The organism is Brevibacillus sp. 1238, assembly GCF_029892995.1.
Taxonomy (GTDB): Bacteria; Bacillota; Bacilli; order Brevibacillales; family Brevibacillaceae; genus Brevibacillus; species Brevibacillus parabrevis.
Window position 1 is genome coordinate 514,235 of sequence record NZ_JARXWC010000004.1, and the last position, 52,072, is coordinate 566,306.

Sequence of the window (52,072 nt, forward strand, 5' to 3'; positions counted from 1 at the left end):
CATGTCGCTGTACTGCTGCTCGCGGGCGAGCCGGGAAACATCTCCCTCGTAATAGCGCAGGTCGACGACGGCGATTTCCGCAAAGTGCGGCACGAGAAATGGCAGCAGGCTGTTGGCATACGAGTCTTTGACGACGAGCAGCTTCCTTTTCGCCTGATTGTCCGAGCGAATGTGGAGCAGGCCGTGGTTGCCGCCGAGAAAGACGGCGTACTTGTCTTTGCGCTTGAGCTGATCCAGCTCGTACAACGAATGGGACTGCCGCTGTTCGTCCACGAACTCGACGCTGTACGTTTGCGCCGCGCGCGGAACATACAGTTCGATGCTGTCCGGCTGCACATGTCTGTAGCCGCTTTTGGAATAGAGCGAGCCGTAAAACGCGTCCGACCCTGTCTCTATCCGAAAGTCTTCCTCGTTCTGCGGTTCCAGGCCCATTTGCCTTGCCAACGTCTGGTAGGCATAAAAAGCGCCCTTCGTCGTCCAGTGATGGTCTGTCTTGTAAAAAATCGCCTGTTTTCGCTGCGCAGCCAGCGCCGGATACACATCTACAAACGCAATTCTCTCGTCCAGAAGCTGCCTGATCTCGTCCCGGTAGACAAGCTCTCCGCTGCCGGAGACGTAAAGCGGCAGCTTGTCGGCCAGCACGCTTTGCGCCGTCGGGACGAGCATCACGTATGTGCGCAGGCTGGGCACTGCATCAGCAAACGCATGGATCGCCGCGGCTTTCGCCTCTGCGTCGCCGGACGCGGGCGGCGTGAATTTTTGCAGCAAAAATCCGTCCCGCCCCAGGTAAACGCCATGCCGCTCCACTTTGCCCAGCACGCTCTCCACCTCCGAGCGCAGCCCGACCCAAAACTCACGGGCCGCAAACTGGTCGGCGACGTACTTCTCCACCTCGGTCGCGAGCTTTCCTGTGACCAAGCTGTGCACGGAAAACATCGGGAGCTGCTTCAAGCTGCGATTTTCCGCTTCGGAAAACGACTGGTCGGGCGCGAGCAGGTTCCAGCCGAGAATCCCGCCGGTAAAAGCGACCAATAGCAGGGCGACCAGAGGCCCTTCCCACGGATTGGCTTTGTTCACAATCACCACATCCTTCAAAAACGAAAATATAAGAATGGATTGTACGTCTCATCGACCAAAAAAGCCGTAGACAGCAGCAACAGCCCGATATGCACGGCCGCCGCCACAGCCCCGCCCAGCAAGTGCCGCCTGTCTCTGAGCAGCGCTGCTGCCTTTTCTGGAAGCGGCGTCGAGCAAATTGCCAGCACAAGCAGCAAGAGCCAATTCGTCGACCAGTAGTAGAGCGCCTGGTTGTCCATGAAGCCTTGTCCCGCAAAGCCGAACATCGCCCGCAGGAACTGCCAGGCCACAGGCAGGCTCGCGCATTCGAAAAATACCCAGCCGATCAGCACGACCACAAGCGTGTAGACGTACCCGACAGCGGCATGCACCTTTTGCAACAAGCGCAGGAGCAACCATTTTTCCAGGATGATGAACAGCCCGAAATACACCCCCCAGATGACGAAGTTCCAGCTTGCCCCATGCCAAAGTCCGGTCAAAAACCAGACGGCCAGCAAATTCGCAGACTGCCGCAACAGCCCCGCGCGGTTGCCGCCAAGCGGAATGTACACGTACTCCCGGAACCAGCTCCCTAGCGAAATGTGCCATCTGCGCCAAAACTCCGAAATGCTTTTGGACATGTACGGATAGCGAAAGTTTCCCATAAAGTCAAAGCCGAACATTTTCCCCAGTCCGCGCGCCATATCCGAGTAGCCGCTGAAGTCAAAGTAAATCTGGAAGGCAAAGGCGACGATGCCGAGCCAGGCGAGAAAAGTCGTCAGCTCGTCGGGCGGCGTCGCTTTCACGTCAGACCACAGCAGCCCGATGTTATTGGCGAGCAGCACTTTTTTCGCCAGTCCTCTGACCAACAGCGCTGCCCCTTCGCCGAATTGCCCGAATGTCACCGTGCGGGCGACAAGTTGCCTCGCGATCTCGCCGTATTGAATGATCGGTCCCGCCACGAGCTGCGGAAACATCGCCACGTACAGCCCGAAGGACAGCATGTTTTTTTGCGCGGCTACCTTGCCCCGGTACACGTCCACGATGTAGGACATTGTCTGAAACGTATAAAAGGAAATGCCGACAGGCAGCGGCAGCTCTGGCACAGACAACGAAAGCCCCAGCCACTGGTTGAGGTTGTCTGCGACAAACCCGGCGTACTTGAAAAACCCGAGCACCCCCAAGCTCCCGGCGAGCGAGAACAAGAGAATCGCCCTGGCTACTCCCCTTCGCTCCCTGAACTTGTCGAGCAATAAACCATTGGCATAATCAAACGCCGTGGAAGCGAGCATGAGAAACACGTACACAGGCTCGCCCCATGCGTAAAACACCAGGCTTGCCGCGAACAACACCGCATTTTTCAGCCGCGCAGGCGCTATATAATAAAGCAGCAATGTAAGCGGCAAAAAGTAAAAGAAAAACAACAGACTGCTAAAAACCAACGCTCGTTCCCTCCCTGCCCGCAACGCTCGGCAGACGCGCCTGTCAGTTCAGGCGGTCTTTCAAGTAATCGAGCAGCAGCCTGTAGTATTTGCCCTTGAAGTGAATCCCGTCTGTATCGTACAAGTCTTCGTTGCCAGCAACCAGCGGAGACACGTCGACGAACTCCACGCCGTGCTTGGCCGCCAGCTCCTGCAACCCTTTGTTGTACGCTGCAATGTTGCGATAGCGCGGCTCCTGTTTCTCTGCCTCCGCCGTTACGGGAGTCACGGACAAGATCGTCAGCTTCGCCTGGGGCAGCTTTTCCTTGAGACTGTCGATCAGCTTGGCGTAATGCTTGTACGAATAGCTCACGGGATCGTCTGTCGGCCAGAGGATGTCATCTGATCCCAATTGGATGAAAATACGCTCAGGCTTGCGCTTGGCGATCTCCTCGACATCCTCCAGCGCAAATTCAGCCGTTTTGCCTGCCCCTGCCGCTACATTCGCCTCATCCAAAACATCGTGGAAGGACAAGCCTTCCGTGATCGAATCGCCGAGAAATACGCTTGTTTGAAACAACGACCGATACGTCGGCTCCGCTGTCTGCCCTGCGGCTGTTCCCGCGCTTCCTCGCTCGGCAGGCTTGGGCTGCTCTGCCTGTTGATTTCCGCATGCGGCAAGCGACAACCCGATGCTCCCTGCCAACAACATGACCAAAGCTTGTTTTTTCATGATTCTCTCCCTCTCTTTTTGAAAATGACGCGCAATGCGCAATGCAATGCTTGCCTTGTCTACCCAAAGAGCGTACAGGGCCGAGATCAAGATCAGATGCAGAACAAATCGACGCGGCGTAAAAAATGGATAAAAACGACCAGAACAAAAAAGCGCAGAAACGTGTTCTGCGCTTGAATGCTATTCGTTTTTCGGGAGCAGGAAGAAAAACTCGACGCCTTCCTCCGTATTGCACACGCCGAACGGCACGTCATGCAGCTCCAATATTTTTTTGCAAATAGCCAGCCCGAGTCCGGTTCCTCCCGTGGAACGCTGGCGGGACGGCTCTCCGCGGTAAAAGCGATCCCAGATTTTTTCCAGTTGTTCCTCGGGAATACGGCTGCCTTTGTTTTCGATGCTGACTCGTGCCATCCGGCCCTCGTCGCGGATGGACACGACGACGACTTCCCCTTCCGGCGTATAGCGAATGGCATTGGTCAGGAAATTGACGACGACTTGCTCGATGCGCAGTTGATTGGCGACTGCCACAACAGGCACAAGCTGTTTGTGCAGATGCAGTTGTTTGCCCTCGATGTCCGGGCGCAGCTTGTCGCAAACCTGCTCGATCACCTCGTGCAGCGCAAACGGCTCCCGCTGCATCTTGTACGTTCCTGATTCGTACTTCGCCAGTTCCAGCATGTCGATGATCAGCAAGTCCATCCTGTTCACTTCTTTTTCCATCGCCTCGAAGTAGTAGTCCTTTTTATGGCTCGCGACCCCGTCCTTGACGATCGACAGACAGCTCTGGATTACCGACAGCGGCGTTTTCAGCTCATGCGATACGCCTGCGATAAATTCCTTGCGCGTATGCTCCAGCTGCTTTTCTTTTTCGATATCCTGTTGAAGCTGCTCGATGTAGGCGTGCAGCCGCTCCGAGAGCTGGTTGATGCTGCGCGAGAGGTCGCCGATCTCGTCATGGGAGACGACGGGAATTTTCTCGGAGAAATCAAGGCTGGCCATCTTTTTCGTCGTCTGGTTGATCGCAAGCAGCGGACGGGCAATTTGCTTCGAATAGTAGAAGGAACTGAGCAGAATGAGCAGGAGCACAAACAGGATGAGATACACGTAGTAATCCTCGATCATGCTGATCGCCTCATCTACAGGCTGCAACGATGTCATGGCAAAAAGGTAAATCGGCTGCTCGTTCGCGTAATGCACAGGCTGGACGAACAATTGGTACGAGATCGCGTTTTCTGCGACCTGATACGTCAGCGGTCCTGCTGGCTTCGCCTTTTCCGGATTCACCAGCAAGTCCGCCTGAAACTGCTTGATCCGGTCGACAAAGGCCGGATTGCTGTACAAAAAGCGCGGCGTTTCCCCCTGGTCCGGGAGGTGCGCCTGCGTGATGGTCCCGTAGAGCAGCCTATTTGGAAATTCTTCGCTCTTCTCGGCTGGATTGGGGTTTTTCGAGATGATCTCGTGCTCTTTTTTCACAAAATATTTATTCTCGAACCAGACTTTGTCGTACTCCACTTCGAGCCGATACGGAACCAGCTCCTCGCCGCTCTGAAACACATCGATGGCGACCATCTCGCCCGGACGCAGGAAGCGGCTACGCTGGTACAGGTCTTCTGCGTTCAAGAGGCCGTACAGCGGAAGGACCAATGTCCGATTGGCAAAAGGGTTGCCCTTTTCCGGGAACAGCCTGACTTCGACGGAAAAATCGGCCGCATCGCGAATGTTGCCGAGCTGATCGAGCGTGGTGACCCATGTGTTGTGCTGGCGGTAAAACTGTTGCTCCAGTTGCCGGACAGCTTCGATATCGTTGCGCTTTTGGGCGTACTCCTGCTCAAACGCCTGCAAGCTTGCCTGCACGTCCGCGACTTTTTGGTTGATGTAAAACTGCTTGAAAAAAACGGTCTGTCCCACGTAAATCACGGCGAGGATCAGGACGCACAAAGCAGTCGTCCAGATGAACAGCTTGGTGACAACACTGCTTTTCATGCCCGCTCCTCGAACTTGTACCCGGACCGGACAACGGTGACGATACAGGACGCCTTCTCTTCCAGCTTGGCGCGCAAATTGCGAATGTGGCTGTTCACGGTGCGATCGTCTCCGGCAAAGTCATACCCCCATATTTTCGTAATCAACTGCTCCCGGGACACAATCATGCCTTTATGCTTCAGCAAATAAGCGAGGATTTCAAACTCCGTGTGCGTCAAATCAACCTGCTTCTCCCCGATTGCCACTGTGCGCGAAGAAAAGTCGATCGTGATGCCGCTGCCAGACAGGCGCTCGCCCGCCGGAGCCAAAAAAGCCTCTCTCTCCAGCAGCCGTTTGGCCCGCGCCAGCAAAACAGGCGGGCTGTACGGTTTGGTGACGTAATCGTCAGCGCCCAGCTCAAACCCGAAGAGCGTGTCATCCTCGTCAGCGCGAGCCGTCAGCATAATAATCGGCACACGGGATATTTTGCGGATGCGCTGGCAGACCGACCAGCCGTCCAGCTCCGGCAGCATGATGTCCAAAATTATCAGGTGGACGTCATGCGCCTGAAACAGCGCCAGCGCTTCTTTGCCGTCTGCCGCTTCCAGCACCGCATAGCCTTCGTTTTCGAAGTAATCCTTCATGATTTCCCGCAAAATCGGTTCGTCTTCGACTATCAGGATGTTTTTGTTCATGTCTGTTCTCCCCGTGTCATGTTTACCTGACATGGCTCAACCTTCCGCTGCCATCAGCGCTGACAAGTGATGAATCAGCACGCGCTCTACCTTCGGCCCGTCCAGGCGCTGCGGTTCGAGATAGGCGTGCAGCGCAAGCCCGTCGACCAAGGCGTAGAGCCGCTCTGTCTCCATTTCCTTGTCGATGTTCGCAGGCAGCAGTCCGGACTGCTCGGCATAGTCCATAAGCTTTTGCAAGCCGGGGTAAATGCCGTCATACTGCGCGTCCAATCCGCCCGGCTTATGGCGAAAATAGGCGGTAAAGGCGAACCAGACCTCCATTTCCGCCATCTTTTCCTGATTGGTAGGCACAAGCTCCAAAATCGTTTTGATAAACTTCTCTCTCGGCGGCAAATCAAGCGAAATAATCTCGCGGATGCGAGCCGTCGCCCTCTCCTTCACGAGCTTCATCGAATACGCCAGCAGCTCATCCTGCGTGCTGAAATAATGCCGCAGCGCACCTAGCGACAGCCCTGCCTCTGCCGCGATATTGCGAACCGTCGCTCCCTCCATTCCCCGCTCGCTGATGACCCGCCAGGTCGCTTCGGCTATTTGTTCTCTTCGTTTTTCGTGATCGATTTGTTTTGGCATAGCTGTATTTTACCAAGCCCGAACGGGACGAGCAATTAAACAATACACTTGTATTAAATAAAAACAGGTGATAAAATCTTTTTACAATACATCTGTATTAAAAAGGAGAGCGTGAACGTGAACTGGATCGCGTGGATGATCGTTGCCTGTGAAATTGGTTTTTGGGTCGTGATTGCCCTCGGATTGGCCGTGCGGTATGGCTTGGGAAAAGAGCGGCTGGGGCTTTTCATCCTGGCGCTGACTCCCGTGGTCGACCTCGTTTTGCTGGCCGTGACCAGTGTGGACTTGTACCGGGGCGCGACTGCGACCATGGCTCATGCGCTGGCTGCTGTCTATATCGGCGTGTCGATCGCTTTTGGCAAAGGCATGATTCGCTGGGCGGACGACAAGTTTTTGTCCTATGTAAAAAAGCAGCCACTGGCGAAAAAGCCGAAGCTGTACGGGATGGCTTACGCCAGGTCGTATGCCAAAGGCTGGTTCAAGCACGTCTTCGCCTACCTCATCGGGGCGGGGCTGCTGCTCGCGATGATCTTTTTTGTCGGGGATGCCTCGCGGACCGGGGCTTTGGAGCAGGCGATACTGCAATGGGCGGTCGTGCTCGGCATTGACCTTTTGATTACCGTCAGCTTTTTCGTCTGGCCCAAACGGAGCAAAAGCGCCAGCTCGTGACCGTAAAGATATAACCGTCCACGCCCAGGCAAAAGCCAAAGCCGGGCTGGCACAAATACGATGATGCAGGGACAGCGAAACCAGTGTGCGCGCGGCACTGAGACGCTGTTCCTTTTTGACATAAAAGCCACGCCAATGTCCGGCCGGAGCTTTTGGATGCGCTGCGCAAGCAAAAATGGCCTGTCGGCAAATACCCCGGATACGGCTACGCTCCGGACAGAAGATAGAAAACCAGCTTCCCTTACCAGATGCCAAACGATTCAGGCTCCACCTTGCCGATCTTGTCCACGCTGGTTTTATCCAGTTCCATCATCAGTTTGGCGAATGTTTCGATTTGCTCGTACATCAGCTCTCCGTCGATTTTGTCTGCCTCGGCATGATCCGGGGCCGTGCACAAATAATCCGGGCCAGGGATGAGCGACACTGTCGGAATCCCTTCCTGAAAAAGCGGCTGGCCTTCGCCAAAATAAATGCGATTGCGCGGGCGCAACAAGACTGTCCGCACCTTTTTCCGTCCCTGCAAAGCTTGCAAGTACAACGCCGCAAGCTCTTTGTTCGCTGTATAAACCAGCTCCGGCGCAATACGGCCTGTCGGCAAAAAGTCTGTCTTGTCCCGATTGTCGCTCCATTCCATGCAGCCCAAATGCTCCAGGGTCAGCCCTGCCACCGCAAGGGCGTGGCCCTCTTTGCCGTCCCACAGCTCAGGATGATCGCGCAACCAGCGGGATGTCGCCTGACGATGGTTCAGTCCGAATTGCTCAAGCTGGAAGTGACCCGTCACGAATACAAACAACATCGTTCGTTCGGGCTTCTCCGCTTGATTCCGCAAAAAATGCATCATAGCCAGCATGCCCAGGCCGCCATTTTCCTCGATTCCATTCGGCCCATCCGTATGCGTGTTGACCAGGATGACCTCCTTGTCCGTTTTTCCGGGAACGACTGCATAAATCGTCTCGCTCGCAGCCTGTTCCTGCAAACTGGCGGACAACGTCAACCTCGCTCTCTTCTTTTTCGAGATGCCTTCCAGTAGAGCTTCTCTCGCTTCGCGATCGACCCACACGCCGGGAAGCCCCTGATAGTCATTGCCAAAAGGCAAGTATTGGTCACGCGCATTTGCCGTGGATATATTTCGCCAAACGCCAATCACTGCCAAGGCGCCTGCTTCTTTCGCTTTTTTCAAATCCGGCACGCCAAGAAACGACTGCAAGACCGGATTTTGCAGGAAAAAAGACAGCTTCGCGTCGTCGGGAAACACGTCGCGCTGTTTCATCAAAAGTGTCGTGGGCAAAGGCCACACCGCTACCTCGACGACTGCAACCTTTCCCCGCGCATGCTTGTAGCTGCCTTTTCCTTTGCCGCAATAGACAAGCTCTCCTTCTATTCCTTGCGAAGAAGTCATGCCTGAATACGGATAAATCGAGGCGACGCGGATTTCTTGCTCCGTTCCGTCAGCCGCCAACAGGTGCAGGCTTGCTTGCTCTGCCTCCCACTTTTGAAAGTAGTGCCGATCTGTTTCAACTTGATAGCTGATGGCCGTGATTTGTTCCCGCAAAAATTCGATAAAACGCTGATGCGCAGCCGTCCCCGTCAACCTCGGCCCGAGCTGGTTCATGTACGCTTGCCAACCTGCGATTGTCGCGCGATCAGGCAATCCTGCCAAAGACTTGTTCACAAGCACTTCCTCCTTTATGCGCTCTCCGCAAGGTCAGGCTTCAAACAAGCTCTTTGACACGGGCACTGGAAATCCCTTCCACAAAACAAAAAATCCGCCGATGATTGGCGGATGAAAGTGGGCTGTGTACGTGCACGAATCAGCTGAATCTGGACTATCCGTTGAGAATGCCCATGGATTGGATATGCTGCTTCGTTTCCTCTGTCCCGCATTCGTAAATGGCGCGGTATATTTGCGTCAAACAATCGTCGTACAGATCGTTTTCCGCGTCAAAATGATACGGGACAGCCAGGGCATGCCCGCGGATGAACGTGTCAAATTCCGTTTCTGTCCTTTGCTCAAACAAGCTTTTCAAAGCGTGTACTTGCAAGTCTGTCGCCTCGATTTCGAACTCGTAGGCAGAATCGCCCTGATTTTCCATGATTGTCCCTGCCTGAACCGAGACGTAATATCTTTTTTTGTCCATTGTTACTCTCGCCTCCCGAACGCTAGTATACGAGTACGGAAATCAGCAATATCGCGAGCAGCACCGCAAACGCTCCCAGGTAAAACAGCATCCCGACATTCCCGAGTACCTTGTGCTTGACGGTTGTTTCGCTGATGTTGTTGTCCAGTTCTTTCGTCTCCTGGCGTTTGGCGTAGCGTATGGTCCAAAACAGCCCGATCAAAAAAAGCAGGCCAAAAATAGCATAGTAAATCCCTGGGTAGTGGAGCATTCCTTCCCCCCGCTTCCTCTTCTGATGATTATCTATAGTTTGCGGGGTAAGGCTTTTTTTATTCACCGGAATCCGGGTATGCTCCGCGTCGATTCAGCTTGCGCCTACACGCCGATCATTTCTGGAGATTCAGACTTCTTTTTGCGCTCGCACCATTTGCGCAATCCCTTGGGCCAACCGCCGGATTTCTTCTTCCGTATTGTAAGGAGCAATCCCGGCCCGAATCCACCCGCCCTTGTCGGCAAGTCCGGCCAGCTCAGCGAGACGCGAGGCGTAAAAATCGCCGCTCGCGATAAACACGCTATGTTCCTCTGCCATTCGCAAGCACGCTTCTTCCGGGTCGATCCCTTCCAAGCGAAAGGCAATCGTCGGTGTTTTTGGCACATGCGCACCAGCCTGGAACAGCTTCACGCCTGCTGTTTGTTGCAGCTCGCTTCGCAAGATGTCAGCCAGATGGTTTTCATACTTTTCCAGCCGGGAAAAAGCGTCCGCCAGCCGTTCGCGGCGGTTGGCACCTGTTCCGAGCGAAGCGATGAAGTCAATCGCCGGGGCGATGCCCGCGATTCCTTCGTGGTTTTGCGTTCCCGTCTCCAGCTTGTCAGGAATGTAGCCCGGCGCTGGAGCGAGTTTGTACGTTTTCAATGACTCGAACAGCGATTGGCGGATGACGGCTATCCCCACATGCGGGCCAAAAAATTTGTAGGCGGAGCACAGCAAAATGTCTGCGCCGAGCTGCTTGCAACTGATCGCCATATGCGGCGCGGCGTGGACGGCATCCACCGCGACGACAGCGCCGACTCTTCGCGCAGCGCGAGCGATCCGCGCCACGTCGTTGATCGTGCCGACCGCATTGGATGCCAATCCGACTGCTACGAGTCGGGTTTTTTCGGTCAAAAGCGTATCCAGCTCCTCGGTGGCAAGCGTCAACGTCTCTGGATCGGCTTTGAGCCACCGGACGAGCACCCCACGGTCCAACGCAGCGGTCAGCCACGGATCGACATTCGCCCGGTGGTCCAGCTCGGAAAGGATGATCTCATCTCCTGGCTGCCAGGAACGGGAAAGCGCTCGCGCGATGGCAAAAGCCAAGGTCGTCATATTCGCGCCAAAAGCGACTTCCTCCGGTGCGGCGTCCAGCAAATCGGCAACCGCTTGCCTGGCGTCGGCAATGATCGCTTCTGTTTCCCGGCTGGTAGGAAACGCTCCGTGCAGATTGGCTCCGCCGTTCTCCATATACCGGAAGATGGCTTGCATGGACGCTGCCACAACTTGCGAGCCGCCCGGCCCATCGAGATAGGCGACGGGCTTGGCGTGGTACGTGCGCTGCAAGGCGGGAAACTGCTCGCGAATTTCTTGCACAGGAAAAGCAGAGGTACGTGTCACTGGCTTTGCCCCCTTTCCAGTCTGCAAATTATTTCCGCCACTTTTGTCTCGGAGGCATGTAGGTCAGCCTGCTTTGCTTGACGCCCATGGCGATCAGGCTTTCCAGCATTTTCGCCGAGGCAAACGACGGATCGATGACAGGCACTTCGTAGCCGTGTTGTTTCAGCCGTTCCTGGAGCGAGGCGGCGACGCCAAGCATTCCCGTGCAGCCAAGCACGAGTCCGTGCGCCTTGTCATCCTCAATCGCCCGCACCATTTCCGCGAACAAGGCGTCTTCCATTTTCGCCTTGTCCACCAAATCCAGCACCGGAATGTCCACATAGCGGACAGATGCGAGCTTGCTGTTGACCCCTGTCGTTTTGCTGACGTTTTCAATCATGTGAATCACATGCGGGAGTACGGTTACAACCGAAAAGCTTTTTCCCAGCATGCTGGCGATGAGCATGGACGACTCCCCTGCTCCCACGACCGGGATGCTTACGACCTCGCGTGCAGCCTTCACGCCCGGATCGGCAAAGCACAAGCTGATGACGCCGGAGCAGCCCTCCTGTTCCGCAGCAATCGCCTTTTCCAGCAGATTCGGGATGCAGAGAGCCTCGTCGTACTCGCCTTCTACGGACGCCGGCCCGTAGTCCAGGTGGCACACGTCTACTTCGACCTGTTTCCCCACATATTGCGCAAACTCCTGCTGCACCTCTTGGTTAAACGTATCCATAATCGTGGGCAATATCACTCTGATCTTCATCCGTCATCCCTCTTTTTTAGTGATGTAGGTTGTTCAGAAGCTTAGTTGCTGTCGCTCGTTTGCAAAACCCCGGCCAGTGTGCCCGCCGCTTTTACCCGGATGCGTGTGGCATTGCCGAGATAAGCGAGCGGAATATCTTCAAATTCCACAATCTCCACCGTCGCTGGATCGGCGCCAGCGGCAATCGCTTCCTCTACGGCAATGCTTTTTGCCTGCTCCAACGTCTCTGCCCGGCCTTTTTCATCCAGGGAAAAGACGCGATCAATCTGTCCGCTGATCTGGGCGATAGCCGCTCCAATCGCGTTGGCAACGCCAGAGTTTTCCGGGCGGATGATCTGCGAAGCGCCTTTGAGCGTATCTGGCAACAAAATGCTGCCGCCCCCGACGAGAATGACCGGCACTGGCTCGCTGCTCGTCTTCATCTTGTCGATCGCTTCCTCGACCATCTCGACCATGCGGCTGTACACCTGTTCAAGCAATGTCCGATCCAGATGCGCTACCTTTTGGGCATCTCCGAGGTTTGCTTTGCCCAGGGCAATGACGACATCTGTCGTCGTCAGCGTATCGCCGCCAAACGCCAGCCCTTTTTGCGGCAGCCGATACCCGACGCTGTCAGGACCGACTGAAAATTGCCCGTCAGCCTGCACGCGGACAATCGTCCCGCCGCCGAGGCCAATCGAGATCAGGTCAGGCATGCGGAAATTCGTCCGTGCGCCGCCGATCTCGACCGCCAGCGAGGACTCGCGCGGAAAAGAATTGACCAGGACGCCGATGTCTGTCGTCGTTCCGCCCACATCCACGACCAGCGCGTTTTCCAGCCCGGACAAGTAGGAAGCGCCGCGAATGCTGTTCGTCGGCCCGCAGCCAATCGTCAGGATCGGGTACTTCATCGCGTACTCGATGCTCATCAATGTTCCGTCGTTCTGCCCGAAAAAGACGCGTGCCTCCACCTGCTCTGCCTTGAGCGCACTCAAAAAGCCCAAAGCCGTTGATTTTGCCACGTTTACAATCGCCGCGTTCAGGATAGTCGCATTTTCCCGCTCCAACAAGCCGACGCTGCCGATTTCATAGGAAAGCGAGATCGGCACGTCATCCCCGAGTACATCGCGGAAAATTTCCGCTGCACGCAGCTCGTGTTCTTTCGATACTGGCGAAAAGACGGAGGTCACCGCTACCGAATCGACTTTGCCTTTGATTTCGCCCGCGATTGCATACAAATGGGCTTCATCCAGCTTGACGATCTCTCTGCCGTCAAATTCATGCCCGCCTGCCACGATGTAGACCCGTTTGCCCAAGTGTCCGCGCAGGTCATCCGGCACGCCTACCAGCGGCTTGATCGCCAGCGTCGCCGGTGCTCCGATGCGAATGACGGCAATCTCGTTCAAATGCTTCCGCTCCACAATCGCGTTGGTGCAATGGGTCGTGCCGAGCATCGCGTACGTGATCTGCTCGCGCGGAACGCCCGAGAGCGCGATCACTTCGCGCATCGCCGCGTAAATCCCGGAACTGACGTCTTCTGTCGTCGAGCATTTCGTCTGGGCCAACACCTGGTAATCTTTGTCCAAAAGAACAGCGTCTGTATGGGTTCCGCCTACGTCGATTCCAATCCGGTACGTCATTTTGCAACACTTCCTTTCCCGACCAGCTCTTCCACCGGAACGTAGTCCGTGTCATAGCGGAAGTAGCGCGGCCCCACTGTTTGAATACCTTTTTCCGTGCGCCATTTCGGGTGGCATGGCATGCCGATGACGACGACACGCGCCCCGTAGCGCAAGCCTTCTGTCGTGATTGGCAAACCTGTCTCCGAGTCGACGACCGCGATCAGGTCGGGAGTGACACAAAGCAGACGCTCTCCCGATTTCGCCAGCAAATGTTCGTTTTGGAAGCGCAGCTCGACCGTCTGGCCTTTGTATTCGCGCAATCCTTCGATATGGGCTGTGCCAAGCGCCCAACCGCCCTCTGTTTTGCGGTGGACGTCCACGACTTTTCCGGCGAACAACTCAAAGCCGTTCGTCAGCTTCAAAACTTCTTGCACCGGGTCAAGATTGGCTTCCTTGGACAAGCGGATGGCGCGGCCGATTTGTTCTTCCAGGCTCAAAATGTCGTGGATGCCGCTATCCTTCAAATTTTTTCCCGACATCGGATAAATCGCGGAGGTCGCCGCGCCGCCTTTTTGCACCGTAACGCTTCTGGCAATCCGCTCTGTCCACGCATTGTCGATCGTGTCCATAATCGTCACATTGCCCTTCTCGTCCGCCAGCACCATCGGCGTAGCAGAGATGCCATCGAGATAAAACGTCGTCATTTGCAGCTCCGGGAAGGCGCGGCCCATGCCGTCCGCATCAATGACAGGCAAGCCGAGCTGAGCGGCCAAAGCCAGCGGAAGCATCGAGTTAATGCCCCCCGCTTCAATCGGATAAGTCGCGAATACTTCTTTTCCGATGTACTTTTCCAGCGCTTTGAATGTTTGGGAAATCTCGTGCCCGGAAGGTATTTTCTCAACCAAAACGGTCGGCGCGCCCATCCCCCCTGACGCCACCACCAGCGCATCGTCCGGGACTTCATCAATAGACAGCAGCGTAATCGGCCCGTGTTCCTCTACAGCTTGCAGGGCCATCAGCTTGCCGATGTACGGATCGCCGCCCCCTCCTGTGCCCAATAAAGCTGCACCGACAGCGATGTCTTCAATTTCTTGCTTACCGATTTTTCTCACGATAATCTCTCCTTTTCTGCAAATGTCAGCCAGCGCGGTTCAAATCTGATTTCGTCAGCTTGGCGTCTGGTGCGGAGCCAAACAGCTTCATGCCCAAGTAGTAGACGATCCCGCTGGCAACGAGCGAATTGATTGACGGGATGCCCCAGTCAAACAAGTAGCCTGTGAAAAAGCCAAGCGCCCACGCCGCAAGCGCAACTGGATTCATCGATTCGCAAGTGTCAGGCAAGGCGCCTCGCTTGCGGCTCTCCTCCAAGACGGCCCGGCTGCGCTTCAAAATGAAGTAGTCGACGACCATGATCCCCGCAATCGGCGGCACCCACACCCCGAGAAAAATCAGGAAGTTGACGAACTGATCCAAAATGCCAAGCACAGACAGCACAGTCCCTACGACACCGACGACCAACGTAATGAAGCCGCGATTGACGTTTTTGCCAAAAATCGAGTCGATAAAATTGGTGATCCCGAGCGATGCCGAGTACAAGTTGATATCGTTGATCTTGACCGTGGCAAACACGACTGTGGCTGCGCCGAGCCAGCCGGACGTCTGCAAGGCAATCGTCACGACGTCGCTGCTTTGGACCGCATGCGCCATGAGCACGGCAATCAGGTTGATTCCGATTTCCCCGATCACAACCGAGATCAAGGTGGACCAGAGGACATCCTTGCCGCTTCGGCAATACCGCGTCATATCGGGAGTGAGTACCGCACCGACCATGAAGCTGCCAGCCACCATCGTCGCCGCTGTGCCCAATGTCAAGGCTGGTCCCGGAGCAGCCGACGCGATCAACTCGCTGAGCGAGTGATTTTCAAACACGTTGTAAATCCCGTAGGCAACCGCGAGCAAAAAGCCTGGCACCGCGATTTTGGCTGTCAACCCGAGCCATTTGAAGCCGAAAACGACGATTGCGGTCACGAACAGCCCCGTCAACGTGGCTGACAGCGGAAAGCCAAGCGCCCCACCCAACGCATCGTTCAGCCCTTGACCGAAGATCGAGTTTTGCACCCCGAACCAGCCAATCGTCGCCACGGCGATCACCAAACCGATCATGCTGGAGCCGTACTTGCCGAATCCGGTCCATCTGGTCAGCATGCTCGTGGACAGCCCTTCCCGCATGCCCGCGATCCCGATCAAAAACGTAATGACCTCCAGCAAAATACATCCCAGCAAGCTCGCCAGTGCCGCATCCCAGAACGTCATTCCGTATCCGAGCGCCGCCCCCAAAATAAACTGACTCAATGATGTAAAAGCCCCGATGCGAATGACCAGGATTTCCCACATCGGCACCCGCGCCTCTTTTGGCACGCGCGTGAGCGAGAAATCGTCTGCCATCTTGGAATGACCCGCCATCACATTCACCCTCCTTCATGTTGTTTGTGTGCCTATCCATCTAATAAGGGAATAAGTGCGAAAAAAGTGTTGCCCGTTGCCCAAAAGTCTTTGTCAGCCTTGCTTCATGCAGCCCTCGCTTTCCTCGATAATGTTGCGGCAGCTCCTTTGACGAATCAGGGATAGAATTTTGTATTATCTGAAAATTTTATAAAAGCAAATCCCATGCCAACCCGTTTTCGCTTATACGCACAAAAAAACAGATGCGAGCTACATTCGCTGCATCTGTTTTTATCATATTTGTAAAAATATAGTTGAAAATTTCGGGAGCAGTCTGGAAAAGCAGCGAAGCTCTCCTTGATGACAAACCGTTATTTCTCTTCATTTCTCATACTTTCTCACATTTTCGCAGTTTTATCACTTTGAGAAAATCGCTTGTGCGAAAAAACGGGGAACGGCCAAGCCCCGCCAGCCGCTTCCTGTCAGCTCTTATCGCTCTCTCCGCTTTTACCGCCTCTGCCCGATCGCCTTCACCCTCATGCGCAAGGCGCGCGTCGGCATATACGAAAGCGGGATCGTCTCTGCCGACTGCACAAACACCGTCTCCGGCACAGCCCCAGCCTGGATCGCAGATCGGATCGCCTCCGCTTTTGCCACCTCGATGATCTGTTCCCGCTTTCCTTCCCCCACCAGCCAGTAAATCCGGTCGACGCTGCCGCTGACGGGCGCTATACATGCGCCAATCGCGCTGGCATGAGGATAAGCAGGCGGGTGAACCACCTCAGACCACGGGTATTTGAAAAAGGCAGCCAAGGCTTCGCTCTCTTGCCCGACGAACACGATCGGAAGCGGCTCGAAGCGCGGCTGAAAACGCTGGATCGCGTGATAGACCGCATCCAGCAAATCATCGTCGACCGCCTCATGCCCGTCGCGCGCAATCAGCGCCGTATCCGGCATCTGCAAATTGAGGCGGATTCCCACCAGCTTTTGATTGCGCCTGCTTTCTTTGGGAAAGCCGCCTTCCAGCACACCGACGCAAACCTTTTCCCGGCTCACATCGACGACGATACAGTCATTCATCCGGGTCAAAAGCGCGGCGCCGCGGAAGCTGTCCGAGATTCTGGCGCCAAACGTGCGGATCGGGTGGCGCAAAGCCGATTCGTACGTGAGCAATGAGCCGTCGCTCTGCGTCAAAAAAATCTCCGCCGCAAGCTTTTGCCTGTCGAGCAGCTCCCGCAAGCCTGACAGCGAGTCGTGCGTAAGCTTTGACAGAGCGGCATTGAGAATCGTCGCGTTTTCCCTTTCCAAAAAGCCGATGCTGCCCAGTTCATGCGACAGAGCCACGGGCCGCTCCTCGCCGCAAATCTCCCTGACCCATTCTGCCACCTGGATTTCATGCGCATGACTGACAGGGGAAAAAGTTCCCGTTATGGCAAAAGCTTCTGCCTGTCCAGCATCCAGGTCGCGCAGCTCCCGCTCGACTTCCGCCCGCGTCAGTTGGCGCAAAGAAACACTTCCATCCAGCTCATGTCCGCCGTATACGTGACAAGAGCTCAGACCGATTGCCTCCTGCAACCGGACAGGGGCACCGTACAGCGGAGGAATCATGCTTTTCGCCTGGCCGATGCGTATGGAGCATACTTTTGCCAGCTTCTTTCCTTCGCGCAGCGCATTTTCAAAGTAGTCCGTCCCGATAATGACATCCGCGATCTGGCTGCTCCACGCTTTGTTTTCCCGCAAGATGGCCTGCAAAACTTCCGCGATGCCGGACAGCATGTCCGGTGAGGTGCGCACCTTGGCAGTCGCGACAATCGCTGCATTTTCATCCATCAGCACGGCATCTGTGTGCAAACCGCTGACGTCAATTCCCAAGCGCAGCATCGCTCACCCGCTCCCTTCCTCGGAAAACCGCTGTTCCACCGGCACGTAGCTGTCTCCTACCCCGAAGTTCCACGGCCCCACGAAATCGAGCATCTTGGGGTGACGGAGGATGATCGGGCACGGGATGGCGATCACCCAGACTTTCATCTGCTTTTCCAATTCGTCGATCATGAGCGGAAGACCGCTGTCTGCTTCCAAAATGCAAATCAGGTCGGGCACAGTGGCAACAATCCGCTCTCCTTGTCTCGCCAGCAAGTATTCACTCTGAAACTCGATCTCGACCTGTTCCGTATGGTGAAAGCCGCTTCCTTCCACCAGCAGCTCTCCGCGCAAAAAGCCGTCCTGCAAATAACGTTGCAGCTCGACGATCCTGCCTTCGATCAGCTTGCAAGGCTTGCCGTAGATCGAGTTTTGCAGTTCCGCCGCCAGACTGCTGTAGACGCGCTGCACGCTGCTTCCTGCCGCCAGTACGCTTTCGCCAATTCGCTTGCACACGGAAAACGTATGATGGATCGCGGCTTCCTGCAACAGCTTGCCTGTCATGGGAAAGCTCGCCAAGGCTACCGAACCGCCCATGTTCGTCATGGAAATCCGCGCCGCCCGCTCGATTTCAATCGTGGACGGATGCAAGTAGCGCTGGCACTTGCCGTTGTCGGCACAGATGATGAACGGCCTGGCTTCGGCTCCAAAAGCGTGAAACGTCGTCATCTGGCACTCGGGAAAAGCCCGGCCCATCCCGTCTGCATCGACCAGCGGCAAGCCCGTCAGCGCTGCCGCCAGTATCGGCGTGATCGCATTGATGCCCCCGATTTCCAGAGCGATCAGCGCCCTTGCCTTGATCTGCTTCTCTTCTTCCAGCAGCCGAAGCGCCATGATCAGCTCATGCCCTGACATCATTTTTTCGTAATGGACAGCGGGCGAGCCCATCATCGACATCGAGACGACCCATGCATCGTCTTGCAGCTCGAAAGGAGAGAGCAGCCGGACCGGGCCGTTGTCGTGAATGGCCTGCTTCGCCATGATTTGCAAAACGGTCGTGTCGCCAGCTCCTCCAGAGCCGAGAAACATCGCTCCGCACGCGATCGAGTCCACGTCTTTTTCCTCCAGATACATGCCACTCTCCACTCCCTCTCGTTGAATATCCTCATGCCCTTGTCAGCGTGGGAGAAGCCTACTTGCGATTGATTTTTTGCAGGCGTCTGTACAGGGTAGCGACGCTAATGCCCAAAAACTCCGCAGCCTTCCGCTTCCCTTCGGTGCTTTTGCCAAATTGCTGGATCGCTTGCAACAGAAGCTGTACCTCCGCTTGCTCGCTTGAATCGCCCAGTCGGATGGGTACAGCGTCTGGCGGGACAGACGCATGCGCAGACGCAGCCACGGACGGCGCTTGCGGCAGGACAGCAAGCGCTTCTTCACTGGTGCGATTCCCGCGAATGATCGCAGGCAAACTGCTGATCGTCACCAGGTCGCCGATCTCCAGGTTTACGATGTATTCCAGCGTGTTTTCCAACTCGCGAATGTTTCCCGGCCAGTGGTAGTCGATCAAACATTTCAACGCCTGGGCGGAAAAGCGCTTCGATTCCTTGCCCAGCTTGTCCGCAAACAGCTTCAAATAGTAGTGGATCAGGTCGTACAGGTCGTCTTTTCGCTCGCGCAACGGCGGTACGTGCAGCGGGATGACGTGCAAGCGGTAGTACAAGTCCTCGCGAAACTGACCGCTGACGATCATCGCGTCGAGATCCTTGTGCGTGGCTGCGATCAACCGGACATCGACAGGGATGCTTTCTGAGCCGCCCACCCGCTCGATTCGCCGCTCCTGCAGGACGCGAAGCAGCTTGGCCTGCAAAAACGGCGGCATATCGCCGATCTCATCGAGAAACAGCGTCCCGTGCAAAGCCAGCTCGAACCGCCCTGCCTTGCCGCCTTTTTTCGCTCCGGTAAAAGCCCCTTCCTCGTAGCCGAACAATTCGCTTTCCAACAAGGCTTCCGGTATCGCCGCGCAGTTGATGGCGACAAACGGCCCGCTGCGGCGCGAGCTGGCATCGTGAATCGACTGGGCGAGCACTTCCTTGCCCGTCCCGCTCTCTCCGCGAATCAGAACCGTCGAATCGCTTTTGGCAATTTTGGCTGCCGAGTCTTTCAGCGCCCGGATCGCCTCGCTGTTTCCGCGAATGTCGGCAAACGTATAGCGCGTGACATACCGCCGATTTTTTTCCTGCTCCGACTCCTTGCGCTGCTCTGTGAACTGCAAGATCGCTCCTTCCGGCTGTTGCCCGATGTACAACGGATGCAGTCGGCAGAGGCAAGGCAGGCGTTTTCCGCTCCCGTCGACAATCTCCACGGGAAAATCGCGCAGCGGCTTGCCCTTTTTCACAAAGTCGAGCAGCTTGGCAGAAGGCGCGAAAGCTTGCAAGTTTTTCGTCAAAAGGACAGCCAGGGAACGTTGCCATACGTGCTCGGCCGCATGATTGGCATGCATGACGCGACCGTTTGCATCCACAACCAGCACCGGCTGGCCGATGAACGTCAACAGCCCTTCGACTTCTTGCAGCAGCAGTTTTCTGTCCTTGCTCTCCTGTCCTGTCATCCCTGCACTCCCCGTTTGCGATATTTTCAGATTTATTATACAGAATAGCTCATGCCACTCCCGTGTTCCAGCAAAAGCCTGCACCAAGTTTTTTCCACGCAAAAAAGCACCGCCATTACGGTGCTTCAATGCTGCTTCCTTATTCCATCCGAAAAATCGGGCCTTTCGCCACAAAAGGCAGATGACTTCCTTTTGGCAGCATGAACGCATGGCTGCGCGTAATCCGCAGCCGATCGCACTCCCCGTCTGTAATGATGAGAATCGGACCATCCTTGGGAAAATCGTCGGCCTTCTCCAGCAGGTCGATGCCCGGCTGCAAAACCGTACCGCCGCGCCCCTTGACACTTACGCGATCCGCGATGTCGTCGGGCGAAAGATACCCGGCATCGTACGCTTGCGCATCGCAAAAGACGACACGGGCATACGGAACATCGCGCGCCTCGCTGTAGCTCGCAATCGCTCCCAACGCTTTTCCCAAAAGCTTCGTTCCCATCGATCCGGACGTGTCGATCACGACTCCGAACGTACGCGCCAGCTGCTCCGTCTCCATATGCGCCCAGGCCGGGCGGGCAATATCCGGCGTGGAGGATTGCCTGCGGCTGGCGCGAGCGTACGTGCGTCTCTTTTCCAATGGCGGAAAATGCTCGTCGAACCAGCGTGCCAGCTGCACATCCCACGGGATCGGCGGTTGACCCAGGGCGCGGATTTCTTCCACCAATCCTGCCGGCAAAAGCCCCCTGCCCCGCTCCTGGTGATAGATCAGACCTTGCGACATGGCACTGCGGTAAAAGTCATCCAGCGTCGTGCCCGGCCCCATTTCCCAAAAGCGCGGATCATCTCCGTCCAAAATATCGCCCATGCCAATTCCTCTGAGCGTGTACAACTTGCGGTACGTCCGCATATCCGTGACGATGCGATCGTAGATGGCTTCGGCCGACAGCCCTTTCAAATCGGGATCGTACAGCCCGCCAATCTGCGGAAACCGCCCCACTCCAAGCTCCATCAGCCATTGATTGATCACGTAGTCGCAGCTTACATTCCAGAAGTACGGGTCCCTGCCCTGACAACGCTCATGGTGGCGCAAGCCCGCGTGCAGCAGTTCATGCGCCATCACGAACTTGCATTCTTCCTCGTCCAGCCCTGCCGCCGGATTGATGAAAATCTCTCCGGCGTTCACATCGATGGCAGCCACCGATATTTGCAGGCGCTGACAGATCAGGGAGTCCTCGATAATCGTGAAATGGCTGGCCAACGAAGCAAGCAGCGGGTAGTGATTGATGAACCAGCGCTTGGCTTTTTGCGCATCCGTCAGCTTGACCGCTTCGCTGCCCAGCGCATCGGCATATCCTCCCGCCACGCTCACAGCGCTCTGGACGGCTTGGGATAGCCCGATGCCGAGAAGCCGCTCCCACTTCACGTCCCGGTTGTAGTTGTACCGCACGTATTTGTCCGTGAACAGCATATCCGGCTGTCTTTCCCCGCCTGTTCCGAACAGCTTCAAATGCTCGGGAACGCCGTGCTCGACAAACCATTCGTACAGCTCTTCCTCGCTCTTGCCGGACAGCTCCAGCTCGTAGGACATCTCGGCAGGAGGCTTCCCCAGCTTCATGTCCTTCAAAAAGCGGGTGACGTAACAATCGCAAGCGATGTTCCACAGAGCAGGATGCTTTTTTTCTACAAAGTGCCCAAACCCAAGGTGCAGCAGAGCATGGGCGAGGACGTAAATCCATTCCTCAACCTCTCCCCTGCGCTTCGCATGGACGTGTATGCTCCCGTGCTTGGTCACGACTGCCCAGCCGTTGTCCGGGCATAAATTGTGCTCCCTGCGAAACAGATCAGCGCGGGAGAACAGCGGCCCGAACATCGGATGATGCGCCAAAAACTGGACGGCCTGCTGATAGTTTTGCGTCGCGGGATCGGTGTTTGCTCTCGCTCCTTTTCCCATCGGCTACTTGCCCTTTCTGTCCAGAGCCAGGCGCGGCAAATCGCGGATGACTTCAACGACAAACCAGTCCGGCAGCCCATCCCCGTCGTCGTGGCGGGCGACGACCATCTGCGCCATCTCCAGCGAGATCGCCGAAAGATCCTTGAGCAAAGCTTTGGCCCGGTGAGCAAACCGCTTGTGCAAATCGCTTACGGAAGCTTTGTCTTGCGGCAGCTCTTTTTTGATCTGGGCGCGGAACGAATCGGCCAAAAAGTACAGCACATCCCGATCCTCAGGCGCACTCGGGAAAGAAGTCTCTCCTTCCAAAATGCGATGAAGCTGGTACTTGCCTTGCAGGTTCTTGTGAAAAGCCTTGAACTGCGCGGCATGCTGCGGCGTCAGGCAACCGTACGCGAGCACACCGACCATTTCGCTAGTCAGGCCATCGCCAAACTCATGCAGCGCGTCCGACAGCATATGCCAGGAACGCGGGGTGGAAAACGGTTCTTCCGTCTTCGGCGGCTGCGACCACAAATAATCGGGACGCACCTCCAAAAATTGCAGAACGTACGAGTGAATCCCGTTTGTATACGCCCAATTCAGCCATTGCTCGTGGGAAACCAGCAGCTGCACGTGAAACATCCGGTTGATCAGCGCCGACGACATCGGCTTGACAATCGCGCTGTCCTGGGCACGGTTTCCCGCCCCGATCACAATCGACCCTTCCGGCAGGTGGTAATCCCCGATTCTGCGCTCGTGAATCAGACTGTAAAACGCTTTTTGCACCTCTTGCGAACACGCATTCAGCTCGTCGAGAAAGAGGCAGTACGGCTCTTCCCGCGCGATTTGGGCAGGCGGGCAAAAGCGGCTTTTGCCGTCCACAATTTGCGGGACGCCGATAATATCTTCCGGTGCCAGCTGACTTCCCAAAAGGGAGACGCAGGGCAAGCCTACCTGCTGGGCAAACGCCTCAACAAGGGCGGACTTCCCGATCCCCGGCGCTCCCCAAATAAAGACGGGACGGGCCACAGCTACATTGAGCAGCACGTCCATCAGTTGATTTTGCGTTACGTTGATGGCTAGATTCATTCCAATACCTCTCTTGTTCGAATAATGTTAGCGGCAATCGACCTCTTTCCTTCGTGTATTCCATTGGCTTTAGCGACCGTCACACCACAAATATTTCCTAATTTTACAAGATGTCTGGACAGCAGGCAAGGAAAAAAGCTCGCAGCAGCGTTTATTGCCTTCACGCTGCTGCGAGCTTTTTTCGTACCTTTCGCGACTTCCTTCCGATGCGATCAAAGCGAGACGACCCCTGTCATGCCTGAGCGCAGGTTGCCTTTTGCGTTGCTCACGACAATTTTCACCGTGTACATGTTCGTTCCCGGGTCTGCTTTCGGGCTGATTCGCGCCACTTTCCCCTGGACGTGCTGCCCGATCGCCTCAATCGCCACATCGACTTGTTGCTCAGGGGAAAAACGGGCAATGTCTGTCTCGGAAACGCCGATGACGACATACAGCCGATCCGTGTTGACCACGCTCATAACGGCTGTGTTTGCATTCGCCATTTCGCCTGCCTGCACATTTTTCGTACTGATGTAGCCGCTGATCGGACTTTTCAGCGTAGCGTTATCCAACTGGTACTGGGCATTGGCTACCGCTGCTTGCGCCTTCTGCACGCTGGCCTCGTATTGGGCAATCTGCTCCTTGGTCGCCCCGTTCTTCGTTTTGTCGTACATCGCCTTCATCTGGTCGACATTGGAGGCAAGCGATTGCAGCGCCGGCTTCGTTACCCCTTGTTTGGCCAGCCTTACCTCTTCCTCGGCTCGCACGTACTGCGCTTCTGCCTGCGCCAAAGCGGTCTGCGCATCGTCCAGCCCCTGACTGGAAAGGCCGCCTTGCTCGTATAAAGCTTTGGCCCGCGCATACTTGGCTTTGGCAGATTCGTAGACGGATTTCGCCGACTGTTCGGACGCTGCAAGCTGGGAAAGCTCCTCGGGCCGCTTGCCGTTTTTCACTTCTTCATACTTGCTTGCAGCCTGTTGCCAGCCCGCTTTTGCGTACTGCAAGTCTTCCGCTCTCGGCCCTTTTTTCGCTTCCTCCCACTTCGCCTGTGCCATGGCAAGCTCCGCTTTGGCCATGCTCAAACTCGCCGCAAGCTCGACTGTCTCCATCTCCACAAGCGGAGCACCTGCTTCTACCCGGTCGCCTGTATCGTGAAGAACGGCTTTCACTCTGCCCGCTGTCTTGGGGAAAATCGTCACCTCTTCAATCCCGACCATTTTTCCGCTGAACACATGCGTCCCCGCTTCTTTCGCTGTCGCCTGCGCCCCTTGGACAGTGTCTGTCGACAATGCCACAGGCTGCACCGATCCGCAACCAGCCAGGCAGATCATTGCGACGCTTCCTGCCAATACAGCCAGCCGCTGTTTATACTTTTTCATGGGAAACCCTCCTGATAAGTGATGGGGAAAAATCGATCAATCTACGATCGCCGAACGACTCGCTTCCTGGCCTGCTTGCAGAGCGGCCTTGTTTTCTTTCACAATCAGCATGGTCAAAAACGCCGCTACCAGCACGAGAACCGCCACGAACAAACTGTCTTGCAGCGCAGCGATTGCCGCGTATTTTCGCACGAGTTGACCGAGCAATCCGACAGCCGACGAATAGGCTTCCGAAAGCGACATGCCTTTTGCCACGTACATTTGCTGCCATTGGGACAGCGTCTCCACGACGGATTGCCGCGTGGTCGTGACCTGCTCGCCCATTTGTGCCGCGTGCACCGCGCCTCTTCTGGTAAACAAGGAAATCAATCCGGCAATGCCGATCGAGGTAGCAACTTGCCGAGAAATATTCGTGATCACCGAAGCTGCGGGCACTCGTTCCGGCTCAGATACAGCCACCAGCGGAATTTGCATGGAAGTCATCAGGCACATGCCGAGTCCGATCCCGCGCAAGGCAAGCAGCCAGTGAATCGTCGACATGCTGGTGTTCAAATCGACTTGGGTTAAAAAATATCCGGGCACGATGCATAAAGCGAGACCGACGACAATCAAAGGCTTCAAACCGATGCGCGTCGCCAGCATGCCGCATATCGGCGTGACGATCCCGGAGGCAATCGCTTGCGGCAGCATCATCAGCCCGGTATCCATCGCCGTGCGACCGAGCATGTTCTCCGAATAGATCGGCAGCAGGTAAATGACGCCGAAATTGCCGACCATAATCAGACTGTTTACCAAAAGCCCGAGCGTAAACTGCCGATTGGCGAACAGCCGCACATCGACCAGCGGATGAGCCGTCGACAGCTCTCGCATCACGAACATGTACCCGCAGATCAAGGCACTCATCAGCAACGATACGATCGTAAAAGAGTCCCAGCCGTACTCCTCGCCTTTCGTCACGGCGAGCAGAAGACTCACCAGCGCTACAGCCGACCAGACAAACCCTTGCAGATCAAAAGGCTGTTTACGATTCGCTTCGCTTTCCTGCAAGCAGCGCCACACCAGAAACATCGCCAAAATGCCAAACGGAATGTTCACCGTGAAAATGAATCGCCAGTCGAGATGCTCGACGAAATAGCCGCTTAACGTCGGCCCGACAGCGGGAGCGACAAAGACCGAGATGCCGAATACTCCCATGGCTGGGCCGATTTTTTCGCGCGGGACGACGAATTGAATCATCGATTGCCCGATCGTCATCATCAGTCCGCCGCCTGCCGCCTGAATGATTCGCGCCGCGATCATCGTCCCGTTGCTGACAGCCAGACCGCACAGCAGCGAACCGAGTGTGAACAGGAACAGGCTGGCGAGATAGCTTTTTTTGATGCCGAACCGGATACCCAAAAACCCGGCCAGCGGAATGACAGCAGCCATCGTCAATGTATAGCTGGTCACGACCCATTGAATTTCCTCCGTCGACGCCCCGAACACATTCATCATTTCCGGAATCGCCACATTGACGATGCTCGTATCGAGCACAGCCATGAACGTACCAAGCACGATCGCAAACACACCCGGCCAAAAATTTTCTTGAGGACTCATCGGCTACACATCCTTATCGCACGTGGATGGACACATTGGCATTCAAACCTGGCTGAAAGTCGTACGGCCCCTCGTCAAACGTAATTTTTACAGCGATGCGCTGGGTTACTTTGGTGAAGTTTCCGCTCGCATTCACTAGCGGCAGCAAGGAAAATGTCGACTGGGTAGCTTCGCCGATGCGATTGACCGTTCCGCGGAACGTTTGCCCCGGGTATTTATCCAGCACGATATCGACCGGCTGCCCGACCTGGATATAGCCCGCTTCTGCTTCCTCCACATGCGCTTCCACGTACAGCTTCCGCTTGTCGACGACCAGCGCCAACGTGTTGCCCGCACCAATGACCTCGCCTTCCTTGGCGGCTCTTTGCAAAATCACGCCGTCGATCGGGGAACGGACCATCAAGCTGTCCACCTGGGTCGGACTTGCCGCGTTGACTTGCTCCTGTTCAGCCACGATCTCGTCTTTTTGCACCTGACTGCCGACATCGACCGTCACATGCGTCAGCTTTCCGGCCACCTTGGGGGCAATTTTGTAAATCTCGCCCGTCACGACAGCATCTTCCGTTTTGACGTAAAAATAGCTCTGGTAACCGTAGTAGCCGACTACAGCGACGACCAGCAGAAAAACGGCGGCCAAAATCAGCTTCGGATTGCGTTTTTTCTTTTCCATAACAGGTGATTGCCTCCTTGTTCGCACTCACAAACCGACTGTCGGTTTGTGAGTGGGTAAAATATCAGGCTCGCACGTTCATGCGATGCCTCGTCTCAGGCTTGCTTTTTCAAAAAGTAACGCTTCACTACTGGACGCACGAGGATGGTAGCGGCGATCCCGACGATGTTCCAAATATTGACCAGCAAAACGCCTGTTTCTCCGGAAATCATCGCGAGCGCAAACAGTACGGAGCAAACGAGCGAGAGTGCGAACACAACAGCCCAGATAAGTGTCAACCAAAAATTCGAGGCGAGAAACAGCGGATGCGTGGTGAAGCTCTCCGGCACTACTTTTTTCGCGTATTGAAGCGTAAACGGCTTTTTGATGCACAGCGACCAGATGGCTGCCAGGGCAAGAATCGCGTACATGAACAATTGGGTAAAGTCGAACAGATGAAACACAGGGAAGAACAAGGCAATCCAGAAGCCGCAAAAGAAGTAAAATACTTTGATCGCGATAATCGTCGTCACTTCCCCGAATCGCTTTTTCTGAAACAAATAGATCAGCAGGGCGAGAACGAAGCCGATGGCAAACCCGAGTGTCGGCGGCTGCACTTGAAACGCTACGATAAATGGGATCAAGTCGATAAAGATCCAGAACAAAGTCATGATCACGGTACAACTCTCCTCGTCACCTTTTTTATGAATGATGGAATCAGTCATTGCTTTCTGATCTAATAATACAAACCGACCGTCGGTTTGTAAAGCCTTTTTTCAACATTTTTTTCCTGTCATGTCTTCACGCTTTGTCTGTACTTCACCAACAAGTACCACGCAATGGCAATCGCCCCGCCAATCAGCAAAAACGTCAAGCCGTAATGCCTGACATAGACGGTGACTTTGAACCATTCTTTTTCCAGCGCTCTGCCCAAAAGCAAGAAAGTGATGCTCCACAAAAAAGCTCCCGTATAGGCAAACACCGCGAAGACGCGATACTTCATCCCGGACATCCCTGCCAAGTAAGCCGTGATGTGGCGGACACCCGGCAAAAAGTAGCCGACAATCAACAAAAAGGTGCCGTACTTGGCGAACAGCTTTTGCGTGGACTCGATCTTTTTCGGATTCAAATGCAAATATGGCCCCACTTTGAGCAAAAGCGGCAACCCCCATTTGGACGCGATCAAGTAGCTGACGGTGATGCCTGCGGCCGCTCCCAAAAAAGCGCTCAGCACGGCAAACGGCATCTGCAAAACCCCGCGCGACACAGCGTATCCGGTATACGTCATCAAGACTTCATCGGGAATCGGCAGCCCGATCACCCCAAGCGCAAGCGAAAAAAACACGCCCACATATCCGTATTTCATCACAAAAAAGTCCAGGTGCTGTTCCACGGCTACCTCCAAAAAACGTTTTCCTCTTCCATTGTATTCCCTCCTGCCTGCTTGTCATTCTTGATTTTTTTGCGAGATTCGCCCCTTTCCGCTCTCCCTTTCCGCATGAAAAAGACAGCCTCGTTCTCGCCCAAAGCGAAAAATCCGGCTGTCTTTTTGGCAATCGTTCTTTGTTTTGTCGAGCTTTTACGCGGACGGTTTTTCCTCGTCCGAATCGGTCGGTGCAGCGTTGTTTTTCTTTTTGTTGAACAGCTTTTTCACGAAGCCGCCAATCGCGCCCAACAGCACGACGATAATAATCCAACCTTTTTTGGCAAAGGCGAGAATCAGGGCGAGGAAGCCCAGCTTCTTCGCAGCGGCAACGCCCAAGCCTCCGAGAATCAAGCCAGTCAGCCCGTATTCAGCGACCTTGTCTGTCTTGGCGTCAAAATCGCTGTAGCGCTGGCCTTCTTTTACGACGAAGTTTTTCAAGATTTTTTCCCGCAATGTCTGCTTGTCCTTCGCGAGCGCTGGAACGTCCGTCACAAGAATGAAAGAAACATGGCCGGTACGCGTCAAAACTTGCAGCTTGTAGTTCAAAAACTGGGTTTTCTGCGCGGTTTCCGCAAGCATGGAGTATTCCAGTTCATGCGTCGCCGCGTTATAGGACGGCTTTACATTCCAGCCGATCACATGAAACTGCTCCTCCGGCTGTCTTTGCTTGTTCGCTTCCTCGGTGCCGTCCTTGTAGCTTTGCAGCAGTTCTTCGGCATTGATTTCGTTTTGCTCGTCGTCGCTAATATGTCCGGTGTCTTCGTATTCGATAAACAACGCCCAATTTTCGCTGTCTTCGATCGGATGGACGCTCCCGATTTCGTTCATGGTCGGGATGTCGCCATTTTCTTTCTCCATTTTGATCGTGTCGTCTTTATTGAGAAAGATCATATTTTCCGGGACTGTGAAGGAGAACTTCCCTTCCATTTCTACTTTCGTTCCGCTCTCGACAACGTTGTAGTTCCCTGCCGCACTCGCAGGCAGGACACTTCCGAACACAAACATGCTTACAACTAAAAATGATAGCCAACTTCGTCTTTTCATGCCTGACCCCTCAATCCTGTTTATTCAAGAACCTCCTCATCTTACCGGGATCATTTTCCTATTTCAAAGAGAATTTAGAAATTACAGGGAAAATTGATTCAAATTAACTGGATATAATTGGTTATTTATTTGTTTTTCCGTTACTTATTCCTCATTATCTCTAGGGCGTTTTTCACACGAAAACCCGGCTGCATTTATGCTGTTCTCCATGTGAACCACGGACGAGTCGGGTGAAGCCATGAATGATGGGAGAACATTGGGTCGTCACCATGGCGAGCGGCTTTTAGGCGGCTGTTCGATTTGGTATAAAAACGCAGCGCGGTGCAGAAAAATAGCACTATTCCCCAGACTACTCGCTTGATGACAGGAGGAGAAGCATGCTTTTTCCCGCCCGAAAAACCGTTGCCCTGATTCTCTCTCTTCTTTTTGTATGGCTGACCTTGCCGGGTGCCGCTGGCGCACAGTCCGATCAAAAGACTCCGGTGACGAAACCGCCTTTTGCCCGCCAGCTCGGGCCTTTTCTCAGCGCACAGGAAAACCTCGCTTACTCGCTCGGCGTGCAAGCTTATATTTACGGCTATCCGCTCGTCGCCTCTGCCAAAACTATGACGGAGATGACGCAGCAGCGCGCCCCGTTCAACCAGTTTTATTATGCGGACTCGCTTGCGACACCCGCCTACCGGGATATCGTCACGCCCAACTCCGATACGCTGTACATGAGCGCCTGGCTTGATTTGTCCCAAACGCCTGTCTTGCTGAGCGTGCCCGCGATACATCCAGAGGGAGGCACCGAAAGGCAAGGAAAGCAACTGGCTGCCTACTCCCGCAGGCGACTTCAATCTCGTGCTGCGCGTCTTCGCTCCCGATCCGTCCATGCTGAACAAACAGCACTCGTGGCCGGCAGTAGAAGAAACAAAGCCGTTTCAGGCGCGGTAGACAGAAGTTGAGGCACAGCAAAAAGGCACCGCCGGGTCGTTGGCGATGCCTTTCTTCTATTATATGATTTACTTCTATATAGAGGAGCTTCCTTTTACTTTTTCAGATCTTCAATGGACGTAATATCCATGTAAGTCGGAACAGCCAGACCCAGCTTGGTTCCTTCCAGATTCGGGCCGAGGTCTTCTACGTCTTTTCCGAGCTTCTCCATGTAGTCAGCATGTGTTGTTGGCAGCCAAGCTGCAACCATGCCGTCCACATCGCCGTTGGATACGCCTACCCACATCGGGCCAGCTTCTACCTGGCTCAGTTCAACTTTGTAGTTCAGCTTTTGCTCCAGAACAGTTTTCACCACATTCGTGCTGGCAATCTCGGAATCCCAGGCGACATAGGCAAGCGTCAGCTTTTGACCATTGGCTGGCTGTACGCCTTCCACCCATTTGCTCACAGTAGCTTCGTTTGCTTTCACCCACTCTGCTGCTGCCTCTTCCGGCTTTTTGCCGCCCTCGATGTCCAGCATCACTTTCTCCATGTCGGCTGGCGTCCAGGAAAATTTATCGAGGAAAGCGTACGCGCTTGGCTGTTCTTCCTTCAAGCCTTTCCGCACGACCGTATGAATTTGCTCATCTTTTCCGTAAACTCCTTTTGGGTCCTCCAAGTATTTCATTTCAAACTTGGAAAACATCCAGTGCGGCGTCCAGCCCGTCACGATAATCGGCTTCTTGTCTTTATAGGCTTGGGTCAAAGCTGCCGTCATCGCGGCACTGGAGCCTTCGACCAGCTCCCAGTCTTTTAGCTCGTAGTCTTTGAGCACTTTCTCGGTCGCTTTCATCAAGCCTGCCCCTGGGTCGATCCCGATGATTTTATGATCGACTGCGGCGCCTACACCGTTGGATGCAGCCGAACCGTTGTTGCTGCTGGTTGATCCGTTACCCTCGGAGCTGCCCGCACTTGAGCAGCCCGCCATGACCAATCCAAGTCCCAATGCGACAGCCAAACCTTTCCACGTTGCTTTTTTCATGAAAACCCCTCCTACGCTTTTTTTCTCTTTCCTACTCCTTGCGTGATGCGGTCCAGCAAAATCGCCATAATGACGATGGCAAGTCCCGCTTCGAAGCCTTCCCCGATCTTGATCTGCGTCACGGCGCGGTATACGTCGGCACCCAGTCCTTTCGCCCCAATCATCGAGGCGATGACGACCATGGACAGCGCCAGCATGATGCTCTGGTTGATCCCTGCCATGATCGTCGTTTTGGCGATCGGCAGTTGCACCTTCGTCAGCTTTTGCCAATAAGTCGAACCAAACGCCTCCGTAGCCTCGATCAAGTCCGCCGGCACCTGGCGAATCCCCAGATTGGTCAGACGAATCGTCGGCGGCATCGCGAAAATGACGGAAGCGATTACGCCCGGCACTTTCCCCAGTCCGAAGAAAAAGATCGCAGGAATCAAATACACAAACGCGGGCATCGTCTGCATGAAATCAAGCAGCGGCGTTACGACCTTTTGCACGGAATCACTTTTCGCGCACCAGATTCCCACGGGAATCCCGATAATGACGGAAATGAGTCCGGCTGTCAGCACCAGCGCAAGTGTTTCCATTGAATGCTCCCAATAACCCAAGTTTTGAATCAAAAGAAGTCCAATGAAAGTAAAAAGAGCGATAGACAGCTTGCCAGCCCGATACGCCAGCAGTGTAAGCAAGATGATAATCACCCAGAACGGCAGTCCGGTCAAAATCAGATTGAAAAAGTCGACCGTCCCGCCAATGCATGTCGAAATGAAATCGAACAAAAAGCCCAAATGTTCGTCCAGTCCATCTACAATCGTTTCTACCCAACTATCGAGGGGCAGCTTCGGAAAAAATTGATCCATCATTCATCCACCTGCCCTTCTTCATTTACCGGCAGTGGCGTTTCCTGGTTTACTTTTCCCGCTAATCCGCCCAACACGGCACCTTTTACGATGACACCCAGGAGGCGGTCATGATCGCCTGTCACTGCCACCGGAATATCCGAAAAAGCGACCAAGTCAAACAGTTCATTCAGGAGCGTTTGCGGCCCTACCTTCGGAACTTCGGTACGAAGCACCCACTCCAACGATTGGCCCTGTTCTTTTGCCTGGCTGACCGCATCTGCGGTCAAAACGCCGAGGAGCGTCTTCTTCTTGTCTACTACATACAAGCTGGATACACCGCGATCCCTCATCAACTGCAAGGCAACGCGCGGCCCTTTATCCAACGTAATCGTCTCGGCCCGCTTCATGACGTTCTCTGCGGAGAGCACCTTGGAACGATCCACGTCCTCCACGAAGCGCTCCACGTACTCGTTGGCCGGATTGGTCATAATTTCTTCCGGTGTGCCGATCTGGACGATCGCTCCGTCTTTCATCAAGGCAATCCGGTCACCGATTTTCAGCGCCTCATCGAGATCGTGCGTAATGAAGATGATCGTCTTTTGCATGGTGCTTTGCAGCTCCAGCAGTTCGTCCTGCATGTCCTTGCGAATGAGCGGGTCAAGTGCGCTGAATGCTTCGTCCATCAACAGCACATCCGGCTCATTGGCAAGTGCACGCGCCAGACCGACGCGCTGCTGCATTCCTCCGCTAAGCTGGTCAGGATAGCTCGCTTCCCAGCCGCCCAGTCCGACCAGTTCCAGCGATTGCTTCGCCTTGGCCTCGCGCTCTGCTTTGGCCATTCCTTGAATCTCCAGGCCATATGCTGCGTTTTCCAGGACGGTCCTGTGCGGAAACAGGGCAAACTTTTGAAATACCATCCCGAGCTTCTTTCTTCTGACCTGTTGCAGCTGTTCTGTGTTCATCCTGACGATATCCGTACCGTCGATCAGGATTTTGCCTTCCGTCGGTTCGATCAGTCGGTTCAAGAGTCGAACCAATGTCGATTTCCCGCTACCCGAAAGCCCCATGATGACGAAAATTTCGCCGGCGTGCACCTCAAAACTCGCTTGATTAACCCCAAGGGTAAGACCCGTTTCCTTCAATATATCTGTCTTGGCCTTCCCTTGTTTCACGAGGGGCAATGCGCGTTGGGGCTGTCGTCCAAAGATTTTGGTCAAATTCTCTACTTTGATCTTGGGCATATGGTCACCTCCAACTTTTACGCCCGTATCCGGACTGTTCTTTACCCTTACAATTGTAACCAGCCCACTTTTTTACCTCAAACTGGGTGAGGCTCGATAATCGGGCATTTTCAGCGTTCAGAAAAAACTTTACGTACTTTTCTTTCTGTATTCGCAGTTTATCTCGTATATACTGTTTGATATCTCCATTTACATTTTGCTGTAAGGAACGTACAATTCTAGTCAGGTAATATGACTAGAGGAGCTGCTTTTTTCAAAATGGATACGAATCAGGAAAGAATCCTCGAAAAGGCTCAAGAACGCGTGATTGAAACACTTGCCCGCAACATGGATTTGTACGGCATCACCATGTCGACGGGGCTCTTGTATGGCACGCTGCTGTTTCAGGACAAGTCGATGACGCTTGATGAAATGGGAGAAGCGCTGGGAATGAGCAAGACCAGCATGAGCACCGGCGTTCGCACCTTGATGGACTTAAATATGGTAGAAAAGATATGGAAAAAAGGAACTCGCAAAGACCACTACGAGGTCAATCTGGACTGGTACCAAAACTTCATCGACTTGTTTTCCGTGAAGTGGCGCCATGCCAGCGAGCAAAATGTGCACAGCCTGAAAAAGTCGCTTCAGGAGCTGCGCGCCCTCCAGCAATCCGAGGAGTTGACGGACGAGCTGCGAGAACGCGTGGAGCTTAGCATCCGCCGGATTGAAAACGGACTGGATTACTACTTGTGGCTATCGCGCCTGATCGACTCTTTTGAATCCCATGAAATTTTTCAGTTTGTGCCGAAAAAAGAAAGCGACTCGTAAAGACAGCTTTCTGACACATGCAACACAAACAGCCCCCTTCCTTGACTGGCAGCCAGCAGGATGGGGGCTGTTTTTACCTTCCGTTCGATTGTTCAAAAAAATCCGAATGATAAAACAGGCGATGTGTTACAATGGTTCTAGCGGATGCAGCCGCCTCTGGCTGTCCCGCTGCCATAAGCGAAGGAGCTGATGAAATATGAAAACAAATACGCAACGGCATGCTCATAGATCGATGAAAACAACCAAGAAAGAAACGGGGGGACTGCCCCGGTAGCCCCTGCATTTTGAGGAGGAACGTGAATGACGCAAAAAACAGCTCTGCTCATTATTGACGTACAAGTAGGGATTGTGGAAGGCCCGATCGGCCCTGTTTATCAAAAGACCTCGCTCGTTCAGACGATCAAAAAGCTGAGGGAAGACGCTTGGAAAAGAGCGATTCCCGTCCTATACGTGCAGGACACAGATGTCGCGGAGCTTGGCGCTGACGCTTACGCCATCCACCCCGAGCTTGCCCCGCTCCCGACGGAAACCGTGATTCTCAAACAAGCGACGGATGCTTTTCACGAGACCGATTTGCATGAACAACTGCAATCGCTCGGGATTACGCATCTCGTCATGACGGGCTGCAAAACGGAATTTTGCGTAGACAGCGCCTGCAAGCGAGCGACCACCTTGGGCTATGACGTCACACTCGTCAGTGACGGTCATTCCACAACCGACAACACCGTGCTGCGTGCAGAGCAAATTATCGCCCATCACAACGTATCGATGCATGGACTCGGGAACATCGGGCCGTTCATCCTCGTGCGCGATTCCACGGAAGATGTGCTTACACCTGCTCACGATACATATCGCTGATCCATCAGGCTCGTCTTTTCCGGAAGAAGCTGCCTGTCGCTCGCGATCAAAAAACGGGATGGCCCTCGCTGGCATCCCGTTTTTTACGTTTACTCGCCTTTTTGAATAATCTCCTGCACTCGTCCGACCTGGCCATTGGTCAAGCGAACCTTGATCCCGTGCGGATGCGTGCTGGAATTGGTCAAAATGTCCTTGACGATTCCCCGCGTCCGCACCCCTGTGCGCTGATCCTGCTTCAGGACGATATCCACTTCCAGTCCTGCTACGATATCTTTTCGATTTTTTCCGTTCATCGTCATCGCTTCCTCTCTTGTCTGTATAGCCTTTTCGTTCTTTGTTCCACCTATGATATAATCGACGGATAACCTTATTCACATCGGAGGAATCCATGCTTACTTTTGAACAAAAACTGGCGATTATCGAATCATTCCCGGAGTTGTCTCGCCACAACGTCTCGCTCAAACGGGTTAATTTTCACTACGAGGCAAGTCTTCACGACAAAAAGACAGTCGTTTACCATCTGCATCCGAACGGCAACGGCTTTGTGTTCGCAGCGTTTTTGAAGGGCTACCAAAAAGACGACAAAGGCTACGTAAACATTCGCGACTTCTCCGCAGACGAGCTGCGCCAAGTAATCGAAGCTTCCATCCAGTCGCTCTCCGTCAAGCGCGAGCCGCAGCAACCAGCAGCAGATGCCAGCGAACAAGTCGAACAAACCTGGGTCGACAAGCAAAACCGCACGCTGCTTTTGCAGCAAGAAGATTCCCTGTGGAATGTCTACCACGGCATGAACCTGGAAGCTTCTTTTGAGTCTTACGTGGAAGCGGCGCAATATTTGAAGGAAGAAGGCTTTTCTCTTTCGTAAACCGCTTGTAACAGAGTTGTCACGTCCTGTTTTTTTCCTGCCTCCCAGTGCAATCCTTTCGTTGGAGAACCCCTCTTAATATGGTACACTTCCACCTAGCTAGATGTACAATACCTATTATGATCTGGCCCGGCAGTCTTCGAGACTGCGCAGGGCCTTCCCGAAAACAGGGGGATAATTCGGAATGATCAAATACAGGGACACCCTTCTTTTTCAAATTCACAAACAACTGGAAGGCTGGCTCGCTCAGGAAGAGCCTGTCTCCCATGAAGAATTATACCGTTTTGTCCACTCGCTGAAGGGTACAGCCGGAACGATTGGTTTGCACGATTTATCCGAGCTTTCCCAATCCTTGCTGGAACAACTGGACAAGCTGGAGGCGAAGGATTGGCCGACACACGAGTGGAGCGATTTTTTGCGAGAGCTGATCACTCTCTGCTACGAGCATCGGCCCGAGCAAGAGATTTTATTAGAGGACCCCACATTGCCGCAAGAATCCACCTACGAAAACCAGCCTCTTTTGCTCATTCTAGATGATGATGTGACGCTTTTGATGTACCTCAAGGAATATTTGGAGAAGCAAAACTGGTCCGTCATCGCCACTGTGTATCCGCACAAGGCACTCGACTACTTCCACGACCTTAACCCGGATTGCCTGATACTCGACTTGAACATCCCGGAAACAGGCGGTTTTCAAGTCATGCAAACACTCAGCGAGAAAATTAAAAAGCAATACGTCCCGACGACGATCATCAGCATTGATTGCGACCGGGACACGCGCATGCGCGCTTTTCGTCTGGGGGCGGACGACGTCATGTGCAAGCCGCTTGACCTGGAGGAATTGACGGTTCGGCTGGAACGGCAGTTGGGCAGAAAACGCTGGATGGATAAAATCTTGTTCATCGACGAATTGACGGGTGCGTTCAACCGCAATTCTCTTACGGACACGTATCAACGGCTGCTGTCCGATTCGCTGCGAAATTCAACCCCGTTCTCGCTGGCCTTTATGGACATCGATCATTTCAAAAAGGTCAATGACACGCACGGGCACCTCGTAGGCGATGTTGTCTTGAGCCGCTTCGCCTCTTTCATCAAGACAAACTCCGGGAAGTACGACATCTTTTTCCGTTATGGCGGGGAAGAATTTTTGCTGCTCATGCCAAGAACGTCCGGACAAGATGCAAAGCTGCGCATCAAACAGCTGCTGGTCGACTTTCAGGCACTTTCTTTTGAATCGGCGGAAGGCAGCTTTTCTTTGAGCTTTTCTGCAGGAGTCGTGCAAATCGAGGATGGACAAAAGCCTCTCTCGCACTGGATAGACGCCGCTGATACCGCTTTATACGCTGCGAAAAACAACGGGCGTTGCCGGGTAGAGATGGCCAAGCGCAACGACGATCCAGATACGCGCACCGTGAGACTGAAAGTGGCGATTATCGACGACGATTCCTTGACCCGCACCTTGCTCGCCGACTGCGCTCGCGCCAGTCTGGAAGGATGGATTCATACAGACATCCGAACGTTCCACGAAGGCGCCGCCTTTTTTGAATCGTCCTGGCATCAAGGTCCGGAAGCGTACCTTGTCATTTTGGACGGCATCATGCCACACATGGACGGGCTTGATGTCCTGAGACTGATCCGCGCCCTGCCCAACAGCAAGCAGTACACGGTGCTCATGCTGACGGGACGCAGCGGCGAACAGGATATTGCCCGCGCCCTGCAACTGGGTGCTGACGACTATATGACCAAGCCTTTCAGCATAAAAGAGCTGGAAGCGCGCATCAAACGTTTGATCAAACGAATGATGTAGGAATGACATGGAGGAAGAAAAATGGCAACGATCTTATTAGCCGAAGACGAAGCAGTGCTGCGCATGCTGATCGGGGATACGCTTGAAGATGAAGGCCATCAGCTCGATATCGTCTGCGACGGTGAGGAAGCCTTGCAAAAAATTGGCCAGAATCAGTACGATTTGGTCATTCTCGATTACATGATGCCCAAGCTGACAGGTTTTGACGTCTTGACGCAGATGAAACAAATGCCTGAGAAACAGTCTGTGAAAGTGCTCATCCTGTCCGCAAAAAGCCAGCATGCCGAACAGGAAAAAATGCGCTCTGCCGGGGCGGACGACTTCATGCCCAAGCCGTTCAGCCCGCTGGAGCTGGTCCGCAAAGTGGAGGACATGCTCGCATGACTTCATTTCGAAAATACGTAAGGGAAAGCATTACCCGCCGCTTCGCCATCATGATGATTCTCTTTTTCTCGCTGATGGTCGCCGGGGCGCTGGTCGTGCAGATGCTGAACGATCAAGCCTTTACAAACTTTCAATCAGCCGCGCAAACGTCCAGACAGAAGCAGGAGCTGATTACGCAAATCTCGGAGCATACGAACCAGATTTTCTTTCGTGCCCGCGGCTATTATGCCTTTTTAAGCCCATATGAATACAATGAATTGTTCCTCGAAAAGAAAAAGCTGGAACAGTCGCTTCATGCTTTCAAGCAGCTTCCGCTCAGCAGCGAAGAACTTAAAATTGCCACATCCATCGAATCATTTGTAGACAATTTTTTCACCCGCGTCTTCCCTACCTCGTCAGGGTATGCACAGTCGGGTGATTACGAAGGTTTGCGCAAATTTTCGTCCAGCGGGGTAAACATGGAGGTCAACAATTTGATCAGCTATGCCACCCGCTATCAGCAAACGAATGAGCAGCTCATTTCGATGCAAAACCAGCAGTTGTTCCAGGAACTGTCTGCCCAAAGCTTGTGGTTCATCATTTACGTGCTGATGGCTCTTTTGGTATTGATCTGGGTAACGATCAAAACGACGCGCGATATCGGCCGACCGTTGATGCGGCTGACTGCCGATGCCAACCGCTTTTCGCTTGGGGAGACGCCGCAGTTGAACGGCTTGGAGCGTGACGATGAGATCGGCAAGCTCTCCCGCTCTCTCGACTACATGATGCGGCAAATCCAGAACAAAGAAGAGGCGCTGATGGCGCAAAACGAAGAGCTGCAAGCCCAGCAGGATGAACTCGTGATGCAGCAAGAGGAACTGACGGAAGCGCTGGAAAAAATGGCGGAGAACGAGCGTCATCTGGAGAAAAAGAACCAGTTTATTCTCGCGCTCACGAATACATTGGACAAGCAAACGCTTCTGTCGAGCATTGTATCCAACGCTGTGGACAGCATGGAGGCGGACAAAGGCGTCATTCTCGTGCTCGATGCCGATCGGGCTGTTGCCAGTTTCGGTGTGTCTCCGCAAGGAATCGAGCAGCTTTTGCAAGGGATTGAAGACGGTCCGCTCGTGCGCATCAAGGAAACGCACCAGCCGTATGTCATCAATCGCGAAAGCACCATGGGAGAGCGCGGTTTCCTCATGACCCCTTCCCGCACGTACGAGCTGTATCTGCCTGTTTTGGACTCGAACGAAGAAGTCGTGGCCTGCATCATTCTTGCCCGGATTGACCGCAAGTTCTCCGAGCATGAGCAACAGGTGGCAATCGGCTTGGCCAAACAAGTCTCGTTGTCATTGGACAAGCTCGCCATGTTCGAGGAGACAAAACGGCAACGGCAAGTCACGCAAGACATGCTCGATTCGGTGCAAGAAGGGATTCAGTTGCTCGATCTCGACGGCGGAACGCTACAGGTCAACCGCACCTTCCGCGACCTTATCGGCTTTGATAACTCGCACTCAACAGCGGATTTCAACATCGATCCGTTTCTCGCCCATTTGCAAAGCTGTACGGCGGAACCAAACCGTCTCGCCCAGTATATAAAAGCGGTCACACTGAACGAGGGAGATCCGCAGGAGGACAGCATTGTTTTCGAACTGACCTCCCCTACCAAGCGCTATATTCAGCTGTATGCCGAGCATCTGTACCGCGCGTCCCACAAATGGGGCACTCTCTTGGTCTATCGGGACATCACGAAGGAATACGAGATTGACCAGATGAAATCGGAATTTGTCAGCACAGTGAGCCATGAGTTGCGCACTCCGCTCGCCAGCGTGCTCGGTTTTGCCGAGCTTTTGCTGCACAAAGACTTGAAACCGGAAAGACAGCAGCGCTACATGACGGCTATTTATCAGGAAGCGACGAGACTGACGACCTTGATCAACGATTTTCTTGACTTGCAGCGCATGGAATCCGGCCGCCAAAGCTATGAGTTTGAAAAAGTCGAGATCGACTCCCTCGCCCGCGAAGTGTTTGGGATGTACCGTGCCCAATCTACGCCGCATTCGTTTGAGCTTGAGCTGCAAACGGAGCAAACGACCATCTGCGGAGATCGCGACAAGCTTCGCCAGGTGCTGGTCAACCTGATCAGCAATGCAGTCAAGTATTCACCGGACGGCGGAAGCATCCGCGTCGTTATTCGCGAAGCAAACCAAAAGCTGTTGATCGAGATTCACGATGAAGGGCTGGGCATCCCTGCGGAAGCTCTCCCTCATCTGTTTACCCGTTTTTATCGCGTAGACAATTCCGATCGCCGGGAGATTGGCGGTACGGGCCTCGGGCTTGCCATCGTTCAGGAGATCGTGCGCATTCACCACGGCGAGGTCACCGTTGCTTCCGAGGCTGGAAAAGGCAGTACGTTTACGGTCGCCCTTCCTTTGCCGGAGCCGGCGGTACGGGCCGAGCTGTTGGCGAACAACGCAGCCGCGGCGCTCGCTCCTTCCGGCCAGTCCAACGGAAAAGTCGTGATTATCGAGGACGACATGAATCTGGCCGAGCTTTTGCGTGAGGAACTGCTCAGCTCAGGCTTTACGGTCTATCCTTGTTCCACGGCCCAAGAGGCGCTCGCCGCCATTTCGGAGCTGCGTCCGGACGCCGTGGTCCTCGATCTGATTTTGCAAGATGGAGAAAGCGGCTGGCAGGTCATTGAAGCGATGCGGGAAAATCCCGAGCTGCAGACGATCCCGATCGTCATCTCCAGCGCTTTTGAAGAGAAGAAAAAAGCGTTTGACTTGGGGGCCAAGGGCTACTTGATCAAGCCTTACCACCCCGACACATTGTCGAAAGCGATCTTGCTCGCTGTGACCAGCCATGAAACGACCGGGCAAATTTTGATCCCGGATCAACTGTAATCCTTTCATAGAAAAAAGGCAGCGGATGCGTTCCGTTGCCTTTTTTCTGTGAAAAACGTCTCGACGTTTTTCATGAAATGGGATGTGACCGCTTGCGGTCAACAAAACGGTCATGACCGTTTTGGGCAGTTATTTCCTTTCTTTTATGCAGTCGGGCAGAAAATCTTGGTATATTCATGGACTTTCCATCACACATTAATAGAGGTGTTACTGTAAGCACGATGCCCTGCAAAGGAGGAGTTCATGTGTATTTCTCGAAAAAAGCAATTGTTCCGGTCGAAGAAGAGGAAACAGATGTATGGACGTGCAGCAATGATGGGTGTACGTGCTGGATGAGAGATAACTTTTCCTTTGACAAGAGCCCGAGCTGCCCTTTTTGCCATTCCGAAATGATTAAAGATACCCGGGTGCTTCCGGTTTTGACCAATCACAGCAAGCGAAACTCCTAATCTCTCCCCTCTTTTTTCTTGCGGGCACCCGCCCTCTTCTCTACAATTAAGCACATAACGTGTACGACTGATTGTTAGAGGAGCATATCTATGAACCGAAAAGAGATGGAAGATCAAGTCATCCAGGCTTACCAGCGCGACGAAGGAATGATGATTCTCGTCTTTGCCCAATGGTGTGTCAACCATGGGCTTGATGCACGTGAGCTGTATCGGGCCGCTTATCCCGCTCAAGGCGAAAATCCACTGCTCGCACAAATGCTGGAAAACACGGTGCCGAAAGAGGAAGCAGAAGAAATCCCTGACGCCACCATCCTCGGTGTCCTGTCGCTCTTTGGCAACGATGATCTGGCCTTCGTGGTCAGCCAAGCGATTGAGGAGCGGAACAAGCCGCAAAAATAAGGCCGAAAGCCACGCACAGGTGTGGCTTTTTTCCTGTCTTCCCAAACATTGGCTTGCACAGATCACAAAGATCAAATCTCTTTCAAAATTTCATTATCTAAGATGGAAGCATTCGCAATTTATTGTGTTGGCTGTCCGCAGGGTTGGACGCAGACGACTCGCCAGACGACGAACAAGTAAATGGAGAATGCCTATGTATACCGATTCGAAAATTTTGAAATCGCTGTTTTACGTCCAGTTGTTCTCAAGCTTTCTGGTCGTGGTCGGCCATTTTACTGCTTCTGTGCTGTATTTCAACGATCCGTTCTGGGTGGTCGCTCTCAATCAGATCAGTCGCTACGGCACTGTGCTTTTGACGATCGCCACCGGCTATTTGACCGCTTACTCGTTTGAGGCGAAAAGCCCGACGCCCCGCGACTTTTTTACGGGCAAGCTCCTGTACATTTTCTTGCCTTACCTGGTTTCCGGTATTCTGTACCACTATTTGCTGAAAAAAGAGATGCCGCATACGACCCTTGATTTCACAAACATCCTGATGGGGAAAACCGGCGATCATCTTTATTTTGTGTTCATGATTTGCCAGTATTACGTGTTTGCTTACTTTTTCCGCAACTGGATTACCAAACGCAACATTTTGTATGTCATCTGGCTTCTGCTCGCCGTGCAATACGTCTACATCAACTACTTGCACAAAGGCTGGCTGGAGCTGTCGACGCGGCACATGCTGCCCAGTTGGATTTTCACGCTGTACATGGGCCATCTGTTGTACTGGTACCGGGAGACGATTTTGTCCTTTTTGCGAAACAATCGCTCTATCCTGATGCTGCTTACAGGAATCGCGACCGCTGCCGCCATGTTTTTTGTCGTTTCCAGCAAGCTGTACGTGGCGGTGCATCTGACTTTTGTCTTTGCTACCTTGCTGTCTTTTCTCGTGCTGATGGTCTTTTTTTTGGAATTGGTCGATCATCTGCGTCTCAAGTTTCGCAAAGGTTTGACGTACTTTATTTTCCTGTTTCACTCCGCTTTTTTGATCCTGTTCAAAGATTTTCTGTTTGAGCAGTACGGCGAAGTCGCCTGGGTGTTCCAAAACACCTGGTACTCGCTTTTGTACCTGGGCTTGATCTTCGGGTGCAGCTTCCTGCTCTCCCTCCTGTTGGTCTGGCTGGTCAAAGGGCTGGAGCAGTTGGGCCGATTCGCCGGGAAAGCGCGACGGGAGCGGCTACAGTAAGCGTGTGTCTTGCTTGCTTTTTGTCCCATTCGGTAGACAGTAAACAAAGGGTTCATGCTGTCATGGATTCAGTCACTGTCGACCGGGTGGGGCTTTTTTTGTCAGGAAAAAGGAGGATACTACGCTGGGGGCCATCCACTTGCATCGTGTGGAGGAAAATAAAAAAAGCCATCAAAGTTGATAGCTTTTTTTGTATGATACGTATCGCCTTGCTTTGAATCTTATGTAAACTTGACTCTCCTGGTCGCTTACGTGGTTAAGGAGACATCGATTTCCTGGTTCCGGTTATTTGCCCGAATGATTTTTTGCAACTCTTCCTCATTCAAGCTCTTGATCATGGTCACAAAATTCGCTGCGATTTCAGCATCAAACTGGGTGCCGGCTCCTTCCTGAATCCGCCTCAAGGCTTCTTCCACGGACATGCCTTTCCGGTAAGGACGATCAGAAACCATGGCGTCAAACGCGTCACAGACAGCCAGTATGCGGGCTATGAGCGGGATTTCGTTTCCTTTGAGCTTATCGGGATATCCTGTCCCGTCAACCCGCTCATGATGCCAGCGAATGGCAGGGAGCAACTCGGGGAAAACCGACGTCCTTTTCAAAATCTCGTACCCGATGACCGGATGCTCCTTGATGCGTTCAAACTCCTCTTTGGACAGAGCGCCTTCCTTGTTTAAGATGTTGTCTTCTATACCGATTTTGCCAATGTCGTGAATGATCCCGCCATAGTAAACTTCCGTCGACTGCTTTGGCGGAAGTCCCATGAATTTTGCTGTTTCTCTCCCCCAGTGCGCGACGCGAAACGAGTGTCCGAGCGTGTATGGATCGCGCGCATCGATCGATGCCGCCAGGGCGATCAAGAACGAATCATTCAGGTTTTTGATCTCTTCCATCTTTTTCTGCTGATCGCTTATACTCGCAAAATACTGATGGAAAACCGAGCGAAGCAGCAAAACGGTCCCTAGCAATATCGTCAAGGAATACCCCTCGTAAGCTCCTACAAATCGCGCCCCTATCTCCCCCACTGCCATGAGCAGGAGATAAGTCATGCTGCCGCCTTGCAACATGCTTTTTATAATGACTTGAAAAGACACCTCTCTAAAATAGGAAATGCCGGCCGCGGCCAAAAGAGTGTTGCTCAGCCAGTAGACAAGGATCAGCCCGATATCCGTCAGAAACCAATAGTCGGGGTAATAGGTGCGGAAAAACTGATCCAAAGTTCCGACCAGCCAAACCGTAATCAAGACTTGGCCACTATTTGCGAGAGCTCTCGATACTTTCGATTTGAATATAAACGAAATGATGATAATCTCCAAAAGCGCTGACCAGACGCCGATCCAGGTGCCATACAGGACAATTCCCGAGAATATCACGGCATTGTTCAAGGTTAAAGGCGAATTTAGCGTGCGAATGGGAGTAAACGAGCTGACCAAGGTCAAAATGGTGTAAGTCGCCATGACTCCCCAATGTTCATTCACACCCCAAGAGGTAATGATTGAAATGATCACCAGCAGCCCGGCTACCGGAAATAAGCATTGAACAAGTAATCCTAGAGCAAAATGACTAAAGTTCTTGGTTGGTTTCATGGATTTTACCCTCGCGGAGTCTGATTAGAGATATTGGTTTTCCCATTACGCGTTGTACAAGCAAGAACGCGCCTATCATAATGAAAATATCGCCAATACTGATGACTCTTGCAATTGGGAACGGCATAAACATTATGTCTGTCAAAAATGGCAAATTGGTTGAATTATCCAAAACCGAGTGCTTGAAATCGGTCCCGTTTACAATCGGATCGACCGAGTATTTCAGCTTCTTTGCAAGTTCGAGGTCAATGGGCATTTTCCCAAAGTTCGACCAGATTGCGATCGCATTAAAGAACCAGCCAATCATGAAAAATCTGATATCTTCATGCTCTCTGTTGGAATAGAAGAAGATGAGTAGACACAAATACGCAACTGAGACAAAAACTCTTCCCCACGTTGGCATGAGCGCGGATAGAATCTGCAAAAGCACAGCGATTCCAAAAACAGAAAATTTATTAAATTTTGGTAATTCTTTTATTCTGCCTCCCCGTATCAATGCCACAACAAAAGAGATGAATATAATATCTAGCAACATGATAGAACCATCCTCCGATACAGTAAAAAAACACCACTAAGAAGCGGTGTTTTCTTACTTCATTCACGCTGTTATGTAATATGCCAGTTTGCAGATGTTGCTCCTACGATTGCCGCAACGAGGAGAAATGCGTAAACTATTTTTTTCATAAAGACATCCCCCTTTTGTATGGTATAAACATGCATTACAATTGAATTGGTATACATATCCATAATAGAGTGCTACGTAGCTGCTACGATCAATTTTACAGTATTAGCCAACTATCGACATTAGTTATCTTAACCTATTTTCAGCACTCTACCTCTGTTTACCTTAGGTATATTTTCCCCCTACTTCATCGGAATTTCAATAGGGAATGTCGTTTTCATAGCTTGTTTTCATAATTTTACCTATTGTATAAAAGAATGCAGTCTTGATCGCTCATTTGCCCTTAGTGCTTTTTCTCTATTCTTCCTGGTTAATGCGGTCCAGGTCGACATGTATGCATATGGGAAATGTTGAATCTAGCAGGAGTTACTGCCATGTCGAGAAAAGGTAGCTCTGGCTGTAGTCAGCATGTTCATCGGCGCACGTATTGGCGCTGGCCGAGCGTGAGCCATTCCCATCCTGGAAACTGCTTTTGGGGATTCTTGCCCATCTTAACCGAGAAGCGCTCTCTTGAAAAGCCTGTAACCGGGACAAAAGCCCGGATGTTCCTTGCAGACTCTAGCCAATTTTACAACAAAAATCGCGTTCAGAAAACTCGGCGACCTCTCCCCCGCAGATTACAAGGAAGCGACCGCCGTATCATTCGAGCCTTTTTCGTTGTCCACTCGACAGGGAGATGCGCATGAGCTCAGTCGCAAATGCAGGTCGTTTTGATTGCGCTGGCTGATCAAGTATGTCTGAAGTACATGGAAAAGACCGTCTGCTGATCAGACGACTCGCATGCGATCATCCCGCCATGGCGCTCGATGATCTCCTTGCAAACGTACAACCCGATCCCCGTTCCCAGCTCTTTCGTTGTAAAGAACGGCTCGAAGATGACTGACAGCAGGTCGGGCGGGATGGGAGCGCCATTGTTGGAAATCGTGATCACGGCCATTTCTTCGGTTTGGGCCCCTTTGATCGCCACTTCTTTCTCCCCGTTTTTCCGTTGCAGCGCGTCCAGCGCGTTGGAAATGATGTTGATGAACACTTGCCTCATCTCGTCCCTGTAGCCGACCAAAAGCAGGGCAGGGTCAATCGAGCACGTAATGTGCGCGTTGACATCCACGATGTTTGGATAGAGGAAGGACAAAATCTCCTCGAACAGTAGAGCTATGCTAAAGACTTCTGTTTTTTTATGTACAGCTCCCTTTTTGGATACAAGCAAAAATTGGGAGACACGGTAGTTCAGCTGATGAAGCTCGTTCTCGATAATATCCACGTACGGCAGGTTCGGGTAATCTTCTTTTAGCAATCGGGAAAATCCCATAATGGAGGTTAGCGGATTGCGAAATTCATGGACAAAGCTCGAAGCCATCTGTCCCAAAATCGTCAGCCTGTCTTTGTGAGACCGCTCAATAAACAGCTTCTTTTCCTCCAGATCGCTGTCTTTCAGTTCGGTATATTTGGACACGGCATGCACCAGAAAGACATCGAAGCATTCGTTTATTTTAATGAGTGCTGGAAGCAGAACATTTGGAGAAAAGGGGCCTTTTTGCAAGGTATCAATCACCAGCTCACGCCCCATGCAGACGTTAAAAACAAAATCGCCAATGTTAATTTGGGCTTGATTCCGCTCATGTGCTACTTTATAGGCAAGATCCTTGATGTCCTCATGAGTAATCTTCGAACGAAGATATCCGGCCACCATGCGATACATGGCTTGTCCGTTCAAAGGAATAATCTCGTTGAACTGATCGTGCTCAGCCACCTTAATCCGTCTCCTGAACTCTTCCACTGCCGCATCCTCATGCTCGTCCAAATATAGTGCCAAGTCGTCCATCGCCATCTATCCCCACTCCGAATGATCGGCATACTAATTCCGATAATATTATACTATCGATTCAACATTTATTGACTAAATATTTTTACTACTCCTATCATTGTACACCGTTCGACGCTGAATTACATTTGAAAGTCATTCTTATTGAGAAAACAGCTGAGAAAACTTTTTACGGGGCGACAGAATCGGTGCGCTGTTTTTTTCGAATAAAAAAGCAAAGGGACGGTTGCTCGTTCCGTCCCTTTGCCTGTAAAGCTTTAGTTTAGTCTGACAATAGTTAGCGTGGCCCCGGCGCCAGTCAACAGCGTAGCTGCTCCCAACAGGCCGAAGAGCTGAAGCGTGATCGTCGAGTTCGCTCCCAACGGAGCAATGATTGTGTTGTGGAAGGAAGAGAGGGACAGCGTTGGTGCAACGATTGACGGAGTGAATGGAGAGCCGTTAATGACAAGACGTGTACTGACCAGCAAAGCGGCTGTCGTATTGATCGAATACGACAAGAGGTAATTCCCCGCTGATGGCACGGTAAAGGTGGTGTTGGCGCCATTGACGGTTACACCGTTCAGGATCTGATTGTTGGGCAAAGGTACGTTCGTGCCGCCCAATACAACTGCGATGAGCGCCCCGCTTGTATTTGCACCGAACGCGTTGATGTTTGTGAAGACGGTTCCGGTGGCGCCTGTGGCTCCCGTGGCTCCGGTTGCTCCCGTGGCTCCGGTTGCTCCCGTGACTCCAGTTGACCCCGTGGCTCCAGTTGCTCCCGTAGCTCCCGTAGCTCCAGTTGACCCCGTGGCTCCGGTTGATCCCGTAACTCCGGTTGACCCCGTGGCTCCGGTTGATCCCGTAGCTCCAGTTGATCCCGTAGCTCCAGTTGACCCCGTGGCTCCGGTTGATCCCGTAGCTCCAGTTGCTCCCGTGGCTCCAGTTGATCCCGTGACTCCAGTTGCTCCCGTCTCTCCGGTTGCTCCCGTCTCTCCGGTTGCTCCCGTAGCTCCGGTTACTCCCGTTTCTCCGGTTGACCCTGTCTCTCCGGTTACTCCCGTAACCCCGGTTGCTCCCGTTGCTCCAGTTGACCCCGTAGCTCCAGTTGACCCCGTGGCTCCGGTTGATCCCGTCTCTCCCGTAACCCCAGTTGCTCCCGTGACTCCAGTTGCTCCCGTAACTCCGGTTACTCCCGTTTCTCCGGTTGCTCCCGTTGCTCCCGTTGCTCCCGTTGCTCCCGTCTCTCCGGTTGCTCCCGTCTCTCCGGTTGCTCCCGTAGCTCCAGTCGACCCCGTGGTTCCGGTTGCTCCCGTGACTCCAGTTGACCCCGTGGCTCCGGTTACTCCCGTTTCTCCGGTTGACCCTGTCTCTCCGGTTACTCCCGTAACCCCGGTTGCTCCCGTTGCTCCAGTTGACCCCGTGGTTCCGGTTGCTCCCGTTTCTCCGGTTGCTCCCGTAACTCCGGTTGCTCCAGTTACTCCAGTTGCTCCCGTGGCTCCAGTTGACCCCGTAGCTCCAGTTGGCCCCGTGGTTCCGGTTGCTCCCGTAACTCCGGTTGCTCCCGTAACTCCGGTTGCTCCCGTAACTCCGGTTGACCCCGTGGCTCCGGTTACTCCCGTTTCTCCGGTTGACCCTGTCTCTCCGGTTACTCCCGTAACCCCGGTTGCTCCCGTAGCTCCAGTTGACCCCGTGGCTCCGGTTGCTCCCGTCTCTCCTGTCGCTCCCGTAACCCCAGTTGCTCCCGTGACTCCAGTTGCTCCCGTAACTCCGGTTACTCCCGTGGCTCCGGTTGATCCCGTGGCTCCGGTTGATCCCGTAGCTCCAGTTGACCCCGTGGTTCCGGTTGCTCCCGTCTCTCCGGTTGCTCCCGTGACTCCGGTTGCTCCCGTAGCTCCAGTTGACCCCGTGGCTCCCGTCTCTCCAGTTGACCCCGTGGCCCCGGTTACTCCCGTCTCTCCGGTTGCTCCCGTGGCCCCGGTTACTCCCGTCTCTCCTGTCGCTCCCGTGGCTCCGGTTGACCCCGTAGCTCCAGTTGCTCCCGTCTCTCCGGTTGCTCCCGTAGCTCCAGTTGACCCCGTGGTTCCAGTTGCTCCCGTTTCTCCTGTTGCTCCCGTAACTCCGGTTACTCCCGTGGCTCCGGTTGCTCCCGTAGCTCCAGTTGCTCCCGTAGCTCCAGTTGCTCCCGTGGCTCCGGTTGATCCCGTAGCTCCAGTTGATCCCGTAGCTCCAGTTGACCCCGTGGTTCCGGTTGCTCCCGTCTCTCCTGTTGCTCCAGTTACTCCTGTTGCTCCCGTAGCTCCAGTTGACCCCGTGGTTCCGGTTGCTCCCGTCTCTCCTGTTGCTCCCGTGGCCCCGGTTACTCCCGTCTCTCCTGTCGCTCCCGTGGCTCCGGTTGACCCCGTCTCTCCAGTTGCTCCCGTCTCTCCGGTTGCTCCCGTGACTCCAGTTGATCCCGTAGCTCCAGTTGACCCAGTGGCTCCGGTTGCTCCCGTGACTCCAGTTGACCCCGTGGCTCCCGTCTCTCCGGTTGATCCCGTAGCTCCAGTTGACCCCGTGGTTCCGCTTGCTCCCGTCTCTCCGGTTGCTCCCGTAACTCCTGTTGCTCCCGTAACCCCGGTTGCTCCCGTGGTTCCAGTTGACCCCGTGGCTCCGCTTGATCCCGTCTCTCCTGTCGCTCCCGTACCCCCAGTTGCTCCCGTAACTCCGGTTACTCCCGTTTCTCCGGTTGCTCCCGTAACTCCGGTTACTCCCGTTTCTCCGGTTGATCCCGTAGCTCCAGTTGCTCCCGTCTCTCCTGTTGCTCCCGTAGCTCCAGTTGACCCCGTGGTTCCGCTTGCTCCCGTCTCTCCGGTTGCTCCCGTAACTCCTGTTGCTCCAGTTACTCCGGTTGCTCCCGTAGCTCCAGTTGACCCCGTGGCTCCGGTTGATCCCGTGGCTCCGGTTGCTCCCGTGGCTCCGGTTGCTCCCGTGGCTCCCGTCTCTCCTGTCGCTCCCGTAACCCCAGTTGCTCCCGTCTCTCCGGTTGCTCCCGTAGCTCCAGTTGACCCCGTGGCTCCGGTTGCTCCCGTGACTCCAGTTGACCCCGTGGCTCCCGTCTCTCCTGTTGCTCCCGTGGCTCCGGTTACTCCCGTTTCTCCGGTTGACCCTGTCTCTCCGGTTACTCCCGTCTCTCCTGTTGCTCCCGTGGCCCCGGTTACTCCCGTCTCTCCTGTCGCTCCCGTGGCTCCGGTTGACCCCGTCTCTCCAGTTGCTCCCGTGACTCCGGTTGCTCCCGTAGCTCCAGTTGACCCCGTGGCTCCCGTCTCTCCGGTTGCTCCCGTAGCTCCAGTTGACCCCGTGGTTCCAGTTGCTCCCGTTTCTCCTGTTGCTCCCGTAACTCCGGTTACTCCCGTGGCTCCAGTTGACCCCGTGGCTCCGGTTGCTCCCGTAACTCCGGTTACTCCCGTGGCTCCGGTTGCTCCCGTGACTCCAGTTGACCCCGTGGCTCCGGTTGCTCCCGTAGCTCCGGTTGCTCCCGTCTCTCCAGTTGCTCCCGTAGCTCCAGTTGACCCCGTGACTCCAGTTGATCCCGTGACTCCAGTTGACCCCGTGGCTCCCGTCTCTCCGGTTGCTCCCGTAACTCCAGTTGCTCCCGTGGCTCCGGTTACTCCCGTTTCTCCGGTTGACCCTGTCTCTCCGGTTACTCCCGTAACCCCGGTTGCTCCCGTAGCTCCAGTTGAACCCGTGGCTCCGGTTGCTCCCGTAGCTCCAGTTGACCCCGTGGTTCCGGTTGCTCCCGTCTCTCCAGTTGCTCCCGTGACTCCGGTTGCTCCCGTAGCTCCAGTTGACCCCGTGGCTCCCGTCTCTCCAGTTGACCCCGTGGCCCCGGTTACTCCCGTCTCTCCTGTTGCTCCCGTGGCCCCGGTTACTCCCGTCTCTCCTGTCGCTCCCGTGGCTCCGGTTGACCCCATAGCTCCAGTTGCTCCCGTCTCTCCGGTTGCTCCCGTCTCTCCTGTTGCTCCAGTTGACCCCGTCTCTCCTGTCGCTCCCGTAACCCCAGTTGCTCCCGTGACTCCAGTTGCTCCCGTAACTCCGGTTACTCCCGTTTCTCCGGTTGCTCCGGTTGCTCCCGTAGCTCCAGTTGAACCCGTGGCTCCGGTTGCTCCCGTAGCTCCAGTTGCTCCCGTCTCTCCTGTTGCTCCCGTGACTCCGGTTGCTCCCGTAACTCCAGTTGCTCCCGTGGCTCCAGTTGACCCCGTAGCTCCAGTTGACCCCGTGGTTCCGGTTGCTCCCGTTTCTCCAGTTGCTCCCGTAACTCCGGTTGACCCCGTGGCTCCGGTTGATCCCGTCGCTCCAGTTGCTCCCGTCGCTCCAGTTGACCCCGTGGCTCCCGTGGCTCCCGTCTCTCCGGTTGCTCCCGTCTCTCCGGTTGCTCCCGTAACCCCAGTTGCTCCCGTAACCCCAGTTGCTCCCGCGACTCCGGTTGCTCCCGTAGCTCCGGTTGCTCCCGTGACTCCAATTGACCCCGTGGCTCCCGTAACTCCGGTTGCTCCCGTAACTCCGGTTGCTCCCGTGATTCCAGTTGCTCCCGTCTCTCCAGTTACTCCCGTGGCTCCGGTGATCCCAGTTGCTCCTGTCTCTCCAGTTACTCCCGTGGCTCCGATTGCTCCCGTGACTCCGGTTGCTCCCGTAACTCCGGTTACTCCCGTAGCTCCAGTTGATCCCGTGGCTCCGGTTGTTCCCGTCTCTCCTGTCGCTCCCGTAACCCCAGTTGCTCCCGTAACCCCAGTTGCTCCCGTAACTCCGGTTGCTCCCGTAGCTCCAGTTGACCCCGTGGCTCCGGTTACTCCCGTCTCTCCTGTTGCTCCCGTAGCTCCAGTTGATCCCGTCTCTCCAGTTGATCCCGTCTCTCCAGTTGATCCCGTCTCTCCAGTTGATCCCGTGACTCCGGTTGCTCCCGTAGCTCCAGTTGACCCCATGGCCCCGGTTACTCCCGTCTCTCCGGTTGCTCCCGTGACTCCGGTTGCTCCCG

General features: G+C 54.1%; 44 protein-coding genes (1 of these 44 only partly in view). 11 read left to right on the forward strand and 33 right to left on the reverse strand.

All coding sequences use genetic code 11. The features are described from left to right. The 6 genes from M2298_RS13380 to M2298_RS13405 all read right to left on the reverse strand — a co-directional run. On the reverse strand, positions 1-1,077 hold the 5' portion of the coding sequence (locus tag M2298_RS13380) for a DHHW family protein (protein WP_233454208.1). The gene continues 72 nt to the left of window position 1, outside the view; the window shows 1,077 of its 1,149 coding nt (coding positions 1-1,077); its start codon is at positions 1,075-1,077; the stop codon falls past the left edge of the window. Positions 1,078-1,091: 14 nt separating this feature from the next. Further along, positions 1,092-2,498 carry an MBOAT family O-acyltransferase gene (locus tag M2298_RS13385; protein ID WP_122966781.1) on the reverse strand — a complete coding sequence of 469 codons (1,407 nt, stop codon included), beginning with the start codon at positions 2,496-2,498 and terminating at the stop codon, positions 1,092-1,094. Positions 2,499-2,541: 43 nt separating this feature from the next. Continuing rightward, the gene (locus tag M2298_RS13390; protein ID WP_122966780.1) at positions 2,542-3,210 is read right to left on the reverse strand and encodes a GDSL-type esterase/lipase family protein; all 669 of its coding nucleotides are present in this window, start codon (positions 3,208-3,210) and stop codon (positions 2,542-2,544) included. Between the two features lie 180 nt (positions 3,211-3,390). Next, entirely contained in the window at positions 3,391-5,193 is a 1,803-nt protein-coding gene (locus tag M2298_RS13395) for a sensor histidine kinase (RefSeq protein ID WP_122966779.1), read from the reverse strand. Next, positions 5,190-5,867, reverse strand: coding sequence for a response regulator transcription factor (locus tag M2298_RS13400; RefSeq protein ID WP_122966778.1), 678 nt, complete (start codon positions 5,865-5,867; stop codon positions 5,190-5,192). Before M2298_RS13400 ends, M2298_RS13395 begins: the two co-directional genes overlap by 4 nt. A 36-nt stretch (positions 5,868-5,903) precedes the next feature. Continuing rightward, entirely contained in the window at positions 5,904-6,497 is a 594-nt protein-coding gene (locus M2298_RS13405; protein ID WP_242774264.1) for a TetR/AcrR family transcriptional regulator, read from the reverse strand. A gap of 117 nt (positions 6,498-6,614) precedes the next feature. Between M2298_RS13405 and M2298_RS13410 the strand changes: the two genes are divergently transcribed. Next, a complete protein-coding gene (locus M2298_RS13410; protein ID WP_280648613.1) occupies positions 6,615-7,166 on the forward strand; it encodes a hypothetical protein in 552 nt (183 codons plus the stop codon). 241 nt (positions 7,167-7,407) lie between these two features. Here M2298_RS13410 and M2298_RS13415 read toward each other — a convergent pair whose 3' ends face one another. The 19 genes from M2298_RS13415 to M2298_RS13505 all read right to left on the reverse strand — a co-directional run bounded on the left by M2298_RS13415 (position 7,408) and on the right by M2298_RS13505 (position 29,276). Further along, positions 7,408-8,838, reverse strand: coding sequence for a zinc-binding metallopeptidase family protein (locus M2298_RS13415; protein WP_173598561.1), 1,431 nt, complete (start codon positions 8,836-8,838; stop codon positions 7,408-7,410). A 154-nt stretch (positions 8,839-8,992) separates the two neighbouring features. Then, positions 8,993-9,304 (reverse strand): hypothetical protein, encoded by a 312-nt coding sequence (locus M2298_RS13420; RefSeq protein WP_122966774.1) that lies wholly within the window; start codon positions 9,302-9,304, stop codon positions 8,993-8,995. A gap of 22 nt (positions 9,305-9,326) precedes the next feature. Further along, on the reverse strand, positions 9,327-9,554 hold the full coding sequence (locus M2298_RS13425; RefSeq protein ID WP_122966773.1) for a hypothetical protein: 228 nt from the start codon (positions 9,552-9,554) through the stop codon (positions 9,327-9,329). A 129-nt stretch (positions 9,555-9,683) separates the two neighbouring features. Beyond that, positions 9,684-10,934 carry a cysteine desulfurase-like protein gene (locus tag M2298_RS13430; RefSeq protein WP_173598562.1) on the reverse strand — a complete coding sequence of 417 codons (1,251 nt, stop codon included), beginning with the start codon at positions 10,932-10,934 and terminating at the stop codon, positions 9,684-9,686. Positions 10,935-10,962: 28 nt separating this feature from the next. After that, on the reverse strand, positions 10,963-11,679 hold the full coding sequence (locus tag M2298_RS13435; protein WP_280648614.1) for an aspartate/glutamate racemase family protein: 717 nt from the start codon (positions 11,677-11,679) through the stop codon (positions 10,963-10,965). A 41-nt stretch (positions 11,680-11,720) separates the two neighbouring features. Next, positions 11,721-13,298, reverse strand: a complete 1,578-nt coding sequence (locus M2298_RS13440) for a hydantoinase/oxoprolinase N-terminal domain-containing protein (protein WP_280648615.1) — start codon at positions 13,296-13,298, stop codon at positions 11,721-11,723. Beyond that, the gene (locus tag M2298_RS13445) at positions 13,295-14,392 is read right to left on the reverse strand and encodes a DUF917 domain-containing protein (RefSeq protein WP_122966769.1); all 1,098 of its coding nucleotides are present in this window, start codon (positions 14,390-14,392) and stop codon (positions 13,295-13,297) included. The genes M2298_RS13440 and M2298_RS13445 overlap by 4 nt, the downstream gene beginning before the upstream one ends. A gap of 25 nt (positions 14,393-14,417) precedes the next feature. Beyond that, a complete protein-coding gene (locus tag M2298_RS13450; RefSeq protein WP_122966768.1) occupies positions 14,418-15,743 on the reverse strand; it encodes a purine-cytosine permease family protein in 1,326 nt (441 codons plus the stop codon). A gap of 486 nt (positions 15,744-16,229) precedes the next feature. Next, positions 16,230-17,603: a hydantoinase/oxoprolinase N-terminal domain-containing protein gene (locus tag M2298_RS13455; RefSeq protein ID WP_122966767.1), complete on the reverse strand. Its 1,374-nt coding sequence runs from the start codon at positions 17,601-17,603 to the stop codon at positions 16,230-16,232. 3 nt (positions 17,604-17,606) lie between these two features. After that, positions 17,607-18,716, reverse strand: a complete 1,110-nt coding sequence (locus M2298_RS13460; RefSeq protein WP_122966766.1) for a DUF917 domain-containing protein — start codon at positions 18,714-18,716, stop codon at positions 17,607-17,609. 58 nt (positions 18,717-18,774) lie between these two features. After that, positions 18,775-20,190 carry a sigma-54 interaction domain-containing protein gene (locus tag M2298_RS13465; RefSeq protein ID WP_122966765.1) on the reverse strand — a complete coding sequence of 472 codons (1,416 nt, stop codon included), beginning with the start codon at positions 20,188-20,190 and terminating at the stop codon, positions 18,775-18,777. 139 nt (positions 20,191-20,329) lie between these two features. Then, the gene (locus M2298_RS13470; RefSeq protein ID WP_173596625.1) at positions 20,330-22,135 is read right to left on the reverse strand and encodes a DUF2201 family putative metallopeptidase; all 1,806 of its coding nucleotides are present in this window, start codon (positions 22,133-22,135) and stop codon (positions 20,330-20,332) included. Between the two features lie 3 nt (positions 22,136-22,138). Further along, complete coding sequence (locus M2298_RS13475) at positions 22,139-23,203, reverse strand: AAA family ATPase (RefSeq protein WP_122966553.1); 1,065 nt, start codon at positions 23,201-23,203, stop codon at positions 22,139-22,141. Positions 23,204-23,415: 212 nt separating this feature from the next. Next, positions 23,416-24,561 (reverse strand): HlyD family secretion protein, encoded by a 1,146-nt coding sequence (locus tag M2298_RS13480; protein ID WP_122966552.1) that lies wholly within the window; start codon positions 24,559-24,561, stop codon positions 23,416-23,418. Between the two features lie 36 nt (positions 24,562-24,597). Continuing rightward, the gene (locus M2298_RS13485; RefSeq protein WP_173598566.1) at positions 24,598-26,157 is read right to left on the reverse strand and encodes a DHA2 family efflux MFS transporter permease subunit; all 1,560 of its coding nucleotides are present in this window, start codon (positions 26,155-26,157) and stop codon (positions 24,598-24,600) included. A 13-nt stretch (positions 26,158-26,170) separates the two neighbouring features. Continuing rightward, the gene (locus tag M2298_RS13490) at positions 26,171-26,827 is read right to left on the reverse strand and encodes an HlyD family secretion protein (protein WP_173596623.1); all 657 of its coding nucleotides are present in this window, start codon (positions 26,825-26,827) and stop codon (positions 26,171-26,173) included. A gap of 95 nt (positions 26,828-26,922) precedes the next feature. After that, entirely contained in the window at positions 26,923-27,477 is a 555-nt protein-coding gene (locus tag M2298_RS13495; protein WP_229049975.1) for an amine oxidase, read from the reverse strand. Positions 27,478-27,599: 122 nt separating this feature from the next. Continuing rightward, complete coding sequence (locus M2298_RS13500; protein ID WP_122966556.1) at positions 27,600-28,211, reverse strand: DedA family protein; 612 nt, start codon at positions 28,209-28,211, stop codon at positions 27,600-27,602. Between the two features lie 174 nt (positions 28,212-28,385). Then, entirely contained in the window at positions 28,386-29,276 is an 891-nt protein-coding gene (locus M2298_RS13505; RefSeq protein ID WP_229049752.1) for a DUF2167 domain-containing protein, read from the reverse strand. Between the two features lie 377 nt (positions 29,277-29,653). Between M2298_RS13505 and M2298_RS13510 the strand changes: the two genes are divergently transcribed. Then, the gene (locus M2298_RS13510) at positions 29,654-30,223 is read left to right on the forward strand and encodes a DUF1254 domain-containing protein (RefSeq protein WP_280648616.1); all 570 of its coding nucleotides are present in this window, start codon (positions 29,654-29,656) and stop codon (positions 30,221-30,223) included. 83 nt (positions 30,224-30,306) lie between these two features. On the opposite strand, the gene M2298_RS13515 is transcribed toward M2298_RS13510, so the two are convergent. From M2298_RS13515 to proV, 3 genes are read right to left on the reverse strand one after another with little or no spacing between them, the layout of a single operon-like run. Then, entirely contained in the window at positions 30,307-31,233 is a 927-nt protein-coding gene (locus tag M2298_RS13515; protein ID WP_122966542.1) for a glycine betaine ABC transporter substrate-binding protein, read from the reverse strand. A gap of 11 nt (positions 31,234-31,244) precedes the next feature. After that, a complete protein-coding gene (locus M2298_RS13520; protein ID WP_122966541.1) occupies positions 31,245-32,084 on the reverse strand; it encodes an ABC transporter permease in 840 nt (279 codons plus the stop codon). Then, positions 32,084-33,307: a glycine betaine/L-proline ABC transporter ATP-binding protein ProV gene (gene proV, locus M2298_RS13525; protein WP_122966540.1), complete on the reverse strand. Its 1,224-nt coding sequence runs from the start codon at positions 33,305-33,307 to the stop codon at positions 32,084-32,086. Before proV ends, M2298_RS13520 begins: the two co-directional genes overlap by 1 nt. 258 nt (positions 33,308-33,565) lie before the next feature. Here proV and M2298_RS13530 point away from each other — a divergent pair, with 258 nt between their 5' ends. Together M2298_RS13530 and M2298_RS13535 are read left to right on the forward strand one after the other, a co-directional pair. Beyond that, positions 33,566-34,114, forward strand: a complete 549-nt coding sequence (locus M2298_RS13530; protein ID WP_063226756.1) for a GbsR/MarR family transcriptional regulator — start codon at positions 33,566-33,568, stop codon at positions 34,112-34,114. A 300-nt stretch (positions 34,115-34,414) separates the two neighbouring features. Continuing rightward, the gene (locus M2298_RS13535) at positions 34,415-34,972 is read left to right on the forward strand and encodes a cysteine hydrolase family protein (protein ID WP_122966539.1); all 558 of its coding nucleotides are present in this window, start codon (positions 34,415-34,417) and stop codon (positions 34,970-34,972) included. An 89-nt stretch (positions 34,973-35,061) separates the two neighbouring features. Here M2298_RS13535 and M2298_RS13540 read toward each other — a convergent pair whose 3' ends face one another. Beyond that, complete coding sequence (locus M2298_RS13540) at positions 35,062-35,265, reverse strand: YwbE family protein (RefSeq protein ID WP_274874400.1); 204 nt, start codon at positions 35,263-35,265, stop codon at positions 35,062-35,064. Between the two features lie 95 nt (positions 35,266-35,360). Here M2298_RS13540 and M2298_RS13545 point away from each other — a divergent pair, with 95 nt between their 5' ends. From M2298_RS13545 to M2298_RS13575, 7 genes are all read left to right on the forward strand, one after another. After that, a complete protein-coding gene (locus M2298_RS13545; protein ID WP_122966538.1) occupies positions 35,361-35,837 on the forward strand; it encodes a hypothetical protein in 477 nt (158 codons plus the stop codon). A 184-nt stretch (positions 35,838-36,021) separates the two neighbouring features. Continuing rightward, positions 36,022-37,644 carry a response regulator gene (locus M2298_RS13550; RefSeq protein ID WP_122966537.1) on the forward strand — a complete coding sequence of 541 codons (1,623 nt, stop codon included), beginning with the start codon at positions 36,022-36,024 and terminating at the stop codon, positions 37,642-37,644. 21 nt (positions 37,645-37,665) lie between these two features. Further along, on the forward strand, positions 37,666-38,028 hold the full coding sequence (locus M2298_RS13555) for a response regulator transcription factor (RefSeq protein ID WP_122966536.1): 363 nt from the start codon (positions 37,666-37,668) through the stop codon (positions 38,026-38,028). Then, positions 38,025-40,916, forward strand: coding sequence for an ATP-binding protein (locus tag M2298_RS13560; protein ID WP_217022166.1), 2,892 nt, complete (start codon positions 38,025-38,027; stop codon positions 40,914-40,916). Before M2298_RS13555 ends, M2298_RS13560 begins: the two co-directional genes overlap by 4 nt. A 245-nt stretch (positions 40,917-41,161) precedes the next feature. Further along, on the forward strand, positions 41,162-41,365 hold the full coding sequence (locus M2298_RS13565) for a cold-shock protein (RefSeq protein ID WP_063226749.1): 204 nt from the start codon (positions 41,162-41,164) through the stop codon (positions 41,363-41,365). Between the two features lie 90 nt (positions 41,366-41,455). Continuing rightward, positions 41,456-41,764: a hypothetical protein gene (locus M2298_RS13570; protein WP_122966534.1), complete on the forward strand. Its 309-nt coding sequence runs from the start codon at positions 41,456-41,458 to the stop codon at positions 41,762-41,764. A gap of 193 nt (positions 41,765-41,957) precedes the next feature. Further along, positions 41,958-42,992 carry an acyltransferase family protein gene (locus tag M2298_RS13575; RefSeq protein ID WP_173596618.1) on the forward strand — a complete coding sequence of 345 codons (1,035 nt, stop codon included), beginning with the start codon at positions 41,958-41,960 and terminating at the stop codon, positions 42,990-42,992. A gap of 248 nt (positions 42,993-43,240) precedes the next feature. Here M2298_RS13575 and M2298_RS13580 read toward each other — a convergent pair whose 3' ends face one another. The 4 genes from M2298_RS13580 to M2298_RS13595 form a co-directional block, all read right to left on the reverse strand. Then, positions 43,241-44,578: an HD-GYP domain-containing protein gene (locus M2298_RS13580; protein ID WP_122966532.1), complete on the reverse strand. Its 1,338-nt coding sequence runs from the start codon at positions 44,576-44,578 to the stop codon at positions 43,241-43,243. Then, positions 44,556-45,113 carry a DUF5317 domain-containing protein gene (locus M2298_RS13585; RefSeq protein WP_122966531.1) on the reverse strand — a complete coding sequence of 186 codons (558 nt, stop codon included), beginning with the start codon at positions 45,111-45,113 and terminating at the stop codon, positions 44,556-44,558. Before M2298_RS13585 ends, M2298_RS13580 begins: the two co-directional genes overlap by 23 nt. Positions 45,114-45,987: 874 nt before the next feature. Further along, entirely contained in the window at positions 45,988-47,088 is a 1,101-nt protein-coding gene (locus M2298_RS13590) for a histidine kinase N-terminal domain-containing protein (protein ID WP_122966530.1), read from the reverse strand. Between the two features lie 251 nt (positions 47,089-47,339). Next, positions 47,340-52,072, reverse strand: a 4,733-nt coding sequence (locus tag M2298_RS13595) for a beta strand repeat-containing protein (RefSeq protein ID WP_280648617.1), incomplete at its 5' end; no start/stop codon positions are given.

Coding starts and splice junctions, on each gene's coding strand:
- M2298_RS13570 (WP_122966534.1), top strand. CDS start 41,456: ATGAACCGAAAAGAGATGGAAGATCAAGTCATCCAGGCTTACCAGCGC.
- M2298_RS13470 (WP_173596625.1), bottom strand. CDS start 22,135: ATGGGAAAAGGAGCGAGAGCAAACACCGATCCCGCGACGCAAAACTAT.
- M2298_RS13465 (WP_122966765.1), bottom strand. CDS start 20,190: ATGACAGGACAGGAGAGCAAGGACAGAAAACTGCTGCTGCAAGAAGTC.
- M2298_RS13440 (WP_280648615.1), bottom strand. CDS start 13,298: ATGACGTACCGGATTGGAATCGACGTAGGCGGAACCCATACAGACGCT.
- M2298_RS13505 (WP_229049752.1), bottom strand. CDS start 29,276: ATGAAAAGACGAAGTTGGCTATCATTTTTAGTTGTAAGCATGTTTGTG.
- M2298_RS13405 (WP_242774264.1), bottom strand. CDS start 6,497: ATGCCAAAACAAATCGATCACGAAAAACGAAGAGAACAAATAGCCGAA.
- M2298_RS13545 (WP_122966538.1), top strand. CDS start 35,361: ATGCTTACTTTTGAACAAAAACTGGCGATTATCGAATCATTCCCGGAG.
- M2298_RS13475 (WP_122966553.1), bottom strand. CDS start 23,203: ATGAATCTAGCCATCAACGTAACGCAAAATCAACTGATGGACGTGCTG.
- M2298_RS13515 (WP_122966542.1), bottom strand. CDS start 31,233: ATGAAAAAAGCAACGTGGAAAGGTTTGGCTGTCGCATTGGGACTTGGA.
- M2298_RS13530 (WP_063226756.1), top strand. CDS start 33,566: ATGGATACGAATCAGGAAAGAATCCTCGAAAAGGCTCAAGAACGCGTG.
- M2298_RS13390 (WP_122966780.1), bottom strand. CDS start 3,210: ATGAAAAAACAAGCTTTGGTCATGTTGTTGGCAGGGAGCATCGGGTTG.
- M2298_RS13580 (WP_122966532.1), bottom strand. CDS start 44,578: ATGAAACCAACCAAGAACTTTAGTCATTTTGCTCTAGGATTACTTGTT.
- M2298_RS13480 (WP_122966552.1), bottom strand. CDS start 24,561: ATGAAAAAGTATAAACAGCGGCTGGCTGTATTGGCAGGAAGCGTCGCA.
- M2298_RS13590 (WP_122966530.1), bottom strand. CDS start 47,088: ATGGCGATGGACGACTTGGCACTATATTTGGACGAGCATGAGGATGCG.
- M2298_RS13535 (WP_122966539.1), top strand. CDS start 34,415: ATGACGCAAAAAACAGCTCTGCTCATTATTGACGTACAAGTAGGGATT.
- M2298_RS13435 (WP_280648614.1), bottom strand. CDS start 11,679: ATGAAGATCAGAGTGATATTGCCCACGATTATGGATACGTTTAACCAA.
- M2298_RS13400 (WP_122966778.1), bottom strand. CDS start 5,867: ATGAACAAAAACATCCTGATAGTCGAAGACGAACCGATTTTGCGGGAA.
- M2298_RS13485 (WP_173598566.1), bottom strand. CDS start 26,157: ATGAGTCCTCAAGAAAATTTTTGGCCGGGTGTGTTTGCGATCGTGCTT.
- M2298_RS13585 (WP_122966531.1), bottom strand. CDS start 45,113: ATGTTGCTAGATATTATATTCATCTCTTTTGTTGTGGCATTGATACGG.
- M2298_RS13425 (WP_122966773.1), bottom strand. CDS start 9,554: ATGCTCCACTACCCAGGGATTTACTATGCTATTTTTGGCCTGCTTTTT.
- M2298_RS13510 (WP_280648616.1), top strand. CDS start 29,654: ATGCTTTTTCCCGCCCGAAAAACCGTTGCCCTGATTCTCTCTCTTCTT.
- M2298_RS13575 (WP_173596618.1), top strand. CDS start 41,958: ATGTATACCGATTCGAAAATTTTGAAATCGCTGTTTTACGTCCAGTTG.
- M2298_RS13395 (WP_122966779.1), bottom strand. CDS start 5,193: ATGAAAAGCAGTGTTGTCACCAAGCTGTTCATCTGGACGACTGCTTTG.
- M2298_RS13455 (WP_122966767.1), bottom strand. CDS start 17,603: ATGCTGCGCTTGGGAATTGACGTCAGCGGTTTGCACACAGATGCCGTG.
- M2298_RS13520 (WP_122966541.1), bottom strand. CDS start 32,084: ATGGATCAATTTTTTCCGAAGCTGCCCCTCGATAGTTGGGTAGAAACG.
- M2298_RS13490 (WP_173596623.1), bottom strand. CDS start 26,827: ATGGAAAAGAAAAAACGCAATCCGAAGCTGATTTTGGCCGCCGTTTTT.
- M2298_RS13550 (WP_122966537.1), top strand. CDS start 36,022: ATGATCAAATACAGGGACACCCTTCTTTTTCAAATTCACAAACAACTG.
- M2298_RS13460 (WP_122966766.1), bottom strand. CDS start 18,716: ATGTATCTGGAGGAAAAAGACGTGGACTCGATCGCGTGCGGAGCGATG.
- M2298_RS13560 (WP_217022166.1), top strand. CDS start 38,025: ATGACTTCATTTCGAAAATACGTAAGGGAAAGCATTACCCGCCGCTTC.
- M2298_RS13450 (WP_122966768.1), bottom strand. CDS start 15,743: ATGGCGGGTCATTCCAAGATGGCAGACGATTTCTCGCTCACGCGCGTG.
- M2298_RS13540 (WP_274874400.1), bottom strand. CDS start 35,265: ATGAACGGAAAAAATCGAAAAGATATCGTAGCAGGACTGGAAGTGGAT.
- M2298_RS13420 (WP_122966774.1), bottom strand. CDS start 9,304: ATGGACAAAAAAAGATATTACGTCTCGGTTCAGGCAGGGACAATCATG.
- M2298_RS13495 (WP_229049975.1), bottom strand. CDS start 27,477: ATGACTTTGTTCTGGATCTTTATCGACTTGATCCCATTTATCGTAGCG.
- proV (WP_122966540.1), bottom strand. CDS start 33,307: ATGCCCAAGATCAAAGTAGAGAATTTGACCAAAATCTTTGGACGACAG.
- M2298_RS13555 (WP_122966536.1), top strand. CDS start 37,666: ATGGCAACGATCTTATTAGCCGAAGACGAAGCAGTGCTGCGCATGCTG.